The 57,671-nt window shown below is 61.8% G+C and carries 50 protein-coding genes and 2 tRNA genes (2 of these 52 only partly in view); 39 read left to right on the top strand and 13 right to left on the bottom strand.

The window, feature by feature from the left end; genetic code table 11:
• On the bottom strand, positions 1–1,269 hold the 5' portion of the coding sequence (locus tag C1949_RS03525) for a M48 family metalloprotease (protein ID WP_104737094.1). The gene continues 180 nt to the left of window position 1, outside the view; only the first 1,269 of its 1,449 coding nucleotides appear in the window; it begins with the start codon at positions 1,267–1,269; its stop codon lies beyond the left edge, outside the window.
• Positions 1,270–1,368: 99 nt separating this feature from the next.
• Here C1949_RS03525 and C1949_RS03530 point away from each other — a divergent pair, with 99 nt between their 5' ends.
• Together C1949_RS03530 and C1949_RS03535 are read left to right on the top strand one after the other, a co-directional pair.
• Positions 1,369–1,620 carry a sulfurtransferase TusA family protein gene (locus C1949_RS03530; RefSeq protein ID WP_104737095.1) on the top strand — a complete coding sequence of 84 codons (252 nt, stop codon included), beginning with the start codon at positions 1,369–1,371 and terminating at the stop codon, positions 1,618–1,620.
• A 6-nt stretch (positions 1,621–1,626) separates the two neighbouring features.
• Positions 1,627–2,721 carry an AI-2E family transporter gene (locus tag C1949_RS03535; protein WP_104737096.1) on the top strand — a complete coding sequence of 365 codons (1,095 nt, stop codon included), beginning with the start codon at positions 1,627–1,629 and terminating at the stop codon, positions 2,719–2,721.
• Positions 2,722–2,742: 21 nt separating this feature from the next.
• On the opposite strand, the gene C1949_RS03540 is transcribed toward C1949_RS03535, so the two are convergent.
• Positions 2,743–3,210: a peroxiredoxin gene (locus tag C1949_RS03540; protein WP_104737097.1), complete on the bottom strand. Its 468-nt coding sequence runs from the start codon at positions 3,208–3,210 to the stop codon at positions 2,743–2,745.
• A gap of 18 nt (positions 3,211–3,228) precedes the next feature.
• A complete protein-coding gene (locus tag C1949_RS03545; RefSeq protein ID WP_104737098.1) occupies positions 3,229–3,786 on the bottom strand; it encodes a glycine cleavage system transcriptional repressor in 558 nt (185 codons plus the stop codon).
• A 227-nt stretch (positions 3,787–4,013) separates the two neighbouring features.
• Here C1949_RS03545 and dapA point away from each other — a divergent pair, with 227 nt between their 5' ends.
• From dapA to C1949_RS03570, 5 genes are all read left to right on the top strand, one after another.
• On the top strand, positions 4,014–4,889 hold the full coding sequence (gene dapA, locus C1949_RS03550; RefSeq protein ID WP_104737099.1) for a 4-hydroxy-tetrahydrodipicolinate synthase: 876 nt from the start codon (positions 4,014–4,016) through the stop codon (positions 4,887–4,889).
• Positions 4,890–4,925: 36 nt separating this feature from the next.
• Positions 4,926–6,080 (top strand): outer membrane protein assembly factor BamC, encoded by a 1,155-nt coding sequence (gene bamC, locus C1949_RS03555; protein WP_104737100.1) that lies wholly within the window; start codon positions 4,926–4,928, stop codon positions 6,078–6,080.
• A complete protein-coding gene (locus C1949_RS03560; protein WP_104737101.1) occupies positions 6,058–6,819 on the top strand; it encodes an MBL fold metallo-hydrolase in 762 nt (253 codons plus the stop codon). Before bamC ends, C1949_RS03560 begins: the two co-directional genes overlap by 23 nt.
• A gap of 36 nt (positions 6,820–6,855) precedes the next feature.
• A complete protein-coding gene (purC, locus tag C1949_RS03565) occupies positions 6,856–7,569 on the top strand; it encodes a phosphoribosylaminoimidazolesuccinocarboxamide synthase (RefSeq protein ID WP_104737102.1) in 714 nt (237 codons plus the stop codon).
• 53 nt (positions 7,570–7,622) lie between these two features.
• A tRNA-Ser gene (locus C1949_RS03570) sits at positions 7,623–7,712 on the top strand.
• Positions 7,713–7,964: 252 nt separating this feature from the next.
• Here C1949_RS03570 and C1949_RS03575 read toward each other — a convergent pair.
• The 3 genes from C1949_RS03575 to C1949_RS03585 form a co-directional block, all read right to left on the bottom strand.
• Entirely contained in the window at positions 7,965–10,298 is a 2,334-nt protein-coding gene (locus C1949_RS03575) for a putative bifunctional diguanylate cyclase/phosphodiesterase (RefSeq protein ID WP_104737103.1), read from the bottom strand.
• A 97-nt stretch (positions 10,299–10,395) separates the two neighbouring features.
• Positions 10,396–11,061 carry a pentapeptide repeat-containing protein gene (locus C1949_RS03580; protein ID WP_104737104.1) on the bottom strand — a complete coding sequence of 222 codons (666 nt, stop codon included), beginning with the start codon at positions 11,059–11,061 and terminating at the stop codon, positions 10,396–10,398.
• 47 nt (positions 11,062–11,108) lie between these two features.
• Positions 11,109–12,965 (bottom strand): PQQ-dependent methanol/ethanol family dehydrogenase, encoded by a 1,857-nt coding sequence (locus C1949_RS03585; RefSeq protein ID WP_104737105.1) that lies wholly within the window; start codon positions 12,963–12,965, stop codon positions 11,109–11,111.
• 377 nt (positions 12,966–13,342) lie between these two features.
• Here C1949_RS03585 and pedF point away from each other — a divergent pair, with 377 nt between their 5' ends.
• The 8 genes from pedF to C1949_RS03625 all read left to right on the top strand — a co-directional run bounded on the left by pedF (position 13,343) and on the right by C1949_RS03625 (position 27,630).
• Positions 13,343–13,780, top strand: coding sequence for a cytochrome c-550 PedF (pedF, locus tag C1949_RS03590; protein WP_104737106.1), 438 nt, complete (start codon positions 13,343–13,345; stop codon positions 13,778–13,780).
• A 4-nt stretch (positions 13,781–13,784) separates the two neighbouring features.
• A complete protein-coding gene (locus tag C1949_RS03595; protein WP_104737107.1) occupies positions 13,785–14,672 on the top strand; it encodes a substrate-binding periplasmic protein in 888 nt (295 codons plus the stop codon).
• A 582-nt stretch (positions 14,673–15,254) separates the two neighbouring features.
• Positions 15,255–17,273, top strand: coding sequence for a TonB-dependent receptor (locus C1949_RS03600; protein ID WP_104737108.1), 2,019 nt, complete (start codon positions 15,255–15,257; stop codon positions 17,271–17,273).
• Positions 17,274–17,471: 198 nt separating this feature from the next.
• On the top strand, positions 17,472–19,250 hold the full coding sequence (locus C1949_RS03605; protein WP_104737109.1) for a PQQ-dependent methanol/ethanol family dehydrogenase: 1,779 nt from the start codon (positions 17,472–17,474) through the stop codon (positions 19,248–19,250).
• Positions 19,251–19,428: 178 nt separating this feature from the next.
• Complete coding sequence (locus C1949_RS03610) at positions 19,429–22,005, top strand: insulinase family protein (protein WP_104737110.1); 2,577 nt, start codon at positions 19,429–19,431, stop codon at positions 22,003–22,005.
• A 184-nt stretch (positions 22,006–22,189) separates the two neighbouring features.
• The gene (locus C1949_RS03615; protein WP_104737111.1) at positions 22,190–23,356 is read left to right on the top strand and encodes a porin; all 1,167 of its coding nucleotides are present in this window, start codon (positions 22,190–22,192) and stop codon (positions 23,354–23,356) included.
• A 529-nt stretch (positions 23,357–23,885) separates the two neighbouring features.
• Positions 23,886–25,046 (top strand): nitric oxide-sensing protein NosP, encoded by a 1,161-nt coding sequence (gene nosP, locus C1949_RS03620; protein WP_308421300.1) that lies wholly within the window; start codon positions 23,886–23,888, stop codon positions 25,044–25,046.
• The gene (locus C1949_RS03625; protein ID WP_373289797.1) at positions 25,030–27,630 is read left to right on the top strand and encodes a NahK/ErcS family hybrid sensor histidine kinase/response regulator; all 2,601 of its coding nucleotides are present in this window, start codon (positions 25,030–25,032) and stop codon (positions 27,628–27,630) included. Before nosP ends, C1949_RS03625 begins: the two co-directional genes overlap by 17 nt.
• Before the next feature lie 783 nt (positions 27,631–28,413).
• On the opposite strand, the gene C1949_RS03635 is transcribed toward C1949_RS03625, so the two are convergent.
• From C1949_RS03635 to C1949_RS03655, 5 genes are all read right to left on the bottom strand, one after another.
• Positions 28,414–29,076, bottom strand: a complete 663-nt coding sequence (locus tag C1949_RS03635) for a response regulator transcription factor (protein WP_083724638.1) — start codon at positions 29,074–29,076, stop codon at positions 28,414–28,416.
• A gap of 224 nt (positions 29,077–29,300) precedes the next feature.
• The gene (locus C1949_RS03640) at positions 29,301–30,092 is read right to left on the bottom strand and encodes an ABC transporter permease (RefSeq protein ID WP_088275455.1); all 792 of its coding nucleotides are present in this window, start codon (positions 30,090–30,092) and stop codon (positions 29,301–29,303) included.
• On the bottom strand, positions 30,089–30,829 hold the full coding sequence (locus tag C1949_RS03645) for an ABC transporter ATP-binding protein (RefSeq protein ID WP_104737112.1): 741 nt from the start codon (positions 30,827–30,829) through the stop codon (positions 30,089–30,091). The genes C1949_RS03640 and C1949_RS03645 overlap by 4 nt, the downstream gene beginning before the upstream one ends.
• Positions 30,826–31,800 (bottom strand): YVTN family beta-propeller repeat protein, encoded by a 975-nt coding sequence (locus C1949_RS03650; protein ID WP_104737206.1) that lies wholly within the window; start codon positions 31,798–31,800, stop codon positions 30,826–30,828. The genes C1949_RS03645 and C1949_RS03650 overlap by 4 nt, the downstream gene beginning before the upstream one ends.
• 11 nt (positions 31,801–31,811) lie before the next feature.
• Complete coding sequence (locus C1949_RS03655; RefSeq protein WP_104737113.1) at positions 31,812–33,008, bottom strand: ABC transporter substrate-binding protein; 1,197 nt, start codon at positions 33,006–33,008, stop codon at positions 31,812–31,814.
• Positions 33,009–33,161: 153 nt separating this feature from the next.
• On the opposite strand from C1949_RS03655, the gene C1949_RS03660 reads away from it, so the two are divergent.
• From C1949_RS03660 to C1949_RS03730, 16 genes are all read left to right on the top strand, one after another.
• Positions 33,162–33,599 carry a cupredoxin domain-containing protein gene (locus tag C1949_RS03660; protein ID WP_104737114.1) on the top strand — a complete coding sequence of 146 codons (438 nt, stop codon included), beginning with the start codon at positions 33,162–33,164 and terminating at the stop codon, positions 33,597–33,599.
• Between the two features lie 7 nt (positions 33,600–33,606).
• A complete protein-coding gene (locus C1949_RS03665) occupies positions 33,607–34,884 on the top strand; it encodes a sensor histidine kinase (RefSeq protein WP_104737115.1) in 1,278 nt (425 codons plus the stop codon).
• The gene (locus C1949_RS03670) at positions 34,881–35,522 is read left to right on the top strand and encodes a response regulator (RefSeq protein WP_104737207.1); all 642 of its coding nucleotides are present in this window, start codon (positions 34,881–34,883) and stop codon (positions 35,520–35,522) included. The genes C1949_RS03665 and C1949_RS03670 overlap by 4 nt, the downstream gene beginning before the upstream one ends.
• A 192-nt stretch (positions 35,523–35,714) precedes the next feature.
• On the top strand, positions 35,715–37,235 hold the full coding sequence (exaC, locus tag C1949_RS03675) for an acetaldehyde dehydrogenase ExaC (RefSeq protein WP_096006377.1): 1,521 nt from the start codon (positions 35,715–35,717) through the stop codon (positions 37,233–37,235).
• Between the two features lie 892 nt (positions 37,236–38,127).
• A complete protein-coding gene (locus tag C1949_RS03680) occupies positions 38,128–38,712 on the top strand; it encodes a DUF6338 family protein (RefSeq protein ID WP_104737116.1) in 585 nt (194 codons plus the stop codon).
• Positions 38,713–38,721: 9 nt separating this feature from the next.
• Positions 38,722–38,895, top strand: a complete 174-nt coding sequence (locus C1949_RS19380; protein ID WP_170062990.1) for a hypothetical protein — start codon at positions 38,722–38,724, stop codon at positions 38,893–38,895.
• Between the two features lie 121 nt (positions 38,896–39,016).
• Positions 39,017–39,385 (top strand): hypothetical protein, encoded by a 369-nt coding sequence (locus tag C1949_RS03685; protein ID WP_104737117.1) that lies wholly within the window; start codon positions 39,017–39,019, stop codon positions 39,383–39,385.
• Positions 39,386–39,423: 38 nt separating this feature from the next.
• Complete coding sequence (locus C1949_RS03690; protein ID WP_104737118.1) at positions 39,424–40,287, top strand: hypothetical protein; 864 nt, start codon at positions 39,424–39,426, stop codon at positions 40,285–40,287.
• A 49-nt stretch (positions 40,288–40,336) separates the two neighbouring features.
• The gene (locus tag C1949_RS03695) at positions 40,337–41,197 is read left to right on the top strand and encodes a hypothetical protein (protein ID WP_146040283.1); all 861 of its coding nucleotides are present in this window, start codon (positions 40,337–40,339) and stop codon (positions 41,195–41,197) included.
• 307 nt (positions 41,198–41,504) lie between these two features.
• Positions 41,505–41,576: a pyrroloquinoline quinone precursor peptide PqqA gene (gene pqqA / locus C1949_RS03700; RefSeq protein ID WP_063607997.1), complete on the top strand. Its 72-nt coding sequence runs from the start codon at positions 41,505–41,507 to the stop codon at positions 41,574–41,576.
• 56 nt (positions 41,577–41,632) lie between these two features.
• A complete protein-coding gene (gene pqqB / locus C1949_RS03705) occupies positions 41,633–42,544 on the top strand; it encodes a pyrroloquinoline quinone biosynthesis protein PqqB (protein ID WP_104737120.1) in 912 nt (303 codons plus the stop codon).
• A 10-nt stretch (positions 42,545–42,554) separates the two neighbouring features.
• On the top strand, positions 42,555–43,307 hold the full coding sequence (gene pqqC, locus C1949_RS03710; RefSeq protein WP_104737121.1) for a pyrroloquinoline-quinone synthase PqqC: 753 nt from the start codon (positions 42,555–42,557) through the stop codon (positions 43,305–43,307).
• Positions 43,304–43,582: a pyrroloquinoline quinone biosynthesis peptide chaperone PqqD gene (gene pqqD, locus C1949_RS03715; protein ID WP_104737122.1), complete on the top strand. Its 279-nt coding sequence runs from the start codon at positions 43,304–43,306 to the stop codon at positions 43,580–43,582. Before pqqC ends, pqqD begins: the two co-directional genes overlap by 4 nt.
• Entirely contained in the window at positions 43,554–44,696 is a 1,143-nt protein-coding gene (gene pqqE / locus C1949_RS03720) for a pyrroloquinoline quinone biosynthesis protein PqqE (protein WP_104737123.1), read from the top strand. Before pqqD ends, pqqE begins: the two co-directional genes overlap by 29 nt.
• Positions 44,662–46,560: an alpha/beta hydrolase family protein gene (locus C1949_RS03725; RefSeq protein ID WP_104737124.1), complete on the top strand. Its 1,899-nt coding sequence runs from the start codon at positions 44,662–44,664 to the stop codon at positions 46,558–46,560. Before pqqE ends, C1949_RS03725 begins: the two co-directional genes overlap by 35 nt.
• A gap of 650 nt (positions 46,561–47,210) precedes the next feature.
• A complete protein-coding gene (locus C1949_RS03730; protein ID WP_170062991.1) occupies positions 47,211–48,137 on the top strand; it encodes an acyl-CoA dehydrogenase family protein in 927 nt (308 codons plus the stop codon).
• Here C1949_RS03730 and C1949_RS03735 read toward each other — a convergent pair whose 3' ends face one another.
• Positions 48,138–48,674 (bottom strand): hypothetical protein, encoded by a 537-nt coding sequence (locus C1949_RS03735; protein ID WP_104737126.1) that lies wholly within the window; start codon positions 48,672–48,674, stop codon positions 48,138–48,140.
• Positions 48,675–48,788: 114 nt separating this feature from the next.
• Between C1949_RS03735 and C1949_RS03740 the strand changes: the two genes are divergently transcribed.
• Positions 48,789–49,139, top strand: a complete 351-nt coding sequence (locus C1949_RS03740) for a DUF7693 family protein (RefSeq protein WP_104737127.1) — start codon at positions 48,789–48,791, stop codon at positions 49,137–49,139.
• A 42-nt stretch (positions 49,140–49,181) separates the two neighbouring features.
• Positions 49,182–50,549 carry a diguanylate cyclase gene (locus tag C1949_RS03745; RefSeq protein WP_104737128.1) on the top strand — a complete coding sequence of 456 codons (1,368 nt, stop codon included), beginning with the start codon at positions 49,182–49,184 and terminating at the stop codon, positions 50,547–50,549.
• A 21-nt stretch (positions 50,550–50,570) separates the two neighbouring features.
• On the opposite strand, the gene C1949_RS03750 is transcribed toward C1949_RS03745, so the two are convergent.
• The gene (locus C1949_RS03750) at positions 50,571–50,882 is read right to left on the bottom strand and encodes a GIY-YIG nuclease family protein (RefSeq protein WP_104737129.1); all 312 of its coding nucleotides are present in this window, start codon (positions 50,880–50,882) and stop codon (positions 50,571–50,573) included.
• Positions 50,883–51,243: 361 nt separating this feature from the next.
• Here C1949_RS03750 and C1949_RS03755 point away from each other — a divergent pair, with 361 nt between their 5' ends.
• From C1949_RS03755 to C1949_RS19385, 6 genes are all read left to right on the top strand, one after another.
• Positions 51,244–52,266, top strand: coding sequence for a DUF2804 domain-containing protein (locus C1949_RS03755; protein WP_104737130.1), 1,023 nt, complete (start codon positions 51,244–51,246; stop codon positions 52,264–52,266).
• Positions 52,267–52,392: 126 nt separating this feature from the next.
• Complete coding sequence (locus C1949_RS03760; RefSeq protein WP_104737131.1) at positions 52,393–53,829, top strand: thioredoxin family protein; 1,437 nt, start codon at positions 52,393–52,395, stop codon at positions 53,827–53,829.
• Positions 53,826–54,356, top strand: a complete 531-nt coding sequence (locus tag C1949_RS19730) for a UGSC family (seleno)protein (RefSeq protein ID WP_280527924.1) — start codon at positions 53,826–53,828, stop codon at positions 54,354–54,356. Before C1949_RS03760 ends, C1949_RS19730 begins: the two co-directional genes overlap by 4 nt.
• 15 nt (positions 54,357–54,371) lie before the next feature.
• Entirely contained in the window at positions 54,372–55,751 is a 1,380-nt protein-coding gene (selA, locus tag C1949_RS03775) for an L-seryl-tRNA(Sec) selenium transferase (RefSeq protein ID WP_104737133.1), read from the top strand.
• Positions 55,748–57,607: a selenocysteine-specific translation elongation factor gene (gene selB, locus C1949_RS03780; RefSeq protein ID WP_104737134.1), complete on the top strand. Its 1,860-nt coding sequence runs from the start codon at positions 55,748–55,750 to the stop codon at positions 57,605–57,607. The genes selA and selB overlap by 4 nt, the downstream gene beginning before the upstream one ends.
• Positions 57,608–57,622: 15 nt before the next feature.
• Positions 57,623–57,671: transfer RNA gene (locus tag C1949_RS19385), tRNA-Sec, on the top strand (it continues 46 nt past the right edge of the window).

Genomic DNA, 57,671 nt, shown 5'->3' on the forward strand with positions numbered 1-57,671 from the left:
GTTGCCGGCAAGACCGCGAATCTCGGCCGCCAGATACCAGACATCAGGATCGTCCTTGCGTTGGCTGGCGAGTCGGTCGATGGCTTTCTCTGCATCGGCATATTGCTGTTGTTTCATCAACAGGTCGGCTTCAGAGAACTCCAGCGGGAAGTTGCCAGGGAAGCGCTGCTGCAGGCGCCGGTTGCGCTCCAGGGCCTGCTCCAGGCGGCCAGCGTTGGTGTCCAGTTCGATCTGGGCAAGGTTGACGGTCAGGTCATCCGGTGTTGCCTCGAGCAGCGGCGCCAGAGTTGTGCGGGCTTCGGCGTGCTCGCCGCCGCGGCTCAGGGCCAGCGCCAGACCATAGCGGGCGGCCGGGTGTTCGTCGCCGCTATCATCCAGCAAGGCACGGAACCGCTTGGCTGAGAGGCCGGGGCTTTGTTCGTACTTCAGTTGTACGCGGGCGCGCATCATCTGGTAGTTCAGTGAGTCTTCCTTGCCGCCGCCCATCTGCTCTGCCCGGTTGCGGGTGTCGGCCATACGCGCCTGGCTGACCGGGTGGGTGAGCAGAAATTCCGGTGGTGTGGTGTCGTAGCGACTGAGTTGGGCCAAGCGCTCGAACATGTCCGGCATGGCTTTCGGGTCGTAGCCGGCCTTCTCCAGATTGAGGATGCCGATGCGGTCGGCCTCCTGTTCGTTCTGGCGGGAAAAACGACGTTGCTCCTGTACCGCTGCTGCCTGGGTCGTCGCAAGGGCGGCGAAGCCGGCGTCTCCACCGCCCGCCGCAGCCAGCACGATGCTGGCCAGCATGGCCGTCATGAACGGCACCTGCATGCGCTGTTGCTGTTCAAGGCCGCGGGCAAAGTGGCGCTGGGACAGGTGAGCCAGTTCGTGGGCCAGTACTGAGGCAAACTCGGCCTCGCTGCGAGCGTGCAGGAACAGGCCGCCGTTAACGCCTACCACGCCGCCGGGTGCGGCGAAGGCGTTCAGCTGTGGGCTGTCGATCAGCACAAAGGCCAGACGGCGGTCAGTCAGTTGGCTGGTTTCCGCCAGGCGACGGGTAAGGTCTTCGACGAAGTCCTTGAGCTGTGGGTCCTCAAGGGTTTGAACCGCGCCGCGCAGCATGTTCAGCCAGGTGCGACCGAGCTGGTACTCTTGTTCGCGGGACATGATCGAGGAGCTGGTATCACCCAGCGACGGCAGGTTGAATTCGTCTCCGGCCGGCACTGCTGTAGCCGGCAGTATCAGGGACCCGGCGAGCGTCACGGCCTGGACAAGCGATCTAACGGACATCCTTTTTTGCATCATTTTTGTTGCGCACCCGTGTCTAGCTGTTGTCGGAGTGAGAGTCGTCAAGGCTATACTGTGGCCCACTCGCTGTGGAGTCCCTGCATGTCTGTTGAAATCACCCATCTACCTGTTGACGTTGAGTTGGACGCCCGTGGACTGTCCTGTCCACTGCCGCTGCTCAAGGCAAAGCAATCATTGAACGGCATGGTAGCAGGCCAGACGTTGCATGTGGTTGCTACCGATGCGGGGTCACAACGGGATTTTCAACGCTTCGCGGAGCTGTCCGGGCATCTGTTGCTGGAGTCCCGGGTATTGGACGGCGATTTTCACTATTGGTTGCGTAAAGCAGATTAGGTTCCGATGCTAAAAGTTTTTCGAAGCTGGATTCAGCGTTACTTTTCCGATGAAGAGGCGGTCGTACTGGCCGTTGTGCTGGCACTGGGGTTTGCGATTGTCATCAGTTTTGGTGACAAGTTGGCGCCACTGCTGACCGGGGTGGTACTTGCCTATCTGCTGCAGGGTCTGGTGTCGCGCCTGCAGCGCTGGTTGCCTCACAGCCTGGCAGTGTGGATCGTGTTTCTGCTGTTTCTCGGTGCGCTGGCGGCGCTGTTTGGTGTGCTGGTGCCACTGGTATGGAAGCAGATGCTGAATCTGTTTAACGAACTGCCGGGCATGATTGCCTCCTGGCGCGATCAACTGCTGCACCTGCCTGAGGAATATCCCTCGTTTGTGTCGGCGGCGCAGATTGATCGCCTGATGGCGTCTATCAACGGTGAGGTCGGGTCCTTCGGGCAGTGGGCGTTGTCGCAGTCGCTCGCGAGCCTGCCGGTGGTGGTGACGGTGCTGGTGTATCTGGTGCTGGTGCCGATTCTGGTCTTTTTCTTCCTGAAGGACAGTCAGACCATTACCGATTGGGCGGTCAGCCATTTGCCGCGCGAGCGTCGCCTGATGCGCGTTGTCTGGACCGAGATGAATCAGCAGATTGCCAATTACATCCGCGGCAAGGCGGTCGAGATCCTGATCGTAGGAGCAGTGACCTACATTTCTTTTTCCGTTCTTGGCGTCAACTACGCTGCCTTGCTGGCGGTGCTGGTGGGGTTGTCGGTGCTGGTGCCCTACATCGGCGCCACGGTCGTGACCATTCCGGTAGCCGTGATCGGTTTGTTCCAGTGGGGGCTTGGCAACGAGTTCATGATGCTGATGATCGTCTATGGCGTTATTCAGGCGCTGGACGGCAACGTGCTGGTGCCGATTCTGTTTTCCGAGGCGGTGAACCTGCATCCGGTGGCGATCATCGCCGCCGTGCTGATCTTCGGCGGCCTGTGGGGGTTCTGGGGGGTGTTCTTTGCGATCCCGCTAGCGACCCTGTTCAAGGCGGTACTCTACGCCTGGCCGCGGGGTATTGAGGCGGCACACGACAGTCAGTCGGCGGGACCTCAAGCCGGGGAGGCCTGAGGTTTCATCCGGCGGTGTTGCTCAGCCGAGGGTGCGGGCTGCAGCCAGTACCTCGGCAACATGGCCTGATACCTTCACCTTGCGCCATTCCTGGCGCAGTACGCCCTGCGCGTCGATCAGGAAGGTGCTGCGCTCGATGCCCTCGTATTCCTTGCCGTACAGCTTTTTCAGCTTGATCACGTCGAACAGGCGGCAGAAGGTCTCGTCCGGATCACTGATCAGCTCGAACGGAAATTCATGCTTGGCCTTGAAGTTGGCGTGGGTGCGCAGGCTGTCTTTGGATACCCCATAGATGACCGTGTTGACTGCAGCGAAGTCGGCATGTGCATCGCGAAAGTCCTGGCCCTCTGTGGTGCAACCGGGGGTGTTGTCCTTCGGGTAGAAGTAGATGACAACATTCTTGCCGGCCAGGCTGGCGGGGGTAATGGTCTGGTCGCCGGTGGCCTGGGCGCTGAAATCGGGTACTGGCTTGTTCAGTTCAACGTGCATGGATACCTCTCCAGATGATCAGTGAAGCGGACGCCATGGTTCTATCACGGCATCGAGGTTGAGTTCGTCGCAGAAATCCAGAAACTGCTCTCGCAACCAGCTCAGTTGCGTTTTTACCGGGATGGCGATGGTCAGCGTCAGGTTGAGCATGGGGGTGCCGGTGTGTTGCGCCAGGTAGGTGAAGCTCTGCAGCTCTTCGATGTCGATGCTCAGTTGCTGAAAGAAGTTGCATAGCTCGCCGACCAGTTCCGGGCGCTGGGCTGCGGTGACGAAAACGTTGTAGGGCAATGCCTGCGGGCGCTCATCAATGCTGTGGCTGCGGCTCATCGACAGCTGGAAGTGCTCGCGTTTGGCCAACGCTGGCAGCAGTGCTTCGAGGCGAGCCAGAGCATCCCAGTTGCCGCTGACCTGAAGCAGCAGAACGGCACAGGAGCCGTGGCGGCTCATGCGGCTGCTAATGATCTGGCAGCGGTGCTCGGTGCACAGGCGAGTCAGCAGGCTGGCAAGCGATGTGGTTTCCTGGCCCATGACATGAACGACCAGATATTGCTCGCGGTGACTCGGGGTGCTGGACATTGGGTTCCTCTGACTGACGGCGGAACGCCCGCTTGGCGGGCGAGAAGCAAGCGCCTATTGTCACAGCCTGTCGAGAGCGGTTCAACTGTCGCTTCCGGCCGCTGCTCATGCCCTGCCTGCAGCGGGTTGCCGGAGAGCCTCAGGCAGTGGATTTAATCCGTGCTTCCCTTGTACTGGCCGCGGCGCGAAAGTACCATTGCCGTTTATTGTTCCAAGTGGAGAGTTGCATGATCTCGGGTAGTCTGGTGGCGCTGGTAACACCCATGGATTCTAGCGGGGGCCTGGATTGGCAGGCACTGGAGCGTCTCATCGACTTCCATTTGGAAAAGGGCACCGATGGCATTGTTGCGGTGGGTACCTCGGGTGAGTCTGCGACGCTCGACATGGCGGAACACAAGGAAGCCATTCGTCGGGTCGTTCAGCAGGTCGCCGGTCGCATTCCGGTTATCGCTGGCACCGGCGCAAACTCGACGCGTGAAGCGGTCGAGCTGACCGAAGCCGCGCGCAGCGTTGGCGCTGATGCTACGTTGCTGGTCACCCCGTATTACAACAAGCCAACCCAGGAAGGCTTGTATCTGCACCACAAGCACATTGCTGAAGCGGTTGCCATTCCCCAGATTCTTTACAACGTGCCGGGCCGCACTGCCTGCGACATGCTGCCGGAGACGGTTGAACGCCTCGCTGCGATCAGCAACATCGTTGGCATCAAGGAGGCCACTGGTGACCTGCAGCGTGCCCGTGAGGTGATCGAGCGGATTGACGGCCGCATGGCAGTTTACTCCGGTGATGATGCGACCGCAGTTGAACTGATTTTGCTGGGTGGCAAAGGCAATATTTCTGTCACCGCCAACGTCGCACCGCAGCAAATGCACGAATTGTGTGCTGCGGCACTGCGCGGCGACGAGCAAACTGCCCGTCGTCTCAATGAAGCCTTGATGCCGTTGCACAAGGCGCTGTTTATCGAGTCCAATCCGATTCCGGTCAAATGGGCGTTGATGGAAATGGGGCTGATCGCCGATGGCATTCGCTTGCCGCTGACACCGCTTAGCCCCCGCTGCCATGACGCTGTGCACGGCGCATTGCGTCAATGCGGGATGCTGTAATCGAACCGGGAAGACCAGTTGACCAAGGAAACGTTTATGAAGCCTGTGCTGAGTGCACTGACTCTGGGGGTATTGGCCAGCCTGAGTGGCTGTGGGTATCTGATGGGCGATAACGGATACTTCCGTGATCGTGGCAGTGACTATCAGCAGGCTCAGGTTGAGCCACGGATGACGGTTCCTGCTGACCTGCAGACCCGTTCGATCGGCGATTTGTTGCCGGTGCCTGGTCAGGCAGTGGCTGCGGCGACTGGCGAGGATGGTTTTGAAACACCGCGCCCACGCCCCATGCTGGCCAGTGCCGACAGTTCGGTATTCTCGCTGCAGCAGCAGGGTAGTCAGCGCTGGTTGCTGGCCCAGTTGCCCGCCAATGAGGTCTGGCCGCTGCTGTCTCGGTTCTGGTCTGACTACCGGGTGCCAATGGCCGAGCAGGACCAGGCCCTCAGTGAATTCGCTACCGACTGGGTTGATTTCAGCAAAGCAGCGGGTAACCCGCTGGTTCGCCGCATGATGCCGCTGCTGGAACAGGGTCGCCGGATCGATGATGAAGAGCAGCGCTTCCGCGTGCGGCTTGAGCCGGGTGTTAACGCCGGCACCAGTGAAATCAAGGTTGTCCATCAGAACCGTGATATTGGTGATGACGACAGTCAGTGGCCGTCGCGCTCTGATAGCGCCAACTTCGAGCGCGGCCTGCTGGCCGAGCTGGAAACCTATCTGAACCAGAGTGTCAGCGCGGGCGGCAGTGCTCTGGTTTCCAGCATCATCAACAGCGGCCCGGTTGAGACCAGCCTGGAGCTGGATGGCGCTGGCAACAGCGTGCTGTTCATGAACGCCGACTTCAACCGCGCATGGTCCGATGTGGGTGATGCGCTGGCGCGGGCCGATGTGCTGGTCACCGACTACAACCGCAGCTCCGGTGTCTATTACGTCGATCTGGACCAGACCCGTTCCGAGAAGAAAGAGCCGGGCTTTTTCGCACGCTGGTTTGGTGGTGATGACGATGACAAGACTCAGACGCCCGACGAGAACCAGCTGCAGGTACGCCTCACCTCTGGCGCCAACCGCGTTGAAGTCAGTGTCGATGCCGGCTTTGAAAAGGCTGCAGATCCGGCACGTGCACGCGAATTGCTTGAGCGTATTCAGCGCGGCTTGAACGAGGGGCCCAACGGCGGTGCGGTATTGCTCCCTCGGTAGTGGTAGCCGCGGCAACGGCACCCTGATCGAGCAGGGTGCCACGCGGGTTCTGGTCGACTGCGGCTTCAGTTTGCGTTCCACCGAACAGCGTCTGGCTGAAGCCGGTCTGCGTGGCGACCAACTGAGCGCCATTCTGGTTACCCATGAGCACAGTGATCATATCCAGGGTGTTGGCAAGCTGGCGCGGCGCTATGGCCTGCCGGTGTATCTGACCCCGGGTACCGGGTTTGAGCTGCGTGAAGATGGCCTGGATCTGCGCTGGATTGATCTGCATGGACGCTTCGAGGTTGGTGATCTGGAGATTACTCCGGTAGCTGTACCCCACGATGCAAGAGAGCCCTGTCAGTATATTTTCGACAACGGCCAGCGACGGTTCGGCGTGCTGACCGACACCGGCACTATTACCCCCTGGATTGTTGAGCACTATGCAGATCTGGATGCGCTTTTCCTCGAAGCCAACTATGATCCGCACATGCTGTCGATCGGGCCCTATCCGGCCTTCCTGAAAGCGCGGGTCGGCGGTGATCTGGGCCACTTGAGCAACCAGCAGGCAGCCGGTTTTCTGCAGATTGCCGGAGGCCGGGAGCGACTGCAGCATATTGCCGTGGCGCATATCAGCGAAAAGAACAACCGGCCGGAGCTCGCTCTGGCCGCCATGCAGGATGCCCTGACTGGCTGGTCCGGCAACCTGCTCATGGCACATCAGAATCAAGGTCTGCCCTGGCAGTCCATCGAGTAATACCCATCACCATTTTGCGGACAGCGGGAGCCGATAATGGAAAAACGTAACGAACTCTATCGCGGTAAAGCCAAGTCGGTGTACACCACTGATGACCCGGATCGCCTGGTCCTGCTGTTCCGCAACGACACCTCCGCCTTTGATGGGAAGAAGATCGAACAGCTCGATCGCAAGGGCATGGTCAACAACCGCTTCAACGCCTTCATCATGCAGAAGCTGGAAGAAGCGGGCATCCCGACCCAGTTTGACGCACTGCTGTCTGACAACGAGTGCCTGGTCAAGAAGCTCGATATGATTCCGGTCGAGTGCGTCGTGCGCAACTTCGCCGCAGGCAGCCTGGTCAAGCGTTTGGGTGTGGAAGAGGGCATGGCGCTGACCCCGCCGACCTTCGAGCTGTTCCTGAAAGACGACGCCAAGGGCGACCCCTTCATCAATCAGTCGCACGTTGTCACCTTCGGTTGGGCGACCGCCGAACAGCTGGCGCGCATGCAGGAACTGACCTTGAAGATCAACGACATCCTCAAGGGCCTGTTCGACGCTGCCGGCCTGCTGCTGGTCGACTTCAAACTGGAGTTTGGTCTGTTCAACGGCGAAATCGTACTGGGTGATGAATTCAGTCCGGACGGCTGCCGCCTGTGGGACAAGGAAACCCGTAAAAAGATGGACAAGGACCGTTTCCGTCAGGGCCTGGGCGGTGTGATCGAAGCCTACGAGGAAGTAGCCCAACGCCTCGGCGTGCCGCTATCCTGAGCATCTTCGGCTACCGCATTCCGAGCAAAACCTGCTAAGATGCGCGCCGACTTGGAGAGTTGCCAGAGTGGTCGAATGGGACGGATTCGAAATCCGTTGTACGGGCAACCGTACCCAGGGTTCGAATCCCTGACTCTCCGCCAATAAACAAAACGCCCAGCCTAGCTGGGCGTTTTTGTTTATCCGGCGAGCTCTCGGTGAGAACCCTCGTTCGACCGAGCCTGCAACGCAGGCGAGGAACGCCGGAGCGCAGCGCCGAATAATCCCTGACGAAGTCTCAGAAGGCACAGTCCCCCGACTAGCTGGGCGTTTTTGTTTATCCGGCGAGCTCTCGGTGAGAACCCTCGTTCGACCGAGCCTGCAAGCTATACCTGCCATCTCAAGGCGGGGCGGCGTCAGCTTTGCAGCTCGCTTGTCATGACGGTGACAACGCTGGGGCGCTCGGGCAGGCTGCGCGGGAATGCCGAGAGTGGCACCGGCGCGGATATCAGATAGCCTTGTACCTCGTTGCAGCCGGTGGCGCAGATAGCATTGAGCTGCTCGGCGGTTTCAACGCCTTCGCAGACCGTGCGCTTGCCGAGGGTAATGGCCAGCTCAGTAATCATCCGCACGATGGCCTGGGCATCCTGTCGGGTCAGCAATTCGGTAATGAATGAGCGGTCGATCTTCAGGGTGTCGAACGGAAAGCTGCGCAAGTACGACAAAGACGAGTAGCCAGTACCGAAATCGTCCAGTGCCAGTCTTACGCCGGTCTCACGGATGGCGTGGAGCGTGGCCAGCGCCTGATCCGGGTCATCGAGAATCACCGACTCGGTGAGCTCCAGTTCAAGCCGCTGCGGGGCGAGCTGGTAGCGTTGCAGCAGGGTCTTGAGGCCCTCAAGAAAATGCCCGAACTGTACCTGCATCGCCGAGACATTGACTGAAATGGTCAGCCCTTGCAGCTCATTGACTGCAGCCCGGCAAGCCTCCTCAAGTACCCACTGGCCCAGACCGTCAATCAGACCGCACTGTTCGGCAATGGGAATGAACTCGTCCGGTCCGACTCTGCCCAGCTCGGGATGGCTCCAGCGAATCAGTGCCTCGGCGCCGACAATTTCCCAATTCGCGAGATCAACCTTTGGTTGCCAGTGAACCTGAATCTGTCCCCGCTCAATGGCGTGTCGCAAACCCTCTTCAATGGCCAGTCTGCGCCGGCTGCGCTCGCCCATTTCTTCGGAGTAGAGCGACCAGCAGCCCCTGCCCGCAGACTTTGCTGTGTAGAGAGCCATATCCGATTGCACCATCAGATCATCCAGATGAGGACCGCCCGGCGGACGCACGCTGATACCGATACTGGCGCCAACGCGAAACTCTCGCTCACCGACGGTGATAGGGTTACTGAGGTTGCTGATCAGCTTCTGGGCCAGGGCGGTGATCTCTGTGCTGCTCTCAAACTGCCAGACCACCAGGGCGAATTCATCGCCGCCGAGGCGGGCGACCAGCATGTTTTCGCCGGCGCAACCGAGTAGGCGGCGGGCGATGACCTGGAGCAGGGCGTCGCCGGTACTGTGGCCGTGGTTGTCGTTGATGCTCTTGAAACGGTCCAGGTCGACCGACAGCAGGGCCAGTGACTGATCGCGCTTGACCAGTGCACTGATGGTGTCGCGCAGCTTGAAGCGGTTGGCCAGGCCGGTCAGCGAGTCGGTGTGGGCCAGGGTTTGCAGCATGCGTTCGTTGTTGACCTTGTCGGTCACGTCGCTGACGATGCCACGCCGTCCGACAAAGCGACCTTGATCATCCAGAAGAATTTTGCCCGTCAAGGCCAGGTGGCGCACTCCGCGGCGACCTTGCAAGCTGAGCGGCAGTGCACGGAAGTTCTGGCGACATTCAATCAGTTCGGTGCCTTGCTTCTTCAACTCAGCGCAGCGATCACTCAGCAGCTCCACGAAGCGTTTTTCCCGGTGCTCATTGGGCGCCAGTTCAAGCAGTTCGGTCAGCCGCGGCGAAACGTGGTTGAGCATGCCATCGGCGTCTGTTTCCCACAGCGCATCACCGGCGTCGAGTTCAAAGTCCTGCAGCAGCACAGACAGCATTTCTCCCTGTCTTGCTGCCTGTCGCTGGGCGTTGATCAGGTCTGTCGACTTGCGCCACGACAGCAGGGAACCGATGACCACCATCGGCGAGTAGAGAAACAGCAGCAGTGCAAGCGCGATGTAGTGAGGCTTGCCGGTCAGCAGCAAGGCGATCAGCGAGCCAACGGTGTACAGGCCAACATAGATGACACTCGCCCTTGGCAATGGGCTAAGCACGAAACCACCAGCGCCAATCATGCCGGTGACCAGCGTGGATATGCTCATTTGCTGCAGACTGCCGCCGCTCGGAAACCAGAGGATAATCATCACCGCCCAGATTCCCGACAGGCCGGCAGCGTGCAGGGTAGAGCGTTTGATTCGGCGTACGCTTGAGGTCAGCAGCCCGCTTTGAGGCATGCGCTTCCAGCTCAGGGTAGCGAGTATGCAGAGCATGGTCAGCAGGCTGAACCAGACCCACAAGCCGCTCGGTATCTCGGGTGAAAAACTCAGCAGGATGCAGGCACCCGCGCCAAAATTGGCAAACATCATGGCCGGCGTGACACGAATGACCGACGTCAGGTGGGCGCCGCGCAGCAACGCCACTTCCCGTTCGTCGCTGCTGTACATCAGCGCAATGTCGTTGCGTAGTGAATCGAAGGTCTGGATATAGGGCTTCAAACTGTACCTGCCGATTGACTGAACGGTATCTGCTTAAACACTAGCAGAATGCGTTCAGTCGCGGCTCGGCGCAAGAGGCGAGCGACCGTGACGGCGGTTACTCCCAGCCGAACGGGCAGGCGGTGCAATCGGTCATGTTGACGTTCAGGAAGGTTCCGTAGTGCAGCCGAGCGCCCTCCAGGTTGGCATCGGCAAGGTTGGCGTGATTGAGCTTTGACTCCTGCAGGTTGGCATCGCGCAAGTCGGCCCCGGCCATGTCAGCCTTGGGTAGCCAGGCCATTTCCAGGTTGGCCGCACGCAGAAGGGTGTTGTGCATGGTCGCGCCGCTGAAGCGGGCGAAGTCCAGGCTGGCGCCGGTAAAGTCGGCGTCGTTGAAGCTGGCGCCCTGGGCCGTCAGATTCCAGCCGTTGATGGCAATAAATCGTGCCCCGTCGGCCTGGGCGCCGCGCATGGCGGTCTGTTGCAGGCTGGCGCGGGTAAAGTTGGCATTTTCCAGGCGGGCGTTGTCCAGTTTTGCCTGATCCAGGATGCTATGACGCAGATCCGCGCCACGCAGGTCGGCGCCGGTCAGATCGGCCCTGCGCAGATCCATATGACGCAGGTCGGCGCCGCGCAAATCGACCCCCGGACAGCGGGTGCCGGGAACCAAGGCGCAGCCGTTGAGGGTCTGAATATCTTCTTCGGCGATGTCTGCACTTTGCGCCAGCAGCGCGGGGCTGCTCAGTGCCAGCAGGCTGGCAGACAGGTAGATCAGCTGTTTCATGTTCAGCTCCAGAGCCCTGCCCGCTGAGCGGGCAGGGCATGACAGGGTTACTCGTTGGCCCAGCTGGGCAACTTGAAGACCCAGAATGAACCACCCTGAGCGACCGGTTTGGTCAGCTCGGCCATATCGCCGCCCCAGAGCGGGACCGCGCCGCCGTAGCCGGTGGTGACGCCGATGTACTGCTCGCCGTCCTGTTCCCAGGTGATCGGCGGGGAGATGATCCCGGTGCCGGTCTGGAACTGCCACAGCTGTTCCCCGGTCTCGGCATTGAAGGCCTTGAAGAAGCCGTCGCCGGTGCCGGTGAATATCAGGTTACCGCCGGTGGCCAGCACGCCTGCCCACAGCGGCAGTGACTCCTGGTGTTCCCAGACGACGTTGCCGGTTTGCGGATCCATGGCGCGCAGTGTGCCGACGTGGTCGTCGAACATGCGCTTGATGCGGAAGCCCATCCCCAGATATGCCGAGCCCTTGTTGTAGCTGACCTCCTCGGTCCAGTACTCCTCCTTCCAATGGTTGGCCGGTATATAGAACAGGCCGGTATCGCGGCTGTAGGCCATCGGGTTCCAGTTCTTGCCACCAAGGAACGGCGGCGACACTTCAATCGCCTCACTGCGCTCCTGACCTTCCTCCAGACGCGGAGGACGCTGGCCCTCGTTCTCGATCGGACGGCCGGTTTCCAGGTCGATGCCGCTGGCCCAGGTGATGTTGTCGACGAACGGGAAGGCGTTCATCAGCTTGCCGTCGTTCCGGTTGACCACATAGAAGAAGCCGTTGCGGTCGGCGTGGGCGGTAGCGGGTACCTTTTCTCCATCGTTTTCGTAATCGAACAGCACCAGTTCGTTGTTGCCGGAGAAGTCCCAGGTGTCATTCGGGGTGTGTTGATAGAACCACTTGACCTCGCCAGTGGTGGCGTCGACACCGACCTGACCGGAGGTATAGAGGCTGTCATAGTCGCCGGGCTCGCCGTCTTCCGCTGTCCGCGCCCAGCCATTCCAGGGAGCCGGGTTGCCGGCACCGATGATGATGGTGTTGGTTGCCGCATCGAAGCTCGCGCTTTGCCAAGGCGCACCGCCACCATGGCTCCAGGCCTCGACCTTGCCGGTCGGCGAGTTCGGGTCATCCGGCCAGGAGGGCGCCTCGATGTCGCCGGTCGGGGTGCTGTCCTGGCCGTTCAGACGACCCATGTGGCCTTCCACAAAGGGGCGCATCCAGACTTCTTCACCGGTTTCCGGGTCGCGGGCGAACAGCTGGCCGACTACACCGAATTCGTCGCCGGAGGAACCGTGGATGAGCAACGTACGCCCGGTGGTCTGGTCCTGCACGATGGTCGGCGCGCCGGTCATGGTGTAGCCCGCTTTGTGGTCGGCGAACTTCTTGCGCCAGACAACCTTGCCGGTGTCCTTGTTGAGCGCAACGATGCCGGCATCCAGGGTGCCGAAGAACACCTTGTCGCCGTAGATCGCTGCGCCGCGGTTGACGACGTCGCAGCAGGGGCGGATGTCGTCGGGCAGGCGATGCGAGTAGCTCCACAGTCGCCGCCCGGTTTTGGCGTCGAGGGCAAACATCCGCGAGTAGGAGCCGGTTACGTAGATCACGCCGTCATGGACGATGGCCTGGGATTCCTGGCCGCGCTGCTTTTCATCGCCGAAGGAGAAGGACCAAGCCGGCGTCAGCTTGAACACGTTTTCGTCATTCACCAGGTTCAGCGGGCTGTAGCGCTGGGCGTTGGTGCCCAGGCCGTACATCAGCACGTTGTTGGTGGTCATGTGGTCGTTGGCGATGTCCTCCCAGGTGACTGGGGTAGCGGCTACGGGACCGGCTGCGAGGCCGAGGCCGGCCGCGATCACGAGGCTCTTGATCGCCTGGCTGACGGGCTTCAGCGCGGGAAGTCTTGTTGTTTTCATGGCAGTTTTCCTGTTGATCGTTGGCATGTTCAGCGGAGGCTGATCCACGACTCATGGTGGGCGTGGTGCCAATAGACGGGATACGGAAAACAGCCCGGATACGGCGGGAAAAATGCCCGTACCGGTGGCGCTTGGTACAGGGTGGAAGGGAGGAATACTTAGGGTGCAGATAACCTGATCCAAGGATCGGGCGGATTTCTCCGGGAAAGCAGAAAAGGCTCTGGAATAGGGGCACGGCCCGGCAGGGGAGGGTTTTCTACTACCAACGAACTAGCTCGCGGCCACCAAAGCAGCATTGGGCCCGTTGTGGCGGCTTCCTACCATGGCCATCGACAGCAATGCACTTGCGTAATCGATTCGGCCACGAGGTGAGCAGTATGAACCATTACAAGAACACACTGAAAATGACTGCACTTGGCCTGGCGCTGGTCGCCGGTCAGGCGCTGGCCCACGGCAACGTCACGCCCCAGGCAGTAGATACCAAGGGATTGGAAGAACTCGGTGAGGAATGGCGTGAAACCAACCCCTACCGTGAAGGGCATCCGCAGCACGAGCTGGCGATCAAGGTCGGTGCATCGGCCTACAACCAGAACTGCGCCGCCTGTCACGGTCTGGAAGGCATCTCTGGCGGCATTACACCGGATCTGCGTTACCTGGAAGTCGGTGACTACGGCGATGAGTGGTTCAAGGAGCGGGTCATCAATGGCTCGGTCCGCGATGGTCGCGTCTATATGCCGAAGATGGCCGACTTCCTGAGTCAGGAAGCACTCTGGTCCATTCGTACCTGGCTGGAAAGTGTGGCAGTGGAGCAATAACGTCATGATCCGCGCCTGGCTGTTTTGTCTCTGCCTGCTGCTGGGACTGCCAGCGCAGGCCTACAACATCACCCACATCCGTGATTATGACGAAATCGTCGCCTCCGGTGAGCTGCGGGTAGCCCTGTACCAGGACTTTCCGCCCTACAGCTTCATGCAGGGCGATGAGCCCGCGGGGGTTGATGTGGCGCTGGCCAAAGCGCTAGCTGAAGGACTCGGCGTGCGTCTCAGCATCCAGTGGATGCTGGCGGATGAAACCATTGACGGTGACCTGCGCAACCACCTTTGGAAAGGGCATTACCTGCGCCCGGGCGAAGTCGCCGACGTCATGTTGCGGGTGCCCTACGATCAGGACTTCAGCAACCGCCGCGATGAGCTGGGGCTGCCGAAGAACGAGCTGGTGCACATGTTCGGGCCCTACCAGCGCGAACGCTGGCAGGCGGCCTATGATCCGAACAAGATCGACGCCGTGCCCAGCATCGCGATCTTTCAGTACTACCCGGTCGGGGTAGAGGAAGACTCGGTGCCGTCGTTCTATCTGGGCTCGGTGCTGAATGGTCGGCTCGCTGGCATGACGCACCACTACCGCACACTCAGCGTAGCCTTCGACGCCTTGCTCAAGGGCGAGGTCAACGCGGTGATGGGCACCCAGGCGGAAATCGACTGGCTGCTGGCTCAACACCCGGCAGCGGGCATGCAACTGACCGAAAACGCCTACCCGAACATCGGCAAGCAGGTGTGGGAGTTGGGGATGGCGGTGCACGACTCCAACCGTCAGTTGGCCTATGCGCTGGGCGATGAAGTGGAAAGCATGATTCTCGATGGCCGGATGGCGGCTATCTATGCGGCGCAGGGGCTGCGGTATTTGCCGCCTGATCGCTACGCGCAGTAATCGACTGATCTCCTTTGCCGGCTTCTGCGCCGGCTTTTTTTTTGCGCGAAGGTTGCACTTTTGTTTGGCCATTGCTCGTTATCGTGCAGATAGAGACTTCGCTTTTCGCCTTCGTCGGCGAGCCAAGGGGGGCCGCTTGCCCGGCCCCCCTTGGCGATCCCCCTGGGCACCCGGCTACGCGGCCCTTCGGGTTCGCTGCGTTGCTCGGGCTGACGGGGAGTCATAAAACTCGGCTCTTCGAGCCTCAAACATCCTATGACTCTTTTTCCCGTCAGCCCTGCGCTACTCGCCCGCGTAAACGGGGATTGGGGTCGTGCGCGCTTCACGTTTGGTTCCACTGTTTCGATGGTTCCCACGCTCTGCGTGGGAACCGGACTACTCGGACGCTCTGCGGCCGGCGGTTCTCTCTTTGCTGGACGCGGAGCGTCCGTCCCTGTCGCCCGCGCAAAGCACGCGGCCTCACCACGGACTTGCAAGCTGATAATGGTTTTTCACTTTAAATGTTACGTTATAACAATTATAGTCTGCCCCCGCGGTGTGCCAGCCACGCCGTTGCCAATACCAAATCGAAAGGGAGCAGCCATGTTTTCAAGCAAGACGCCATTGACTCTGGCGCTGGCGGCGGTGGCCGCTGGTGTCTCTTCCGTGCAGGCGGCGGATACGCCGCTGGAGTTGCCGACGCTGACGGTCAGCGCCAGTGCGTTGAACCAGACGCCGGAGCAGATGACTCAGCCGGCGGCGGTGCTGCAGGGCGAGGACTGGTTTGCATTGCGTGAAACCGGGTTGGCCGACAGCCTGGAGTCGTTGCCGGGTGTTCGCGCGGCCGGGTTTGGGCCGGGCAGCAGTCGCCCGGTCATTCGCGGTTTGGATGGGGCGCGGGTGCGGGTGCTGAGCGACGGTGCTGATGTGCTGGATGCTTCGACCATCAGCCCGGACCACGCGATCAGCGCTGATACTGCGCTGATTGAACGGGTGGAAGTGCTCAAAGGTCCGGCCACGCTGCTGTACGGTGGCGGGGCTATTGGCGGGGTGGTCAACCTGATTGATCGCCGGGTACCGACCTATGTGCCCGAAAGCGGTTATGAAGGCGAGATTGACCTGCGGGCTAACACGGTCGCCGATGAGCGCGCTGGCTCTGCCGGACTAACCCTCGGCACCGGTGCCTTTGCGATGCGTATTGAAGGCGGCAAGAGTGAGGCTGATCCCTACCGCATCCCGGGCCATCCGTCCCGTCAGGAAGGCGCCTACAACGATACCGATACCGGCTCGCTGGGGCTGAGCTGGATTGGTGAGCAGGGCTATCTGGGGCTGGCCTACAGCCGCCAGGATCGCGAATACGGTCTGCTGGCACATGAGCACGCCGACTGCCACACCCACGGCCCGGACTGGCATTGCGGTGGTCATGGGCATGGTCACGGCCACGACGACGATGAACACGCCGATGCCTGGATCGATATGGAGCAGCGCCGCTGGGATCTGCGTGGCGAATATCAGAATCCGTTTGCGGGCGTAGAGCGTGTACGCCTGCGCGTTGCCGACACCGACTATCGCCACGTCGAGATGGAAGGTGACGAAGTCGGGACCCGCTTTACCAACCGCGGTACAGACGGGCGCCTTGAGGTTACCCACGCCCCGGTTGCTGGCTGGCGCGGAGTGATCGGCACCCAGCTGACCCGCCGCGACTTTGCTGCGGAAGGGGAGGAGGCGTATGTCCCGGCGACACTGACCCACAACCGCGCGCTGTTCCTGCTGGAAAGCTATGAGACCGGCGACTGGCTGTATGAAGTGGGCCTGCGTCAGGAATGGCAGTCGGTGGAGGTCAAGCAGGGTAGTGACGACGCCGACCATCGCGGCACCTCGGTTTCACTGGGTGCTACCTGGCAGTTCCAGCCGGATCTGGCGTTGTACGGCTCACTGTCGCGTTCGCAGCGCCTGCCTGCCGCCGAAGAGCTGTACGCCAACGGCCCGCATGCGGCGACCCGTACGGTAGAACTGGGTGATCCGGATCTGGATCGGGAAACTGCGATCAACGCTGAACTCGGTCTGCGTCGCACCCGTGGTGCGGTGACCTTTGATGTGAGTGTCTATCGCAACGAGGTGGATGACTTCATCTTCGCGGCTGATACCGGCGCGGATCCGGGAGCCGGTTACCGGGTGGTGGAGTACCGCCAGGCCGATGCGGTGTTGCAGGGTGTTGAAGGCAGTGTCAGCTGGCAGGCGACTGCAGCGACCGGTCTTACCCTGTTTGGCGACAGCGTGCGTGGTCGCCTGAAGGACGGTGGTGATCTGCCGCGCATCCCGGCTGATCGGGTGGGCGTGCGGCTGAATCAGCGCCTGACCGGTGCCCTGTCGGCGCAGCTGGAAGCGAGTCAGGTAATGCGTCAGGACCATACCGCCGACTACGAGACCGAGACCGGCGATTACATCCTGCTGGGCGCTGGCGTGAACTGGCGTGGCGTGCTGGGCGAAAGCGACGTGTTGCTCTATCTGCGCGGCAACAATCTGCTTGATGAAAAGGCGCGTCAGCACAGCTCGTTCATCAAGGATGAGGTGCTGTTGCCTGGCCGCAACCTCACGGTTGGCGCGCGGCTGGTGTTCTGAGCAGGGCGGGTAGTGCTACCAAGGGAGTAAGGAAATCACCCCTGTGAGCAATTGTTGGTATTGGGCTCTGAGCCAAGAATCGTGGCCAGAAGCAGGAAATTTTCCCGTTTCATCGTGTGGGACGTGCTGAGCGCTACCTGAGTGTCGTTCAGCGCAACCCGACTGCGCCAATACAACAACATCTCAGAGGTAGCAGCAATGACCAAACATGCCCGCTCTTCCTTTCTGTTGACCACGCTGGTTGCCGCCATGAGCGTCGCCGGCGTGGCAGCAGCCAATGTCACCAACGACGATATCCGTGCCGACGCCACCAACAACAGCCAGGTGGTCACCAACGGCATGGGTCTGCAGGGTCAGCGTTACAGCACCCTGGACATGCTCAATACCGACAACGTCAGCAGCCTGCAGCCGGTCTGGGCTTTCTCGCTGGGTGGCGAGAAGCAGCGCGGTCAGCAGTCCCAGCCGATGATCAAGGACGGTGTGATGTATATCACCGGTTCCTACTCGCGCGTTTTTGCGGTGGACGCCCACACCGGCACCAAATTGTGGCAGTACGATGCCCGTCTGCCTGACGGCATCATGCCCTGCTGCGACGTGATCAACCGTGGCGTTGCGCTCTACGACAACCTGGTGATCTTTGGCACCCTGGACGCCAAGCTGGTCGCGCTGGACAAGGATACCGGCAAGGTCGTCTGGCGCAAGACCGTGGCCGACTACCGGGCCGGTTACTCGATCACCGCCGCGCCGCTGGTGGTGGACGGCAAGCTGATCACCGGCGTCTCCGGTGGTGAATTCGGTGTGGTCGGCAAGATCGAAGCCTACAACCCCACCAACGGCGAGTTGCTGTGGACTCGTCCGACCATTGAAGGTCACATGGGTTACGTCTATGAAGACGGCCAGCCGGTGGAGGCCGGTATCTCCGGTGGCGAGGCTAACCAGAGCTGGCCGGGCGACCTGTGGAAGACCGGTGGCGGCGCGCCCTGGCTGGGTGGCTACTACGATCCGGAAACCAACCTGCTGTTCTTCGGCACCGGTAACCCGGCACCCTGGAATTCGCACCTGCGGCCTGGTGACAACCTCTACTCCTCGTCGCGTCTGGCTCTGAACCCTGACAACGGTCAGATCGTCTGGCACTTCCAGACCACCCCGCATGACGGCTGGGACTTTGACGGCGTGAACGAGCTGATCTCCTTCAACTACGAAGAAGACGGCAAGGAAGTGAAAGCGGCCGGTACTGCCGACCGTAACGGCTTCTTCTATGTACTGGACCGCACCAACGGTGATTTCATCCGCGGCTTCCCATTTGTCGACAAGATCACCTGGGCCACCGGTCTGGATGAGAACGGTCGTCCGATTTACGCCGATGACTACCGTCCGGGTGCACCGACCGAATCCGGCGATGCGGGCCGTCAGGTCTTCACTGCCCCGGCCTTCCTCGGTGGCAAGAACTGGATGCCGATGTCCTACGGCCAGAACACCGGCCTGTTCTACGTCCCGTCCAATGAGTGGGGTATGGACATCTGGAACGAAGCAACCACCTACAAAAAAGGCGCCGCCTATCTGGGGGCTGGCTTTACCATCAAGCCGCTGAACGACGACTACATCGGCGTGTTGCGGGCGATGGACCCGAAAACTGGTGAGGAAATCTGGCGCTACCAGAACCCGGCCCCGCTGTGGGGTGGTGTGCTGAGCACCCAGGGTAATCTGGTATTCACCGGTAACCCCGAGGGTTATCTGATGGCGTTTGACTCCCGCAACGGTGAGAAGCTCTGGCAGTTCAACACCGGTTCCGGTGTGATCGGTTCGCCGATTACCTGGGAGATGGATGGTGAGCAGTACGTCTCCGTCATGTCCGGCTGGGGTGGCGCGGTGCCGCTGTGGGGTGGCCACGTTGCCGAGCGGGTGAAGAACTTCACCCAGGGCGGCACGCTGTGGACCTTCAAGCTGCCGAGCAGCGCGGCAGTCAGCCAGCGCTAAGCAGTCGGGAGTGCGCGCCCGCGCACTCCCTTTTTCTATCCGCCAGGGCCATCTGGAAGCCCTGGTTATGGCTTTTCGCCATCCGTCACCTTGCTCTACTACTTTGGTACCGGTTTCCCGGAGGCGGCCTTTGCCTGCGTTAACCTGAGCGCTGGCTTTTTCCCCTGCGTGACCTGCCGTGTACTCGATACCTCTTGCCTCCCTGCCTGCCGACCAGCGTGACTACCAACTGTACCGCGCTGCCAACGGTTTGCTCTGTTTACTGATTCACGACGCTCAAGCCAGCCAGGCCTGCGCTGTCCTGCAAGTATCCGCTGGCAGTCATGCCGAACCGGATGACCTGCCGGGGCTGGCGCATCTGCTGGAACACATGCTGTTTATGGGCTCGCAACGCTGGCCGGAGCCGGGCTCGTTTCCCGCCCGGGTGGCGGAGTGGGGCGGGCGCTTCAACGCCAGCACCGCTCCGCATTCGACCAGCTTTTTCTGCTCGGTGAGCCCGCAGGGGCTGCAGCCCTGTCTGGCGCAGCTGACCGACATGCTGGCGGCTCCGCTGTTTGCGCCCGACCAGGTTGAGCAGGAGCGGCGGGTAATCGACGCCGAATTTCATACCCGGCTGGCCGACGACGCTATTCATGCCCAGGCGGTCCTGGCCGAAGTGGTGCACCCGGACCATCCGCTCAGTCGCTTCAGCGCTGGCAATGCCGTCAGCCTTGCCGGTGACCCGGGCTGGCTGGCTGAACGCCTGCGTCAGTGGCACGGCATTCATTATCGCGCTGGCAGCATGGCATTGGTGCTGTATGGGCCGCAGCGGCCTGAGCAACTGCTGGCGCTGGCACAGGATAGCGCAGAGCAACTACTGGCGGGCCGCGCGCCGGAACCCTTCGCCCAGCCGCTGTTTGCCAGCGGACAGCTGCCGCTGCAGCTGGATTGGCAGGGTCGCAGCGGTCAGCCGCAATCCGTCCTGCTGTATCCACTGATGGGCTGTGATGTGCATGGTGCGGCGGCTAAATGGCTGTGTGACTGGCTGAACAGCCCGGCACCGGGCGGTGCGCTGGGGTATCTGCGAGACCGAGGGCTGCTCGATGAACTGCACGCCTCGCTGGACGCGGATGTCGGTGGTCAGGCTCTGCTGCGTATTGAGCTGCAGAGCGCTGACGCTGAGCCCGAGCAGGTGCTGGCCGGGCTGGATGGCTGGCTGCAGGCTATGCGCAGCAAGGACCCAGCCGAATGGCCGCAGGCGGCGCGTCGGGCACTGGCGCAGACTGCCTTTGACCTTGGGCCGCAGGGCGACCTGCTCGACAGCTGTCGTCGCTATGCCTTGAGGCTGCTGGAATTGCCCGCCGAACAGGTGCTGGACGTGGCTGGCGTTGCGCTGGATACCGTCAGTATGTCTGACTGGCAAGCGCTGCTTGATCAACTCCTGCCAGCCAGGCGTTTGCTGCTACAGCGTCAGCCCCGCTTGCATGGAGGTGAACGATGTGCTCACACCGGCACCCCTTGGCAGGCGCGACCGCTGCAGCTACCCCCGGCGCCCTCGGCCGATCTGGCAGGGCGTCTTGGCCCCTGCCTCGGGCCGCTGGCCGAGGCCCCGAAAGGGCTACGCTGGTCCACGGTACTGCCCGGTTTGCGGCTGCTCCGCTATGCAGGTCGTCCGGGCGCGCTACGCACTCGGCTCGCTTGGTGCTGGGCCGATACCGCAGCGAGTATCGCCGAGCGCCGCTGGCTGCAGGCTTGCTGGACATTGCAGAGTGAGGCGCTGCAGCAATGGGGAGCCCGTGTTGGCATTAGCCTGCAATGGTCATTGGCAGCGGGGCAACTGGTGCTGGATGTTGCTGGCCCGCCGACCCTGCTGCCGGGGTTCATGCGCGAGCTGCTGAGCCAGTTGCATACCCCACCAGCCACAAGCCAGCTGGGGCTTATCGAGCGGCGCAGCCGACGCTGGGCGCAGGAGGAGGCTGACGCGCTGCCAGCCTGGCGGTTGTTACAAGCGCTGGAGCGCGAGCGCTCAACCCGGGCCATGCGGTTGCGCGACCCCCTCGCACTCTGGCAGTGGTTGTGCTCCGAGGCACAGATCATCTGGCTCAAACCTGACGGCTGCCCAGAGGCCGAGTCTGCGCAAATGGCCAAGTTGCTGCTCAACCTCTGTCCGCGCTTGATGCAACCCTTTGACTGGTGCTGCCCGTTACCGCAGCTGCAGACGGGGCAGCTGCAGGTCAGCGAGGTCAGCAGCAAACATACCGATCGCGCGCAGCTACTGTACCTGCCAGCCGAAGACGACAGCGTACTTGAAGCGGCTTGCTGGCGGTTACTGCATCACCGGCTGGCTGATCCGTTTTTTGCCGAACTGCGCACCCGCCAGCAGCTTGGATACTGGGTGGTGGCGCGCCTGCACCAGCGTGCCGGTCGGCCCGGCCTGTTGTTGCTGGTGCAGTCACCTGAGCGTTCGCACCGTTGCATCGAATCGGCGGTCGACGGATTTCTCGAGCAGAGTATGCCGGCGTTGGTCGCGCTGTCTGCCGAGCAGTTGCAGGCACAGGCTGCCCATCTGTCGCGGTTGCTGGAGCAGCAGCGGCAGCATCCGCAGCAGGGCTTCGAGGCGCACTGGGATGATTGCCTTTGGCAGCGTGAAGATCAGTTGGCGGCAGAGCAGCAGGCGTTGTTGGCCTTGACCGGTGCGCATTGGAGCGCCTTTGTCAGTCGCCTGCCGCACAGTGCGCGCTGGCGCCTGGTGAGCCGACAGGCGGGGGCCGATTGAGGCGGCTGCCGCTTCTACTACCTAGGTAGGTTGTAAATACAACCTGCCACCGACGCGCCTGTTCGTCGCTTGGTCGCAGACACCAAAGGGCAAGGCAACCGCCGCTCATGGCCAATGGGGGCGGGCAGGGGGCTTTCTGATAATCGGCGTGACGCTTCAGTCACTGATTACATCGGAGAGCACCATGTACAAGAACAAGATTGCCTGCACCCTGCTTACCCCCATCGCCCTCGCACTGCTGAGCGCCCCGGCGTCCGCCGCCATCACCCTGTACGACGAAGACGGTACCACCTTCTCCGCTGACGGCTACGTCAACGCCTTCTACGTCCAGACCGACACCGACAACATCAACGACGATCTGGACCGCGACCAAGCCCGCGTCAAGATGGGCTTTTTGCCGAACTACATCGGTTTCAACATGGGCAAGGACATGGGTGACCTGAAGCTGGGTGCGCGTTCGTCCTTCTGGGTCACCATCAACGACAGCGAAACCAACAGCACCGCGACCGCCATCGACGTTCGTCAGTTCTACGGCACCATTGGCGGCGACTGGGGTGAAGTGCTGGTCGGTAAGGACTTCGGCCTGTTTGCCCGCTCCAATATCCTGCTCGACGAAATGCTGGCCGGTTACGGTCAGGTCAGCGATACCCTGGGCCTGGTTGACGGCGGCGGCGTGTCCTTCGGCAACATCGGCAGCGGTTACCCGTACCCGTTCCCGACCGCTCAGATCACCTACCGCTCGCCGGTCATGGGCGGCCTGCGTGTTGCCGCCGGTATCATGGACCCGGTCGACACCAGTGACGACAGCGCTGTTGGCAAGAACTATCAGGACGCACCGCGTTTCGAAACCGAAGTCACCTACCAGTTCGACCTGGCTGGCGCCGACATCTACAGCTGGGTGAACGCCGGTTACCAGACCTCCAAGAACACCGACAGCACCGTTGATGACGTGACTTCCCAGGGTTTTGGCTACGGCGTCCAGGCGAAGATGGGCGCCCTGTCCGTGACCGCGTCAGGTTTTGACGCCGAAGGCATCAACCCGTTCTTCACCAACAACGCCGGCGAAGCGGTTCTGCGTGAAGTCGACAGCACTGGACACCTGTTGCAAGGTTCCTACACCTTCGGCGGCAAGACCCGGCTGGCGCTGTCCTATGGCAAGACGGAAGACGATGGCAATGGCCTGGGCGTTGCCGCTGACTACGAGACCCGCGCTATCGGCCTGTTCCACAGCATCAACGAGCACCTGACGCTGGTGGCCGAGTACAACCAGTTCGAGATCGAAGACCGCACCAACAACTTGACCATCGAAGAGACTGACTCGGTGGCGCTGGGTGTCGCGCTGAGCTGGTAATTGCGTCTGCTGGTATCGGCCCCCGTTTGCGCATGCAGGCGGGGGTTTTGCATTTTGTTGCACCGGACCCGTGGTGTGTCGTGCTAACCCACCATTTCAATTGCACGTCATCCCCACGAAGGCGGGGATCCATCGTGGGGCCTGAGTGGCCACTGGATTCCCGCCTTCGCGGGAATGACGGTGTGTATTGGAGCACTGGCGCATGCGAAGGGACCCTAGGGATGGAGCTGCGGCCTTCGGCTTGTCACGATCAGGCGATACCCGAGCCCAAATCTGGCACGTCGTGTCCTTCCACGTCATCCCCGCGCAGGCGGGGATCCACTTCGGTGCTTGAGCGACCCACTGGATTCCCGCCTGCGCGGGAATGACGGTGTAGTGAGGGGAATGACGGTGTGCAGTGGGGTGATGGCGAGTCCGGGTTACGCCAGCTCTGGCGTCGTTCCCAAGACCTACCAATTCAGTACTGAAGTAGCATAGGGCCGGGGCTTGCCTGCTCTCTAGAATCGTTGGCATGAACCCGATTTCCGGTATGCCCGACTTCAGCACCCAGCCGCTCGACGACTGCTTTCGCACCGCCATGACCGAGGCCACCGACCCGGACGCCGCGGCGCAGGATCTGGCGCGCCAGTTATTGCACCCGCATCTGGGCTGCGTATTGTTCTTCTGTTCGGCCGAATACCCCCTCGACAAACTGGCGACCGCGCTGGATCAGCACTTTGGCGGCGTCATGCTGCTGGGCTGTACTACCGCCGGAGAAATCAGCGCAGCAGGCTATGGCCGCGGCTGCATCAGCGCGGTCGGGCTCGACCTGCGCACCTTCGCGGTCGACTGCACGCTGATCCGTGCGCTCGACAGCTTCAGCCTGGTTGAGGCACAGCAGGCGGTAGAGCGCATGCTTGGTCACTGCCGGCAGGTCAATCTGGCGCCGGTCAAGGATCACACCTTCGCGCTGACCATGCTTGATGGCCTGTCCAGCCGCGAAGAACTGGTGCTCAACACCCTGAGCGCCGCGCTCGGCAGCATTCCCCATTTCGGCGGTTCAGCCGGCGACGACAACCACCTGAGCCATACCCACGTCTACTATCAGGGCCGCTTCCTTACCGGCGCGGCAGTGGTGGTGATGGTCAACACCTGGCTGGACTTTGAGGTGTTCACCACCCATCACCTCAAACCCACCGAGAGCAAACTGGTGGTGACCGATGCCGACAGCAGCACCCGCACCGTGCTGGAACTGAACGCCGAACCCGCCGCCGAGGAATACGCCCGGCTAGTCGGCGTGCCGGTGGATGAGCTTAGCGGCAAACACTTCGCCCTCGACGCGCTGGCCGTGCGCATTCGCGACCAGTTCTACGTGCGTTCGATTCAGCGGGTCAATCCGGACCGCAGCCTGACCTTCTACTGCGCGGTGGATACCGGCATCGTGCTTACGGCGATGACACCCGGCGAGCTGCTGCCGAATCTGCGGCTGCGCTTTGAGCAGCTGCGTCAGCGTCTCGGTGAACCGGTGCTGATCCTCGGCTGCGACTGCTTCTTGCGCCGCATGGAGTCCGAGCTGCGCGGTGAAGACCAGCGCATGTCGGAGTTTCTCGCCGCCAACCGGGTGATCGGTTTCAACACCTACGGCGAGCAGTTCAACGGCATGCACATCAACCAGACCTTCACCGGGGTGGCCTTTGCATTCCCGCGTTGAGTTGCCGCTGCATGACCCGGAGCTGCTGGCCGAGCTGGAAGCCCTGCGGGCGGAAAACCGCAAACTCAAACGCATCAACGCCGCGCTGATCGAGCGGGTCGAATCCAGCTCCAGTCAGCGCACCGAAAGCTACGCAGCGTTTCAGCACTCGGTGGAATTGGCCGAACAGGTGCGTGAACGCACCCAGGCACTGAACGACACCATGGCCGAGCTGCAGGCCAGCAACCGCCTGCTGAGCGATGCCCGCGCCCGCGCCGAGAAAGCCCACCACTACCTGATCGACGCCATCGAAAGCGTGCCCGATGCCTTCGTGCTGTTCGACGAGAACAAGCGCATCGTGCTCTACAACCGCCGCTTTGCCGCGTTCTGGCAGGGCACCGGCGTGCGCATCACCGAAGGCACCTCGCTGGGTGAGGTCAAGCGCATGGCGTTGAGCGCCGGGCTGATCGTCGATACCGACGCCGCTGCCGACGGCCATCTGCTGCACCAACTGCGTGACCAGCGCTGGATGCAGGTCAGCGAACGGCCGACCCGCGAAGGCGGGCTGGTGATCATGTACACCGATATCACCGACCTCAAGCAGTCCGAGAAGGCGCGGCGCGAGAAGGCGCTGGAGCAGAAGACCCGGCTGCTGCAGCGTACTGTCGACAGCCTGTCCCAGGGCGTCGCCGTGGTGAATGACGAAGGTGCGTTGGAAGTCTGGAACGGCCGCTTCCTGGAATTGGCAGGGCTGGCACCGATTGAGGCCCACCGCCCGTTCGACGAGGTGATGGAAGACAGCGAACTGGAGCTGTTCACGCCCTACAGCCGCACGGCGCAGGGCGCGCCGGTGCTGACCTGCGAGCAGCATCTGGGCAATGGCCGGGTGCTGGAGGTGCGCACGCACCCCATGCCCACCGGTGGCTTCGTCAACACCTTTACCGACATCACCGAGCGCGACCTCTACGCCCGCGCGCTGGAGGACAGCGAGCGCTGGGTCAGGCTGATTACCGACCACGTGCCCGCGCTGATCGCCTACGTCGGTGCCGACTTGACCTACCAGTTCACCAACAAGGTGTATGAAGACTGGTACGGCTGGGCCCGTGGCGAGATTCTCGGTCACAGCCTGCACCGGGTCCACAGCGCCGAGCAGTACGCTCGCCTGGAGCCTTACATCGCTCGGGCCTTCAACGGCGAAAGCGTCAGCTTTGAGTTTGCCGAACCCAATCTGGACGGTCACCAGCGCTACCTGCTGCGCTCATACGTGCCAAATCGCGACAGCGAGGGCGAGGTGGTCGGTATCTTCGTGATGATCCGCGACATCACCGAGCGGCGGCGCACCTCCGAGGCGTTGCATCAGGCCTATCAGCATCTGGAGCAGCGCGTGCGCGAGCGCACTCAGGAGCTGACCGAAGTAAACAGTCAGATGCGTCAGGAGATCCGCGAGCGCGCCGAGGCCGAAGCGCGCCTGCGCGAAGCCAAGCGCGAAGCCGAGCAGGCCAACCTGTCGAAAACCAAGTTTCTCGCCGCGGTCAGCCACGACCTGCTGCAGCCACTCAACGCCGCGCGGCTGTTCACCGGCGCGCTGCTGGAGCAGCAGGTGCCGGAGGGCAGTGCATCGCTGGTGCGGCAGGTCAGCCACTCGCTGGAGGATGTCGAAAACCTGCTCGGCACGCTGGTCGACATTTCCAAGCTGGACGCCGGGGTCATCAAGCCGGATATCAACGCCTTCTGCTTCGACAGCTTGCTCGACAACCTCGCCAACGAATATCGCCAGCTCGCCGCCAGCGAAGGTCTGCAGCTGAGCTTTGTGCCGTGTGGTGCGGTGGTGCGCAGCGACGCCCAACTACTGCTGCGCATCCTGCGCAACTTCCTCACCAACGCCATCCGCTACACGCCGTCCGGGCGCATCCTGCTCGGCTGTCGTCGCCACGCCCACGGCCTGCGCATCGAGGTCTGGGATACCGGCATGGGCATCCCGGAAGACAAGCTGCAGGAAATCTTTCAGGAGTTCAAACGGGTCAACCCCAGCGCCAATACCCGCGACCGTGGGCTGGGGCTTGGCCTTGCCATCGTCGACAAGATCGCCCGCATGCTCGGCCACCGCATCCGCGTGCGCTCGGTCGAAGGCCGCGGCTCGGTGTTCAGCGTGGATGTGCCGTTTGGCCGCCTGCAACCGACCGTGGTGCAGGAAGAACCGGTCACCGCCCGCATCGGCGAACGCCTGCCGGGCTCCACCATCTGGGTGCTGGATAACGACGCCGCCATCTGCGCCGGCATGCGTACACTGCTGGAAGGCTGGGGCTGCACCGTCATCACCGCGCTGTCCGAAGACGATCTCGCCGCCCAGGTCGACAACTTCCACGCCCAGGCCGACCTGCTGATCGCCGACTACCACCTCGACAACGACGTCAACGGCGTCGACGTCGTTCAATGCATCAACGCCCGCCGCAGCTCACCGCTGCCGGTACTGCTGATTACCGCCAACTACAGCAACGCGCTGAAACTGCAGGTGCGGGAGTTGGGGCATGTGATTCTGCATAAGCCGGTGAGACCGATGAAGTTGAAGACGGCGATGAGTCATTTGTTGGCGGTGAGTGGGTGATCTTTGGGGTGCCCTGATATAGCGCGCGTGCTGCTTTCCGTTTCTTGGGCGGCATGCCGGGCGCGCTGCCCAGACTTCACGAATATCTTCGTCCTTTGACCTCCACTCCGTCATTCCCGCGAAGGCGGGAATCCAGAGGGAGTATCAGACAGCGCAATGGATCCCCGCCTGCGCGGGGATGACGTGAAGGGGTCGGGAAGGCCGAGTTCCAACTCGGCCATGACGTTGCACGGCGGTTCGCTGGTCGAGCGGGAGCTCGACCTTCCCGTGTGTGTGGTTTTGATTGCGGAGAAGAGGGGCGAGTGCGCACGGCCCCAGATCCCGTTTACGCGGGCGAGTAGCGCAGGGCTGGCGGGATAAAGAGTCGTAGGCTGTCTGAGGCTCGCAGAGCCGAGTTCTGCCGGCACCTCGCCGGCCACCCCCGCAAGGCCGAGCAACGCAGCGAACCCGAAGGGCCGCGTAGTCGGGTGCCCCGGGGGATCGCTAAGGGGGGCAGGGCAAGCAGCCCCCCTTGGCTCGCCGGGAAGGCGAAAGGCGTGGGAGCAGAGTGCAGGTAGCTTGGCCGAGACAACCCTACGTCACTACCCCGTCATTCCCGCGCAGGCGGGAATCCAAAGAAGGTATCAGACGGCTAACTGGATCCCCGCCTTCGCGGGGATGACGTGGAAGGGGGGGATGTATCTGAGTGGCCGCAACTCCGGGTTGAGATGGAGCCGGGCACGGCATGCCGTGCGCCTACGAAAGCGGCGTTAAAACGTAGGCCGAAGGGTAAAAGGCGCCCGCTCAGCGCCGCAAATACGCACTGAAATCCACATCACTCGCCGACAAAATAGCCTGCACCCGGTTATGCACATTCAACTTGCGCAGAATTGCTGACACGTGGGCTTTCACCGTGGTTTCGGCGATGTCGAGGTGGTAGGCGATCTGTTTGTTGGATTCGCCCTTGGCCATGCGCTCGAGCACCAGCAACTGCTTGCGGGTGAGGGCGTAGAGCAGTTCCGGGGAGATGGGGTATTCCTCGGGGTTGCGGCGGGTGATGGTGTGGTTGGCGCGGATGATGTCGGAGGGCAGGTAGACGTTGCCGTCGAGGATTTGCTCAATTGCTTCGGTCATCTGCGCGCGCGGCGAGGATTTGGTGATAAAGCCGACGGCGCCGTAGGTGATGGCCTGCAGCACTACCTGCTTGTCTTCCTCGGCCGAGACAATCACCACCGGAATCGACGGCGACTCGTTGCGCAGCGTGATCAGGCCGTTGAGGCCGTGCATGCCGGGCATGTTGAGGTCCAGCAGAATCAGATCCAGGTCGTCCTGTTCCCGGGCTATGGCCAGAGCACTATCCAGGTCGCAGGTTTCCAGCAACTCGCTGCCGGGAAATCCGCTACTGATGACATTGCAGATGGCCTCGCGAAACAACGGATGATCATCAGCTATCAGTATCTTGTACATGGCTTGGGCAACCTGTTTTTGTTGTATTTGGTCATGCCGGGCAACGCTGGCCCGGTGGTATCAGTTGGTATTACACCCCCGGTGGGGCGTCTTGCAAATGATACATTCGCACAACGAACCGGTACTAAAGTAGTAATCCCGGCCCGGAGGGTCGCAAGCCGCAAGCCGCAAGCCTCAAGCGAAAAGCGAAAAGCGAAAAGCGGCGCGGGTGCTTGGTGTGCAACTTAGCCCCGAACCGCCGCCCGCTGCGGGTTGAAGGTCAGCACCGCCGCCAGGCTAAACAGCAGCCACAGCCCAAGGCAGACCAGCAGCGCGGTCAGGTTGAACTGCTGATACAGCGCAAAGCGCACCAGCTCGACCGCGTGGGTGAACGGGTTGAGCGCACACAGCCAGTACAGCCACTCACTCGACTCGCGCATCTTCCACAGTGGATACAGCGCCGACGACAGGAAAAACAGCGGGAAGATGACGAAGTTCATCACCCCGGCAAAGTTCTCCAGTTGACGAATGCCGTTGGACAGCAGCAGCCCCAGCGAACTCAGCAGCAGCGCCGCCAACAGCAGGGCAGGCGCCGCCGCCAGCAGGCCCCAGAGCGGCGGGCGAATGTCGAAGCACCAGGCAATCGCCAAAAAGGCGTAGACCTGAATCAACGACACCAGCGCGGTGGCCAGCAGCTTGCACAGCAGCAGAAACGGCCGCGGCAGCGGGCTCATCAGTAGCACGCGCATGCTGCCCATTTCCCGGTCGTAGACCATCGACAGCGAGCCCTGCATGCCGTTGAACAGCAAAATCATGCAGCACAGCCCGGGCAGGATGTAGGTCTCGTAGGTGATGTAGGTGCTGTACGGCGGGATGATCGACACCCCCAGCGCGGCGCGAAACCCGGCGGCGAACACCAGTAGCCACAGCAGCGGCCGCACCAGCGCGCTGAGAAAGCGAGAACGCTGTTGGAAGAAGCGCAGCCATTCGCGCTGCATCACGCCCTGCAGACAGTTGAGGTACTGGGCGGCGGTCATAGGGCGGGTTCCTCGCTGGCGCGGCTGAGCCGCTCGAAGGCATCACTCAGGCTCTCCTGAGTCGCGCCGTTGCTCAGCGCGTCGGCTTGCCCCTGGGCGACCACGCGGCCGCGGTTGAGCATCACCACCGGGTCGCTGGGCAGAATCTCGTCGAGCAGGTGAGTGGTCCAGATCACCGTCAGTTGCCGCTCATCGCACAGCGCACGCACGTGCTGATTGAGCGCCCGGCGGCTGGCCTGATCCAGCCCCACGCTGGCCTCATCGAGCAGCAGAATGCGTGGTTGATGGAGCAGGGCGCGGGCAATCTCGACCCGGCGGCGGTGACCGCCGTTCAGTGCGCGCACCCGTTCGTGCTGGCGTTCGCCGAGCTGCTGGCGGGCCAGTTCGGCGTCGATGCGCTGCGCCGCCTCGCGGCGTGACAGCCCATGTAGGGCGGCGTGGTAGGCCAGGTTCTGGCGTACGCTGAGGTCCAGATCCAGCGTGCTCTGCTGGAACACTACGCCGAGCTGGCGCAGCGCCGCACGCGGGTGCTGGCGGATCGACAGACCGTCCAGCAGGATGTCGCCCTGCTGCAGGGCGTAGAGGCGGCTGAGCAGCGCCACCAGCGTCGACTTGCCCGCACTGTTGGGGCCGAGCAAGGCGTTCAGGCAGCCCGGCTGACAGCTGAAATCCACCTGCCTGAGCGCCTGACGTTCGCCATAGGCAAAACTGACTCCCTGCACACAGATGCTCATCAGGGCGTAATCACCACGCCCCAGGGGAAGCGGCCGACCCTGATCGACTTCACTACCTCCAGGTCGTGGACGTTGACCACGGACACATCGCCGCTGATGCCGTTGGTGGTCAGCAGCAGGCTTTCATCGGCGTTGAACGCCATGTGCCAGACGCGGCGGCCCACCAGCAGGTAATCCAGTACCTCGAAGGTGTTGGCGTCGACCACCGCCACGTGGTTGGCCGGGCCAAGGGCGATGAAGGCGTATTTGCCGTCGCGGGTCAGGCGCACGCCAACCGGCTGAATGCGGTCCGGGTGAATGCCCTTGATCTCGAAGGTCAGCACCTTCTTCACTTCCCGCGAATCCACGTCCAGCACGGTGACGGTGCCGCCGATCTCGGCCGAGGCCCACAGCGTCTTGCTGTCGTGGCTGAACTCGACGTGGCGAGGGCGCTGGTCAACCAGGGTGTTGTCGACCAGCTCATTGGTGGTGGTGTCGATCCAGTGCAGCATGTTGGTGGTTTCGCTGGTGTTCACCGCCCATTTGCCGTCCGGGCTGACCGCCATGCCCTCGGGCTCTACGCCCACGTCGATCTGCGCCAGCACCTCGGCGGTCGGCACGTCGACCACGGTTACCAGCGCGTCGTCTTCGTTGGAGATGTACAGGGTGCGGTCGTTCGGATGCAGGGCGAACTGCTCTGGGTCGGCACCGGATGGCAGCTCCTGAATGATGCGGCGGGTCGCCAGATCCATGATCTGCACGGTGTCGGAGTCGCTGGCGCAGATGAACAGCTTGCTGTTGTCGCTCGACAGCAGAATGCCGCGCGGGCGCATGCCGACCTCCAGCGTGTCGGTCACCTCCAGGGTGTTCATGTCGATCACCGAAATGGTGTTGTCCTTCTCGTTGGAGACATAGGCAGTCTCGGCCAGAGCAGCGGTGCTTGCGGTGGTGATCAGCGCGGCCAGCAGGGCGTAGCGAAAGGGCAGGGTAGTCATGGGCAGCTCCATCAGCTCTTGTTCAGGTGTTCGGCGATGCGGCACTGGCTCTCGGGCTCGTCGTAGCCGAGGGTGTCCAGGTCGGTGCCGGGGTGCAGGAAGCCGTCCTGCGGTGACGTGGTAACCAGTGCGCGCGGCTGCACCAGCGCAATCGGCTGGCGTAGCTGACCGCTCCAGGTGCGGTAGCTCAGTTTGCGGCCCTTGAAGCCGTCCATCGGCAGGCGGTCACTGACGCTGAGTGCGGCAATGGCCTCGGCGTCGGTGCTGTTGAGGGTGGTGACCGCCGCGCCAATCGAGCGCACGGCCAGCCAGGAAGCGAAGTCCAGACTGTTCATCCAGCGCCCGGCGTGTTCCTCAAAGCGCTTCTGCAACTGCGCCGCGCCGTAGGTTTCGATGGTCTTGTGCCAGCCGACCGGAGTCAGGCCCTGGGTACCGGCCACCGGACGCGGATACCAGGTGTTGTAGGGGATGTATTCGCCAAAGTCGCCGCGCTCGTCGGCCACCAGCACCACGTCGTACTCATCGGTTTGGGTGAACAACGGCACCTCGGCCTGGGCGGCGCGGCGCAGGTCGGTATCAAAGCTCCACTCTTTTTCCGCGACGATGCGCATGCCGTAGCGCTGGGCGGCACGCTTGAGGGCATTGGCGTAGGCCTGATCCGCTTCGGTTGGGCCGCTGATCAGCAGCCAGCGCTTGAGTTTGCGGCTGAGCAGAAACTGGCCCAGCGCATCGGCCAGCATGGCGCGGCTGGGCAAGGTGTGCAGCACGTTGGGCAGGCACTGGGTGGTGCGCAGGACGTCGTCGTAACTGCCGGCGTTGAATAGCAGGCTGTCGCCAAACTCGGCAGACAGGGCGCTCAGCGCGCTGGCCGGCAGGTTGCTGATGAACAGTCGCACGCCGTCGGCATGCAGGGCGCGGGCGGCGTCGAGGGTGGCGTCCAGCTCGGGCTCGCTGGCGGTAACCAGTTGATAGTCGTGCTTGAGAAAGCGGCCGGTGGTGTTGTTGTCGACGATGGCGAGTTCCGCGCCGCGCAGCCCGGCATCGGTTGGCTCGGGGATCACGTTCGACAGCACCGGGCCGGGGTCGGGTGTCCAGGCTACGTAGCCGATGCGCACGTCCAGCGGCTCGGCGTATGCTTGTTCGGCCACCAGCGTGGCCACGCACAGGGCGAGCATGAAGAATGCAGTTTGGGTGAGCAGCGGGCGCATCGGGGCCTCCTTTTTGTTGTGGCCCCAGCATAGGAACCGCCCGCCGGCGGGGAAATATGAAGAAAGTACCAATCGCCCGGTACCAAGGTACTATTTCGGCCCGCGACAGGGTCTTTAGCATGGCAGCAGCACAATAAAAAAAGGACTGCCTCCATGTCGCGTACCCGCACCCTGCTGCACGTCAGCCTCATGCTCGTCTGCCTGATTGGCACCGACCGCCTGTTTGCCGCTGGTGATCTGACCCGTCGCACCACGCCCTTGCCTGATCTGGTGCTGGGCAACGACGAGAGCGACTTCGCCCTGAGCCAGACCGAATACGAGCTGGAAACCGGCAAGGCCTACCAACTGATGGTCATCTCCTCCGGGATGAAGGAATACGCCTTCCAGGCGCCTGACTTCTTCAAGACCGTGCACCTGCGCAAAGTCGAGGCCGGTGAAGTGGAAATCAAACCTGCCGTGCTGCACGAGCTGGAATTCGAGGAAGCCGGTGAGGCCGAAATCTTCTTTACCCCGCTGATCCCTGGCCGTTACGCCTTCTACCTCAAGGGCTACGAGAGCAAGGGGATGCAGGGCACCTTCGTCGTCCGCTGAGGCCCCGATGAAAACCCTGCCGCTGGCGGCGCGCCTGTACGCGGGAGTGCTGCTGGCCTTCGCCGCGATGTTGCTCAGCCTGCTGCTGGTGTTGCTGCAGCAGGCCGAAAAGGATCTGGTGCGCGAACTGCACGCCAGCCGCGCGCTGGCCTTGCAACTGTTCGACGGCCTGTCGCGCAGCGCCAGTTCACCCGACCCGCAGCAATTCGATGGCCTGCGCCACCTGCGCATCAGCCGCGTAGGTGAAGTGCCGCCTGCGGCCACCGCCGAGGACGTGCCGCGCTGGCTGGTCAACTGGCTGCAACCGGCGGTGGAGGAACGCTTCCCGCCGCTGACCTTGTCGTTTAACGATGGCTCCCAATGGCACATCACCCCTGACCCCCACGATGAACTCGGCGAAATCTGGGAATCGGTGCAGCTCCTGCTGCTGGTGTTTGCCGCCGCGCTGGCGGTGTCGCTGCTGGCGATTCACTGGGCGCTTGGCCGTGGCCAGCGCGCCTATCAGCAACTGCTCGGCGGCCTGCATGAGGTCGCGGCTGGGCGCTTCAATACGCGGCTGGCCGCCAGCCAGCAACCGGAACTGAACCAGCTGGCCGAGCGCTTCAACAGCATGGCCGGTGCCCTGCAGCAAGCCGAGCAGCGCAACCAGAACCTGACCGAGCGGCTGCTCAGCGTGCAGGAAGACGAGCGCACGCAGCTGGCCCACGCGCTGCACGATGATCTGGGCCAGTACCTCACCGGCATCCGCGCCCAGACCTTCATGCTGCAGCACAGCCGCAGCGCCTCGCCCGAACAGATCGACCAACTCAGCCAGCAGTTGATCGGCAGCTGCGACGGCCTGCAGCAGGGCTTTCGTGCCCTGGTGCGCGACTTGCACCCGGTGGTGCTGCAGCGCCTTGGGCTGGAACAGGCGCTGGCCCAACTGAGCGAACAATGGCAGGTGCAGCACGGCATCGACTGCCGCCTGCTGCTGACCACCGACCTACCCGAACTGGCACCCGAGGCCCGCGCGCATCTCTACCGGCTGGTGCAGGAAGCACTCAACAACGTCGCCCGCCACGCCCGCGCCACGCTGGTGCAGATATGGCTGGGCTGCGTGGGCGATCAACTGGTGGTGCGCATCGAAGACAACGGCCGCGGCCTGGCGCAGAACAGCAACTGGGGCATCGGCATGCACTCGATGCACGAACGGGCCCGCTGTCTCGGCGCCGCGCTGCAGCTGCGCGGTGCAGAGCAGGGCGGGCTGATACTGGAGTTGAGCATTCCATGGAGGCAGGCAGCATGAACATCTTGCTGGTGGACGATCACGCGGTAGTGCGCCAAGGCTACACCAGCCTGCTGGCAATGATGCTTGGCCAGGCCGAGGTACGCGGCGTTGAGAGCGGTGAGGAGGCCATCGCCGCCGCCCAGCAGCGCGTGCCCGATCTGGTGGTGATGGACATTGGCCTGCCCGGCATCAGCGGCATCGAAACCGCCCGGCGGCTGATCCAGCGTTGGCCGCTGCTGCGCATCCTGTTCTTCAGCATGCACGATGAACTGCCGCTGGTGCGTCAGGCGCTGGCCACCGGCGCGCTCGGCTATATCACCAAAAACGCCTCGCCCGAGGTGCTGCTCGATGCGGTTGGCCGCTGCCTCAAGGGGCATCGCTACATCGAACAGGAGCTGGCCACCCAGCTGGCCTGCGCCGGCAGCGATGAACGCCTTGACCCGCGCCTGCGCGACGTCACCCAGCGCGAGTTCGAGATCTTCGTCATGCTCGCCCGCGGCGTGCCGCCCCGGCAGATCGCCGAGAACCTGTGCATCAGCAGCAAGACCGTCTCCAACAACCTCACCGTGCTCAAGCAAAAGCTCAATGTCAGCTCGCTGACCGAACTGGTGCATCTGGCGATTGATACCGGCGTGCTGCGGGTGCAGAGCGCCTGACCGCCGGTCAGGTTCCGCACCGCCGCGTCGTCTGGCGGCTAGCCTGAGAGAACGTCGTTGGTCGGCCAATCTACTACTAAATAACGACGTCAACCCTGCCAACGGCGCATACCAGACACCCCAGACCCGTTACTAAGATCGAACTATGACTTGACCCGTGCGGGGTCAGGCTTCGCTCAGAGGAAAACAACAATGATCTATGCACAACCTGGAGCCGAAGGCTCAGTCGTTTCCTTCAAGTCTCGCTATGGCAACTACATCAATGGCGAGTTTGTCGCGCCGGTTAAAGGCCAGTACTTCACCAACCTGACGCCGGTCACCGGCAACGCTGTCTGTGAAATCCCGCGCTCCACCGCAGAAGACATCGACAAAGCGCTGGACGCCGCCCACGCAGCCAAGGATGCCTGGGGCAAGACCTCCGTGCAGGCGCGCAGCAACATCCTGCTGAAAATCGCCGACCGCATCGAGCAGAATCTTGAACTGCTCGCCGTCACCGAAACCTGGGACAACGGCAAGGCCGTGCGTGAAACCCTGAACGCCGACATCCCGCTGGCCGTCGACCACTTCCGCTACTTTGCCGGCAGCATCCGCGCGCAGGAAGGCAGTGCCGCCGAGCTGGACGAGCACACCGCCGCCTACCACTTCCACGAGCCGCTGGGCGTGGTTGGTCAGATCATTCCGTGGAACTTCCCGCTGTTGATGGCTGCGTGGAAACTGGCGCCGGCCCTGGCTGCCGGTAACTGCATCGTGCTGAAACCGGCCGAGCAAACCCCGCTGAGCATTCTGGTGCTGATGGAAGTCATCGGCGACCTGCTGCCGCCGGGCGTACTCAACGTGGTCAACGGTTATGGCCGCGAAGCCGGTGAAGCGCTGGCCACCAGCACGCGCATCGCCAAGCTCGCGTTCACCGGTTCCACCCCGGTTGGCCGTCACATCCTCAAGTGCGCTGCGGAAAACATCATCCCGTCTACCGTCGAGTTGGGCGGCAAGTCGCCGAACATCTACTTCTCCGACATCATGCAGGCGGAAGAATCCTTCGTTAGCAAAGCCGTAGAAGGCATGGTGCTGGCGTTCTTCAACCAGGGTGAAGTGTGCACCTGCCCGTCCCGCGCGCTGATCCAGGAAGACATGTACGACGACTTCATCGGCATGGTGCTGGAGCGTACCCGTACCATCAAACGCGGCAACCCGCTGGATACCGACACCCAGGTCGGGGCGCAGGCGTCCGAGCAGCAGTTCGACAAGATCCTGTCCTACATGGAAATCGCCCGCGAAGAGGGTGCCGAGTTCCTGATCGGTGGCGGCGCAGAGCGTCTGGGTGCCGAGTTTGGCAACGGCTACTACATCCAGCCGACCCTGCTCAAAGGCCACAACAAGATGCGCATCTTCCAGGAAGAAATCTTCGGTCCGGTGGTCAGCGTCACCACTTTCAAGACCGAAGAAGAAGCCCTGGCGATTGCCAACGACACCGAGTTCGGCCTGGGCGCCGGCCTCTGGACCCGCGACATCAACCGCGCCTACCGCGTAGGCCGCGGCATCCAGGCCGGTCGCGTCTGGACCAACTGCTACCACATGTACCCGGCCCACGCCGCGTTCGGTGGTTACAAGAAGTCCGGCGTCGGTCGCGAGAACCACAAAATGATGCTCGACCACTACCAGCAGACCAAGAACCTGCTGGTGAGCTACGACGTCAACCCGCTGGGCTTCTTCTAAGCCCACCCAGGCAAACCCCGCGCAGGTTGCTCCACCTGCCGGGGCGCTAGGGGCTGGTGGTGAGTTGTCGGCCCTGAGTACTACCCCTGAGGGAACATGCCCCTCGTTCTGCAAGTCTGTTCGTGAAACTTTGGCGTGACTTCGGTCACGCCTTTTTTTGTCTGGGATTTGGTGGGGGCGTTCTCTATAGCTCCGCTGCTGACCCGATCTCCGGTAGGGGCACGGCATGCCGTGCCCGTGGTGACGCCTGCACGAGCGTGACCGGTTTTGGTTCAACGACGTGTGTGATGCTCACCTCTGCCTTTCGCCTCCACAGCCTCCCGACTAATTGTCATCCCCCTAAACCACTACGTCACCCCCGCAAACCACCACCACGTCATCCCCGCGAAGGCGGGGATCCAGTTTCTCTCGCACCGCACGTGGAGGATTCACGTCACCTTTTCGCCCTGACGGCGAGCAGGGGGAAATGCATGGCCATTTCCCCCTGCACCCCCTAGGCCACCCCGGCTACGCGGCCCTTCGGGTTCGCTGCGTTGCTCGGTCTGACGGGGGCCGGCAGAACTCGGCTCTGCGAGCCTCAAACATGCTGCCGTCCTAATTCCCGCCAGCCCTGCGCTACTCGCCCGCGTAAACGGGGACCCGGAGTCCGTGCACGCAATACGGTTTGCGCCTTAACCAAAAAATCAGCTTGCCGTGTGTTCTCCTTTCGCTAAAGTAGGAAGTACTTCACAAAATTTCGCCGCAGCGCGAATACGTCACAAACACCAGGGAGGGTGGAAACTGCATGATTTCAGTTAACTCGAATTCGGTTTTATGGCGAGCGAATGGTTATGTATTAGTGTGCGCGCCTCCTGATCTCTGTTTTATGCAATATCTTGCCGCGGAGTAATAAATGGATATATGGGAAATTGATACGCTGGCTCTGTTTATTGCTTTCGTGATTCCTGGGTTTATCAGCATAAAAGCGTATCAATTGGCTTTTCCAGGTACTGAGAGAGCAACCTCGGATCAGCTTGTTGATGCGGTGGCTTACAGCTCAATAAATTATGCTCTACTAATTTTTCCAATAATTTCGGTGGAGTCTGGAACGCTTAGCGAGGAATGTCGCTCTATATATTACCTGTTCTATATTTTTGTTCTTTTTGTAGCTCCAATTATTTGGGTTCTATTGTGGAAATATTTGAGGACTAGAAATTTTTTTCAGCGTAATGCGCCGCATCCTACTGCTAAACCATGGGATTATGTGTTTGCACAGCGTAAGCCATACTGGATTAAGGTTACTTTGAAGGATGGAGCTGTTATAGCTGGTCGTTACGCAGATAAGTCATTTGCCTCCAGTGCTCCTGCGCCAGAACAAATCTATCTTGAAGAAACTTGGGTGTTAAACCAAAATGGTGGGTTTGAAAGGCCAAAAAATAACACCGCAGGTGTGCTGATTTTATCCAGCGAAATTTCTCATGTTGAATTAAGAAGCTAAGGAGAATTTATGGTTGACGAGAAAAGAACAATAAATGAAGGCTACGTCCCCGAGAAAGTTGAGAGGGGGTATCAGCCAGCTACTCAAACCACTGGAGACTCAAAGCCAAAAAGTGGATATGTCCCCGCAACAAGTGGTGGAGATAATCCTACAAATGACTCATCGCCTCCAGGTGATGAATAATCATATGGAGAGCTGCTATGGGAATCCGAGAAATTGCTACGGATTCCATAGAAATTGGCGCTAGATTAGAGAATAGAGGGACTTATGGATCAAGAAAAATGCAGGTTTATGGGGGGGGACGTTGGATACCAAGCTTGAAGAATGGAAGGTTAAGCTGGAGATTTTGGAAAAAGCGTTAGTTTGTTTGACGCTTGTACTGGCGATCGGAGGCTCTGGCTACAAGACAGTTGAGTTCTTGGGTGCTAAACGCATTGAGTCAGAGACCAGAACAGAGTCAATCGAGACTTTGACCAAAGTGTATGTAGAGTCACTCAATGGCGTAGAGGCCGATATTAGGGCTCTCGACGCGAAATTGGCAGAGACTGTGTGGAAAGGAAGCTCTGACTGGGACAAGCTCTCGGCCATACGCGATGCACGCGCTAAAGATCGAGCTGATCTACTAGAAAAGCTTGGTGCGCAAATTGTCCAGCTGAAGCAGGCTGAAAACTGACGTCTTGTTATAGAAGCTAAGTGACTAAGGCAGCCATCATGCCCCAACGTTCAAATGCCTTTCAAAGGGTCGTTTTCATTGTTCACCAGTCGCTGGAGCCTGAATGGGCTGTCACAGAGTCCAACATGCTTCCTGATATATACTCGGGTACGCTCCGAGAAGTAGATATCACGGCAGAGAGGCTAATCGCTGGTCACCAACTCATTTTGTCCATAGAGTGCCGCGATCATCAACGTGCAGCGGACGTCACTTGGGTGGAGCAGATGTATTCCAAACATCAGCTTTTGCCTACTTCAAAGCTTGTGCTCTGGTCTCGAAGCGGTTTCACTCGCGAGGCGATTGCGAAGGCAAAGCTCCTCAAGATCGACGCTGTGTCGCAGGCAAAAAATACACGGCCGGACTGGGCTAGCTTTGCAGACCAGGTGATTGGTAGCTATCTGCGGAAAGTAACTCCAGAGTTAAGTCCGTTTGTCGATGTCCGGCTTCCGAACGGTACTCTTCAGCGCTGTGAGGATGTCGCCGCTTCGCTGTTCTATGACGCAGAAGGAAACGTCGTCGGATCTACCGCTGCGTTGGTCGAGCTGATCCTTAACAATGAACAGTCACGAACCACATTCCTTGATCATGCACCGATCGGTGAAGGTAACTTCTATGTAGAGTTTGTTCCACCGACGGAGTGGTTTGCTGACGTTCCTAGCGTCGGTCGATGTGCCATCAAGCGTATAGGTGTCGGCGTTCGCACCCTGGGAGAGATGTGCAAAGTCTCCACGGCGACCGTTCATCAAGATAAGCGTGTAGTGACTCTTGCGACAGCTACCGTTCAAAACGGCACTTTTGAGTTGTTGGTTGAAGAGCTCGAGAATCAGAAGCCAAAGTTTCAGGCGAAATTGCGGGGAAAATGATTAACCATTTGCTCATTCGGATACCTGACGGCAAAATTGAACTCAAACCTTGGATGATATGAATTTTAAATACGCCTGTGGTGTATACGGTTACAACATTACCCGGGAGATCGACATCCCTGGGCTTCGCATTGTCCCAATCGACGACAACTACCGTCGTGTGAACGATGCAGCACGAGACCTTAGCGAGTTTCGATTGACGGGTATCGCATACCTTGACCAGCCAAACGACGACTTGGTGTTTGAGTTGGAGGCGGTGCTCTCCTTCATTGAGCGGCTCGAGGTTTTGGTAACTGCCCCTATTTTGTGCGCAGGGCAGAACGTTCTAGAGCAATTTCCGGAGCGTATTGCTTCTCACAAGCGTCACAATGGTGGTGGGGCGATGCTGAGGGCAGACGTATTTTCCTTGGAGTCACGAAAAGACTTTATTGAGAAAACTCTTGATCGACTACGTGATCAAAATTTTTGCGAATCCACGCAGTTTCGAATTCTATTCTTCAAATGTGTGGAGACGTTTCGGCAAAGAAAGAACTTCCTAGATACATCTTATTTCTTTCTGTTTTCGGGGTTGGAATCTTATTGCAGGGCTGTAACAAAGGATCGGACGTCAAAGAATGCATCTATTCCGATATGCGCTGCGTTAACCAAGTTGAGTTTTAACGTGTACCAAGATCGTCCTGATGAGCTTGTTCGTGCGGTATCGACGTACGTTCATCTGAGAAATGCATTATTTCATAATAGTGATCTGGAAGTAGACGTGGATTTTAATGGCAACTTGGTTCGCTTAAAAGTTATAGATTATATATTTCACCTCGGTCAGCTTGTCGCTCTGAGTGTCCTTAAAATTGTGGGGTTTGATGATGGGCACATCAACTGGAACAGTTGGGTAGACCGGCAAGCCTTCAAGTAGCGCGCACACTCAAAAATTCCAGCAGCATCGCGTCTATAAAGCGGATGGATTTTGTGCAATGCGCGTTGACCATGGTTGTGTACGATTGTTGCGCACCTGCAGATGACGGATGAAGGGTTGCCTGAGTGGAGCATTTCTTTTTAGATGTCTGCGCTGAAGTCAAGCATTAAACCACCCCCACACCAACCAAATCACGACCAAATCTACTCCCAAAGTATCATTCGTACCCCCCCGATCCCGGTGTTTAACTGAGTCCGTCGGTTCCTGCCGACGCTGTAAACCCACGCAATAACAAGAGGATCGACCCATGTGGACTAAACCCAGCTACACCGACCTGCGCATTGGCTTTGAAGTCACCATGTACTTTGCCAACCGCTGAGTACCGGGCGCCCCGGTTTCCGGGGCGTTTAGGCACGCTGGCCGAGGACAGATCCCATGCATGTACAGATACTTGGTTCGGCTGCTGGCGGTGGTTTTCCGCAGTGGAACTGTAACTGCCGCAACTGCGACGGCCTGCGCCGTGGCACGCTGAACGCGAAAGCGCGTACCCAATCTTCCATTGCCTTGTCGGATGACGGGGTGAACTGGATTCTCTGCAATGCTTCCCCCGACATTCGCACCCAGCTGGAGCAGACGCCTGTGCTGCAACCGGTGCGGGCGGTGCGTGATACGGCGATTCGGGCGATTGTGTTGATGGACAGCCAGATAGATCACGTGACCGGGCTGCTGACCCTGCGTGAGGGTTGCCCTCACGAGGTATGGTGTACCGATATGGTCCATGAGGATCTGCAGACCGGCTTTCCGCTGTTCCCGATGCTGAGCCATTGGAACGGTGGTTTGCAGCGCCGTCGGATCGGTCTGGGTGAGCCATTCCGTATTCCGGCCTGCCCGGCGCTGGAGTTTTTGCCGATTCCGCTGCGCAGTGCGGCGCCGCCGTATTCGCCGCACCGCAACGACCCGCACCCCGGCGACAACATCGGCCTGCTGGTGCGCGACACCAATACCGGGGGGGTACTGTTTTATGCACCGGGCCTCGGCCAGCCGGATGACGGCCTGCTGGCGACCATGCGTGATGCCGATTGCCTGCTGGTGGACGGCACCCTGTGGCGCGATGACGAGATGGCCTTTGCTGGCGTGGGCGACAAGCTCGGCAGCGAGATGGGCCACCTGCAGCAGAGTGGGCCGGGCGGGATGATCGAGCTGCTGGATGCGCAGCCGGCCAGCCGCAAGGTGCTCATTCATATCAACAACACCAATCCGATCCTGGACGAGGACTCTGCCGAGCGCGCCGAACTGGTGGCGCATGGCATCGAGGTCGCCCATGACGGTATGCAGATCGTTCTGTAAGGAGGCCGCCATGCAGCGCGAGCCGATGAGTATTGCCGAATTCGAGCAGGCCCTGCGCGGCAAGGGCCGCTACTACCACATTCATCACCCGTTCCACGTTGCCATGTACGACGGCAGCGCCACCCGCGAGCAGATTCAGGGTTGGGTGGCGAACCGCTTTTACTATCAGGTCTGCATTCCGGTGAAGGACGCGGCGATTCTGGCCAACTGCCCGGACCGCGACACCCGCCGCGAGTGGATTCAGCGCATCATCGACCACGATGGCGAGCCGGGCAGCGAGGGCGGTATCGAGGCCTGGCTGCGCCTCGGCGAGGCCGTGGGGCTGGACCGCGAGGTGTTGCTGTCGCAGGAGCTGGTGCTGCCGGGCGTGCGCTTTGCGGTGGATGCCTATGTCAACTTCGCCCGCCGGGCCAGCTGGCAGGAGGCGGCCAGTTCGTCCCTGACCGAGCTGTTTGCCCCGCACATTCACCAGTCGCGGCTGGACAGCTGGCCGCAGCATTACCCGTGGATTGATCCGACCGGGTACGACTACTTCCGCAAGCGCCTGAAAGAGGCCCGCCGCGACGTCGAGCACGGCCTGCGCATTACCCTGCATCACTACACCACCTGGGAGGCGCAGCAGCGCATGCTGGAGATTCTGCAGTTCAAGCTGGACGTGCTCTGGAGCATGCTCGACGCCATGACCATGGCCTATGAGCTGGAGCGCCCGCCGTATCACACGGTCACGGCCGACAAGGTCTGGCACCGGGGGATTGCGCTATGAATCCGGTGGTGCGTGATAACACGCCGGTGCTGCGCCCCGGCTTTCGTCTGCAATGGGAACCGGTGCAGAACAGCCACGTGCTGCTCTACCCGGAGGGCATGGTCAAGCTGAACGAGAGCGCTGCCGAAGTGCTGTTGCTGGTCGACGGCCAGCGGCCGGTGGCTGACATCATCGACACGCTGACAGACAAGTTTCCCAATGTGCCGGGACTGGACGAAGACGTTCTGGCCTTTATCGAGGTGGCCCATGCTCAACACTGGCTCCACATCCGCTGAACAGGGGCCACCGCTGTGGCTGCTGGCCGAGCTGACCTACCGCTGCCCGCTGCAGTGCCCGTACTGCTCGAACCCGCTGGAGTTTGCCAACCACAAGGGTGAGTTGAGCACCGCCCAGTGGATCGACGTGTTCACCCAGGCGCGGGCGCTGGGTGCGGCGCAGCTGGGTTTTTCCGGTGGTGAGCCGCTGGTGCGCGAAGACCTCGCCGAGTTGATCGGCGCGGCGCGCGAACTGGGTTTTTACACCAACCTGATCACCTCCGGCATGGGGCTGACCGAGGCCAAGATCGAGGCCTTCCGCGAGGCGGGGCTGGATCATATCCAGATCAGCTTTCAGGCTTCCGATGCCGAGATCAACAACATGCTGGCCGGCTCGCGCAAGGCGTTCGAGCAGAAGCTGGCGATGGCGCGTGCGGTCAAGGCGGCGGGTTACCCGATGGTGCTCAACTTCGTGACCCATCGGCATAACATCGACCGGATCGACCGCATCATCGAGCTGTGCGTGGCGCTGGAGGCGGATTTTGTCGAGCTGGCGACCTGTCAGTACTACGGCTGGGCGCACCTGAACCGCGCCGGGTTGTTGCCGACCAAGGCGCAGCTGGATCACGCCGAGCAGGTCACCAACCAGTGGCGCGAGAAGCTGGCAGAGCAGGGCAACCCGTGCAAGCTGATTCTGGTCACCCCCGATTACTACGAGGAGCGCCCCAAGGGCTGCATGAACGGTTGGGGCAATATCTTCCTGACCATCACCCCGGACGGCACCGCGCTGCCGTGCCACAGCGCGCGGCAGCTGCCGGTCAGCTTCCCCAGCGTGACCGAGCACAGCCTGTCACACATCTGGTATGACTCCTTCGGTTTCAACCGCTTTCGCGGCTATGATTGGATGAGCGAGCCGTGCCGGTCCTGCGACGAAAAGGAGAAGGACTTTGGCGGCTGCCGCTGTCAGGCGTACCTGCTGACCGGTGATGCCACCCAGGCGGACCCGGTGTGCAGCAAGTCGCCCCACCATCACAAGATTCTGCAGGCCAGAGCCGAAGCAGAGCAGCCCCAGCTGGGGATAGAGGAGTTGACCTTCCGTAATGAACGTACCTCGAGGATCATCTGCAAGGTCTGATGTAACCGTGCCCGGCCGCTGGCCGAGCGACTTCAGCGCAGCGCAGGCGGTCGCCGCCAGCGCTGATTACAGCGATCTGTGCTGCGTCGACGGCGCGCTCTGGTGGCTGACCTTCCGCCCGCAGCAGGGTGACAGCGTGCTGCAGTGTTGGCAGGACGGCGTCCCCCGCACCATTACCCCCCAAGGCCATTCCGTACGCAGCCGCGTGTATGAGTACGGCGGCGGCAGCTTTTGCGTGCTGCCCGGCGAGCACGAACCCGACTGCCTGCTGGTGTTCGTCAACGAAGCCGATCAGCAGCTGTATCTGCAATGCCCGGAAGGGCAGCGCCTTGAACCACTGACCAGTCACCCCGAATGCCGCTACGGCGGACTCTGCGCCGACCTTGCGCGCCGCCGCGTGCTGGCGGTGGAAGAGGCGCATCTGCCGGGTCGGGTAGAGCACCGGTTGGTCGCCATCGGGCTGGACGGTTCGCGTCAGTTGCTTGCCAGCAGCGCCGACTTCTACCACAGCCCGCAAGTCAGTGATGACGGCACGCAGCTGGCGTGGATCGAATGGGATCGCCCCGATCTGAGCTGGACGCGCACCCGGCTGATGCGGGCATCGCTGGCTGCCGACGGCAGCGTGGCGCAGGTGCAGTCGGTCGATGGTGCGGATGACGCATGGCAGCAGCCGCGCTTTGATGCCAGCGGCCAGCTGTGCTGCCTGTCTGACCGCAGTGGCTATTGGGTGCCCTGGCAGGTTGCAGCTGACGGCCCGCGCAAGTTGCCGGCGATTGCCGCCGATCACGCGCCCGCACCGTGGCAGCAGGGCAGCAACACCTGGCTGCCGCTGGAGGACGGCTGGATGGCGCTGAGCTGGAGCGAGGCCGGATACGGCCATCTGGCGCTGCGCCATTCGGTCAGCGCCGAAGAGCGGCGGCTGGCGCACGCCTACAGCCGCTTTCGTCACCTGTGCAGCGACGGCAAGGCGCTGTATTGCATCGGCGCGTCGCCCAGCTGCACCGCCGCCATTCTGCGCATTGAACTGGCCACCGGTGAACTGACCCGCCTGCTGGGCGAAGACAGTGCGCTGGACGACGCCGATCTGTCGCGCCCCGAGCGGCTGCTGTATCTGAGCGCGGGTGGCGAGAGTGCCCACGGCTTCTTCTACCCGCCGCGCAATCACGCCCAGCAGCTGGATCAGCCGCCACCGCTGCTGATCTTCACCCACGGCGGGCCGACGTCGGCCTGCTATCCGGTGCTGGATAACCGCATCCAGTTCTGGACCCAGCGCGGCTTTGCCGTCGCCGATCTGAACTACCGCGGCAGCACTGGGTTCGGTCGCGCCTACCGCCAGCGCCTGCAGGGCAATTGGGGCGTGACCGACGTGGAGGACGTGCTCGCGGCGGTCGACTATCTGAGTCAGCAGGACAAGATCAACCCGGCGCAGGTATTTATTCGCGGCTCCAGCGCCGGCGGCTACACCACCTTGTGCTCGCTGGTGGCCGGGGCAGGGCGCTTCCGCGCGGCGGCCAGCCTGTACGGCGTCAGCGACCCGCTGCAGCTGCGCGCGGTGACCCACAAGTTTGAAGCCGACTATATTGACTGGCTGATCGGCGACCCCGACACCCAGCCCGAACGCTACGTGGAACGCTCCCCACTCGCCCAGGCCGACCGCATCCGCACCCCGGTGATCTTCTTCCAGGGCCTGCGCGACGCTGTGGTGCTGCCCAGCCAGACCGAACAGATGGTCGCCGCGCTGGACGACAACGGCGTGCCGGTGCACTGCGTCACCTTCGCCGACGAACGCCACGGCTTCCGGCAGGCCGCGCATCTGGCGCAGGTGCTGGAAGAGGAGCTGGCGTTTTATCAGGCGTGGTTGTAATGCGGAGAGCCCCTGACGCGAACGGCACGCCTCATTACCTCGTCATCCTCGCGCAGGCGAGGATCCATGGTGGGCGCGGGCGTATGACTGGATTCCCGCCTGCGCGGGAATGACGGTGTAGTGGGGAGGTTATTGGTGTGGCTAATCGTGCCTAGCCGCCTGCTGCCAGCCCTTCAATTTCGTCATACCCGCGCAGGCGAGGATCCATTGCGGGTACTGGCTTATCACTGGATTCCCGTCTTCGCGGGAATGACGGTGTAGTGGGAGGGTTTGGATGCGGTTAATCGTGCCTAGCCGCCTGCTGCCACTCCTTCAACCTCGTCATCCTCGCGAAGGCGAGGATCCATTGCGGGTGTTGGCTCATCCCTGGATTCCCGCCTGCGCGGGAATGACGGTGTAGTGGGAGGGTTTGGATGCGGTTAATCGTGCCTAGCCGCCTGCTGCCTCTCCTTCAACCTCGTCATCCTCGCGAAGGCGAGGATCCATTGCGGGTTCTGTTGCATGGCTGGATTCCCGCCTTCGCGGGAATGACGTCTGAATGGATAGGTTTGGGTCTGGGGCGGCCTGGCGAGGGGCTTCTGGGCGCCAGAAGGTGGTGCGTCATGCTAGTCTCGCTGCGTTGCCAATAAAGCGAACAAGAGGAGATGTCTGTGAGCGCGTTTTCCCCTGTGCCGTGGTGTCTGAAGGCGCCGGTCGAGGCACCTTCGATGGAAACGGCTGATGACTGGCTGGCTAACTGGCGGCAGCTGCCGCTGAATGAGCTGTCGCCATTCGCACTGGCGGTGATGGGCGGCTTTCAGGCCGACCGCGCAGCCTGGGCCTTCAGCGCCGGATACGAGGCGGCGTTGCGGGCGATGTTCCCGCAGATCAGCGGCGGCGGGTTGCATGGCTTCAGTCTCAGCGAGGAGGGCGTTCGCAGCCCGCGTGATTTGCAGACCCTTTGGCAAGCCGACGACGCAGGTGGTATTCGCCTGAGTGGCAACAAGGGCTGGGTGCCGCTGCCCTCGCATTGCGAGGCCTACTTTGTGGTCTGCCGGGCCAGTGGACCGCAGGGCGCGCTGAGCGTGGTGTGCGTGCCGGCGACGGCCGATGGTGTCTCAATGAGCCCACGCAATCCGGCGGCCTTTATGCCGGAGCTGCCGGCCGCGCGCATGCAGTTGCAGGACGTGGTGCTGGACGCTTCAGCGATGCTGCCAGGTGATGGCTGGGCCGATTACGCCCGGCCTTTTGGCGCACTGGAGGAGCTGTATGTCAGTGCGGCACTCATGGGTTATCTGCTGCGCGAAGGGCGTGCCCGTGACTGGCCGCAGGCGATGCTGCGGCAGATGCTGGCGGCGATCACCTTACTGGAGCGGGTTGCTACTGAGGCCGGGTCCGATCAAAGCCTGGTATTGCTCGCCGGTGCCACGGAGTGGGTGCGCAGCCTGATGAACCAAGCGACGGCACAGTGGGCCGAGCAACCGGGCGATGAGGCTGGGCAGCGCTGGACCCGTGATCAGAGCGTGCAGCGTATGTGGGCTGCGTTCGGTGCCAAGCGTGGCGACCGCGCCTGGCAGGCACTGACAGCCAAGAGCTGATCAGTTGCCGGGTTCGCCAGCCAATGGTGCGGGTGCTGCCATCGCGTTGTGCTTGAACATCGGGAACAGCACTGCCAGTGGACAGGTCAGCGCTGCGATCAGGCCGGCCCACAGGGTCTTGAAGATCAGGTAGTGGCTGACGCTCAGTTGCTCGATACCGACTAGCCCCAACAGCGCGATGGTGGGTGCGGCGAACACCAGGGTTGCCATCAGACCGATGCACAGGGCCGCACCGAAGGGGCGGTCCGGCAGGTAACGAATGATCTGGCGCAGCACGCTGAAGCGCTCTGCGGGAACCGCTGGAAACTGGCCGCTGCTGACCTTGCGGCGCTGTAGCGCGATGGTGATCCAGCTTAGCAACAGGCAAAGCAAAAAGGCGGTGATCACCAGATCAACCGCGATGCCTTCCTCGCCGCGCAGGTTCAGCACGGTCTTGCCGTGCAGCAGTGCCCAGGCGATGGCACCGTTGAGCAGGGCGTTGATGACAAAGGTGGCGATAACTTCGGTTTTCAGGTGCGTCTGTATCGAGTTGCTCATGAGGGTCTCGTTGTTATCATTGTCGAACGTTAGCGCTGCCAGCCAGCCTACTGCGCAGGGCACCCCGCCACAAGCAGGCAGGGCTATGGCTGATCATCAGAGATATCCATTTTCATGTCCGTTCATTCAACTACTGCCGCTGTTGCGGCCCGTGAGATTTACCAGCTGTTTCGTGATGTCGCCCTGCAGCAGAGAACACTGACGATGGATCGCGGCCCGCGCTGGGTGGAGGTGGACACTGGCGTGGTGCGGGTGTGTATCGATGCCCACCGTGTGACGTTGTTCAAGGACGCGGGCGAGCTACATCACTGTTTGGGCTGCGAGCTGGACGATGGCCGCTTCGTGGGGCAGGAGGCCTGGGACAGCCCCGGCACCGATCCGCTCGAGTTGCTCAGTGTCTGGGAGCGAGCGCAGTTGCTGGCTGCGCTGGAGCAACTGCCGTCGCCGGATGACAGCAGAGGGTGAGCGTGAAACAATCGCTGACCCGTTGTTTTGAGGTTTCGAATCATGCCGCGTTTGTCCGTTGAGCAGCTGTCACAAGAATGGAGTCTGTTGAATCAGCGCTTCAGCGAGCAGAGCCGCCGTTTTGTCCTGAGTTTCTGCATACGGCACGCGGTCGACCTGACCGAGACCTTCTATACCGAGATGCTGGCTGATCCGGGGGCGACACTGTTCCTGTCCCATGATCAGGTTCAGGGCCGCCTGAGTCAGTCCATGCGCCGTTGGCTGGAAGGTCTGTTTGACAGCGAGAGTGAGGGCGCGCTAACGCGGATCATCGCTGAGCAGAAGAAGGTTGGAGAGGTGCACGCCCGCATCGACATCCCGGTCCATCTGGTGCTGCGTGGTGCACGTTGCCTGAAGGACCGCTTCATCGCACTGTTGCAGGAGGATTGCGAATTGTCTGATCGCGAGCACCTGGATGCGGCGCGATTGATGTCCGATACAGTGGATCTGGCCATGGAAATCATGAGCCACGCTTATTCCACCTCGCATGATCGCAATTCGCGCAACGAAGAAGCCTATCGGCTGTTCTCGGTCACCCAGAACATCGCCAGCGAGAAGGAAAGCCAACGGGCTGCGCTGTTCGACTGGGAGAATCAGTTGATGTTCGATCAGGCGGTCGGTCAGCCTGGCGAGCATCTGCCGCGTATCCTCGCTTCCGAGTTTGGTCTGTGGTTCAGACACAAGGGCGCCCATGCATTTGAAGGCGCGCCTGAAGCCCGGCAGATCATTCATGCGATGGAGCAGATTGACGACGTCATCCTGCCGTTGTTCGACAGCGACTCGGCAGAGCGAATCGCACGCCTGCGTGAGCTGCGGGAAACGGTGAAGTCAATTCACTTTAATCTGGATCACCTGTTTGAGCAGAATAACGCGCTGGAGGCCGGACGCGATGTGCTGACCCGTCTGCTCAACCGCAAGTTTCTGCCGGTGGTACTGAACCGGCAAGTCAGCCATGCCCGCAGCCACGGTACGCCGTTCTCCGTGCTGGCGCTGGATATCGATCACTTCAAGCAGATCAATGACGGCTATGGTCACGAGGCCGGGGATCGGGTTCTGCAGCAGTTGGCCTCGCTTCTGGTCAACAGTAGCCGGGCCGGGGACTATCTGTTCCGTCTGGGCGGTGAGGAGTTTCTCATGCTACTGGTCGATACCGGACTGGACGGCGCGCGTCGCGTGGCCGAGAAATTGCGTCGGGGTGTGGAGCAGGAAGTGTTTCGCTTGCCTCAGGACCGTACTATCAGTGTCACGCTCAGCGTTGGTGTGGCGTGTTTCAATGGTCACCCGGACTACCAGCAGTTGATGCGTCGTGCCGATGATGCGCTGTATCAGGCCAAGCACAGTGGCCGCAATCGGGTGGTGGTGGTCGAATAAGACTGGACTGCAGTTTTCCGGTCAGAGTAACGCCTGCTTGGGGGCCGTGAGCGTGGTGTAGAGGTCATCCCCACCGGGGTTGGTCTGCTCGATCAGGTTGATTTTCCACTGTCGTTTCCAGTGTTTCAGCTGCTTTTCGCGGGCGATGGCGCTGAGCGTGTCGGCGGCTTGTTCGAGGTACACCAGGTGATGGATTTGGTAACGCTGGGTGAAGCCGCTGACCATGCCGTTCCTGTGTTCCCAAATACGCTTTAGCAGGTTGCTGGTGACGCCGACGTACAGGGTGCCGTTGCGTTTGCTGGCGAGGATATAGACGCAGGGTTGTTTGGTCATTGAGGTGTCTTTCTTTTGGTGGGGTAGCAGGTCGCGGTGGTGGCTGATGGTGTCGCGTGACTGGATCCCCGCCTGCGCGGGGATGACGGGGAGGTTTGGATTACCGTGGTAGGCTCCACTCTGAATGCCGCTTACGTCTGGCCAACTCCGGAGCGTGGTCTTGGAAATGCTGATATATAAACCTCGTCATCCCCGCGCAGGCGGGGATCCAGATACGTGTTCGCGTTGGTGCAGTGTCTATTTTTCCCGCAGTGATTACGCTGGCACTTTTCCGTCAATGCGATAGGGTTGGCACGCAGCATCTGCTTTACTGAACGCAGCTCGTCGAGCTCGGTTCTGCCAATAACAAGAGAGCACGCTAATGCCCGCGTTACCCCGCCTGATCGATGCATCCGGCCAGCCCCGTTATGGCCTCTTCCCCGACGGGGTGGAGGAGATCAACTACCTCGATTTTGACCTGCGCACGGTGATGGACAAGCCGCGTTCGCAGCTGGCGCGGCGGTTTGGCGCGAACCAGTTTCAGTTCATCAGCCTGCTTAGCCCTGAGCTGATTGTCGGGGTGGCGATTGTCGATCTGAAGCTGGTCAGCAGTGCCTTCGTCTACCTGTTTGATCCACATACCCGGCGTTTTGACGAGTTCAGCTTTCTGCAGCCGCTGGCTCGTGGCACGACGTTCGAATCGCGGCCTGGCAGTGGTCGGGCGGTATTCGAGAAAGGGCGCAGCCGAATCACTGTGGATGCTGCCGGCGAAGCCGGCGTGCGTCAGTTGCTGGTCGAGCTGGCTGACGGCACCCGCATCGAAGCGCGGATTGACGAGGGTGCTAGCCAGCAGCCTTTGTCGATTTGTACCCGGGCCGGATATACGGGCTGGGTGTTTACCCGCAAGACCGCCGCGCGCGGCTGCTCTGGCAGCGTCAGTTGGCGCGGGCAGCAGTTTGATCTGCGCCAGCTCGGCGCGCTGGCGGCAGTCGACTGGACCACGGGCTTTATGCGCCGGGAAACATTCTGGAACTGGGGCAATTTGTCCTGCCGTTTGCCAGATGGTCGGCGGCTGGGCTTTAACTTGGCGGCCGGGGTCAACGAAACCGGGTTTACCGAGAACGGCATCTGGCTGGACGATCAACTGATTAAGGTCGATATGGTCGACTTTCAATTTGACCGCGTTAAGCCGCTTGAGCCCTGGCGGCTGTGTTCGGCTGACGGGCAGGTTGATCTGCAGTTCGAGCCGGCTGGTACCCGTCAGGAAAAGCTCAATGCACTGTTGCTGGCGTCCAATTTTAAGCAGCACTTCGGCCAGTTCAGCGGCGAGTTGCGGATTTCCGGGGAGACGCTGACGCTGGATGGCGCCTGGGGATTGGTGGAAGACCATTACGCGCGCTGGTGACTGGCTTCGCCTGCGCTGATAGCGCCCCAATCAGCAGATCCATGACGCCGCGATGCGGTTGGAATTGGGCGGCAGCCTGCCTATTCTGTCTGCTAAACGAGACACAAGACCCTCAAAGGGCTGCCCATGAAACCTGCACTTCCCGACGGCCTGATCGTCGTCGCCAAGGCTGACTGCCCGACCTGTCGACTGGTCGAGCCGCTGCTGGCCGAGATTGCCCAGGCCGGGCCGCTGACTGTCTACGCGCAGGATTCGGCCGATTACGCCGCCGACCTGCCGTCCTCCCTGTACGACAAGACGCTCGAACACTCCTTCCACCTTGGCATCGAGTTTGTGCCGACCCTGATTCGGGTCGAGAATGGCGAAGAGGTCGAGCGGACTTATGGCTGGCACAAGGAAGACTGGCGACAGCTGACCGGCCTGGCTGAGCTGGGCGAGGCGCTGCCGGTGATGCGCCCGGGTTGCGGCTCGAAGACGCTGGAGCCGGGGATTGCCGAGGAACTGGAACTGGCCTTTGGCGATATTCGCCTGCAGTCGCGCGAAATCGACATGGGCAGCGCCGAAGACCCGATGGAAGCCTGCTTCGAGCGCGGCTGGAGCGATGGCTTGCCGGTGGTGCCGCCGACCCCGGTGCGGGTGCTGCGGATGCTCAAGGGCACCAGCCGCCAGCCCGACGAGGTGGTGGGGTTGATGCCGCCGGACCTGGTGCCGGTGACGGTCGAAAAAGTCGCCATCAATGCAGTGCTGGCCGGCTGCAAACCGGAGTACATGCCGGTGCTGCTGGCCGCGCTGGAAGCGGCTCTGACCGATGAGTTCGGCCTGCACGGGCTGATCTGCACGACGATGTTCGGCAGCCCGATGATTGTGGTCAACGGCCCGGTCGCCCGCGCCATCGGCATGAATTCCGGCGTCAACGCGTTGGGGCAGGGCAACCGCGCCAACGCCACCATTGGCCGCGCGCTGCAACTGATCATCCGCAACGTCGGCGGTGGTCGCCCCGGCGAGATCGATCGTGCGACGCTGGGCAACCCCGGCAAGTACAGTTTCTGTTTTGCCGAGGCCGAAGACGCCGACTGGCTGCCGCTGGCGCAGGAGCGCGGTGTCGAAGCCGGGCGCTCGGCGGTGACGCTGTTCCCGGGTGAAGGGGTGCAGGGGATTGTCGATCAGAAGTCGCGCGACCCGGAATCCCTGGCGCGCTCTTTTGCGCTGTCGCTGCGCACCGTGGACCACGCCAAGCTGGCGATGGCCGGTGACGCGGTGCTGGTGGTGTCGCCCGAGCATGCGCGGGTATTTATCGAGGCTGGCTGGTCGAAGCAGCGGCTGCGCGAAGAGCTCGAACGGCTGTTGCTTGCGCCGGGTGCCGAGCTGGTGGCCGGTGCCGGGGGCATCGCCGAAGGTATCCCCGAACGTTTCAAGGATCAGCAGGTGCCCAAGTTCCGTCCGGGCGGGCTGCTGATCGTCCGGGCTGGCGGCACCGCCGGCCTGTTCTCAGCCATTATTGCCGGCTGGGCCGCTTCAGGCCCGGTCGGTTCGTCTCCGGTAACACGTGAGGTAACGTCATGAACCACAGCATTGTGCTCGATCCGACCGCGGAACAGGCGCCGGCGCAGCGCGCACGTCTGGCCCGTCCTGCCAGCCTTGAAGGCAAGGTGGTCGGTCTGCTCGACATTTCCAAACCACGCGGCAATGTCTTTCTCGATCGTATCGAGGAGCAGCTGGCAGCCATGGGTATTGCGGTGAAGCGCTATAACAAGCCGACCTTCACCCGCATTGCCCCGACCGAACTCAAGCAGCAGATGGCCACCGAGGTGGATCTGCTGGTGGAAGGTCTGGCCGACTGAGGGTCTTGCACGTCGTGCTGTATGCATGACATCGCAGACCTGGAGTCACGTCAGATCCCGGGAGTAGGGGTTGCCTCCAGTGAATTTGTACAGGCCGCGGCGTTGCAGTCGAAGGCCCTTGGCTTTGATCCGGCCATGGTCTTTGTTCCGCATCCGATTCAGGACCGCACCGACGATGAAATGCGCGCGCTTGCCGATGGCGCGCTGGCAGAGATTCTGCGCCTGCTGCAAAGCGGCGACGCAGACTGAGCCAAGGGTGGTCGCATGACGGCCACCTTTAACCGACCACCCGCGGTCGACCGGGTACTGACCTGGCCGCTGGTGCAGCAACTGATTGCCGATCACGGCCGCGCACTGGTGCTTGATGGTGTGCGTGCCGCGCTGCAGCTTTGGCGCGAAGGTGAGATCAGCGACGACGAGGCGCTGGTGCACTGGCTGCGTCAGCATCTGCTGGCGACGCTGGCGCCGTCCATGCGCCCGGTGTTGAACCTGACCGGCACGGTGCTGCATACCAATCTGGGCCGCGCGCCCTTGCCGCCGGAAGCGGTGGCGGCGATGAATGCGGTCGCCCTCGGGGCGAGCAATCTGGAGTTCGACCTCGCCAGTGGCCAGCGTGGCGACCGTGACGATCACGTCGAGCAGTGGATCTGCCGCCTGACCGGTGCGGAGGCCGCGACCGTGGTCAACAACAACGCCGCTGCCGTGCTGCTGGTGCTCAATGCACTGGCGAACCGCCGTGAGGTGGTGGTGTCGCGCGGTGAACTGATCGAAATCGGCGGCTCCTTCCGCCTGCCCGACATCATGGCCCGCGCCGGCTGCAAGCTGCGCGAGGTTGGCGCCACCAACCGTACCCACCCGCGCGACTACAGCGAAGCGGTGGGGCCGCGCACCGCGCTGCTGCTCAAGGCGCACACCAGCAACTACCGCATCGAAGGCTTCAGCACCGCGCTCAACGAGGCGCAGCTGGCGGCGATTGCCCGTGAGCATCAGGTGCCGCTCGCGGTCGATCTGGGCAGCGGTTCGCTGATCGACCTGCAGGCGCTGGGGCTGCCGGCCGAACCGGTGGTCGCGCAGGTGCTGGCCGAAGGCGTCGACGTGGTCACCTTCAGTGGTGACAAACTGCTCGGCGGGCCGCAGGCCGGCATCATCGCTGGCCGCGCGGACCTGATCGCGCGTATCCGCAAAAGCCCGCTCAAGCGCGCATTGCGCTGCGACAAGCTGACCCTGGCGGCGCTGGAAGCGGTGCTGCGCTTGTATGCCGACCCGGACACCCTGGTGCAGCGGGTACCGACCCTGCGCCTGCTGACCCGCAGCGCCGAGTCGATACGCCAGACCTGCGACGCGCTGTTGCCTGACCTGCAGCACTGGGCGGGTGATGGCTTTGCGGTGGATGTCTGCGCGGTCAGCAGTCAGATTGGCTCCGGTTCGCTGCCGCTCGACGTGCTGCCCAGCGCCGCGCTGCGGTTGCGCAGCACCAGCGCCAACCGCCGTGAGCGCAGCCGTGCGCTGCGTCAATTGGCCGAGCGCCTGCGTCAGCTGCCGCAGCCGGTGATTGGCCGCATTGCCGATGACAGTCTGCTGCTCGATTGTCGTTGCCTAGAAGACCCAGCGACCCTGCGCGCGGTGCTCGGAGCGGCTGAGTGATCATCGCTACCGCTGGCCATGTCGATCACGGCAAGACAACGCTGATTCGTGCCCTGACTGGCGTGGACACCGACCGGCTGGCCGAAGAAAAGCGCCGTGGGCTGACCATCGAGCTGGGGTTTGCCTGGCTGCCGAGCGAGACCGGTGAGCCGCTGGGGTTTATCGATGTGCCCGGCCACGAGCGGTTCATCGGCACCATGCTGGCGGGCGTCTCCGGGGTGGATATGGCGCTGCTGGTGGTGGCCGCTGATGATGGGGTGATGCCGCAGACCCGCGAGCATTTGGCGATTCTGCAATTGCTGGGGGTACGCGAGCTGGCGCTGGTGATCAGCCGCTGCGATCTGGTCGCTGAGGATCAATGCGAAAGCATTGCCGAACAGGTTCAGGCGCTGGCGGCCGAGGCGGGTTGGTTCAATGCGGATGTATGGCGGGTATCCAGCACCAGCGGACAGGGTATCGACGCCTTGCGTCAGTCCCTGCTGGCGCGGGCCGAACGGCGGCAGGTACGGCCAAGCGACAGCCCGGCGCGCTTTATGATCGATCGGCGCTTCAGTGTCGCCGGGGCGGGCTGTGTGGTGACCGGCACGCTGGTCAGTGGTCGCCTGCAGGTGGGTCAGAACCTCTGGCTGCATGGGCAGGAGGTGCGGGTGCGCAGCCTGCAGCGGGCGTCCAGTGAGGTCGCTGAGGTTAAAGCCGGGCAACGCTGCGCGCTCAATCTGGGTGGCGCGGTGTCGGCGGAACAGCCCCAGCGTGGCGACTGGCTGAGCGAGCAGGTACTGCCGCTGAGTGACCGGCTGGACGTTTCTCTTACACAATTGCCCGACAGCCGTTGGCACCGGGGCGTGCTGCAACTGCATCTGGGTACGGCGATCCATTCGGTGCGGGTGGTGCTGTTGGATGAGGCGGCGGGTCTGGCGCAGCTGATGCTGGAGCAGCCGGCGGCGGCGGTCTGGAGAGATCGTTTTATCATTCGCGATCCGGCGGCCAACACCACGCTGGGTGGCGGCCGGGTGCTGGACCCGCAAGGCCTGCGCCGTGGCCGCAGTCATCCGCAGCGGCTGGCATGGCTGTCAGCCTGGGCGGCCGCCAGCACGCCAGGTGAGGTCATGGCCGCAGCGCTGCAACAGGGTGCGGTGGCGTTGCCCGAACTGGCGCTGAAACTGAATCTGTCCGCCGACCAGCTTGAGCAGTTGCTGCCGGCTGAGGGCCTGATCGTGCTGGCGGCAGCCGGTCATCGGGTCGCGCTGACCGTCGAGGCCAGCGAAGCACGCTGGCAGCGGCTGGCCGAGCGTCTGGCCGACTGGCATCAGCAGCATCCCGAATTGCTCGGGCCGGGGGAGGGGCAGCTTGGGCTGGTCGGTTGTCTGCAACTGCCGTTGCCGGTGGCGCGTCAGTTGCTGCAACGCTGGCAGGCCGAGGGGCGGCTGCAACGCGCAGCCTGGGCGCTGCATTTGCCAGATCACAGGCCGCAGTTGCAGGCGGGGGATGCCGAGCTGCTGGCGCGGGTGGCTGCCGAGCTGGCACCGGGCGGGCTGCGACCGCCGATTGTCGGCGAGCTGGCCACCGCGCTGGGTATCGAGCTTGATGTGCTTAAAGCGTTCTTGCAGCGCATGCAGCGAGCGGGTGAACTGGTGGCCGTAGCACCCAACCGTTATTACCTGCCATCACAGGTGGAAGGCTTGGTAGCGGTCGCACGGCAGTTGGTGGCAGACTCGCCGTCCGGCAGTTTTAACGCCGCCGAGTACCGCGATGCCTCGGGCATCGGCCGCAACCTGACCATTCAGGTGCTGGAGTATCTGGATCGCGCCGGCGTGACCCGCTTCGTGCGTGAGCAACGTTTTCTGGTGGCAGGCTGAGCCTGCCGCCGCAATGGATGGACATCGTCCCCGGTGGGGCGCCCGGACTTCAACTCCGGTGAGA

It is taken from the genome of Halopseudomonas oceani (genome assembly GCF_002903165.1).
GTDB lineage: Bacteria > Pseudomonadota > Gammaproteobacteria > Pseudomonadales > Pseudomonadaceae > Halopseudomonas > Halopseudomonas oceani.

Excerpts from the sequence above, each read along its gene's own strand:
- C1949_RS03530 (WP_104737095.1), top strand. The coding sequence starts at position 1,369 with ATGTCTGTTGAAATCACCCATCTACCTGTTGACGTTGAGTTGGACGCC.
- C1949_RS03535 (WP_104737096.1), top strand. The coding sequence starts at position 1,627 with ATGCTAAAAGTTTTTCGAAGCTGGATTCAGCGTTACTTTTCCGATGAA.
- C1949_RS03540 (WP_104737097.1), bottom strand. The coding sequence starts at position 3,210 with ATGCACGTTGAACTGAACAAGCCAGTACCCGATTTCAGCGCCCAGGCC.
- C1949_RS03545 (WP_104737098.1), bottom strand. The coding sequence starts at position 3,786 with ATGTCCAGCACCCCGAGTCACCGCGAGCAATATCTGGTCGTTCATGTC.
- dapA (WP_104737099.1), top strand. The coding sequence starts at position 4,014 with ATGATCTCGGGTAGTCTGGTGGCGCTGGTAACACCCATGGATTCTAGC.
- bamC (WP_104737100.1), top strand. The coding sequence starts at position 4,926 with ATGAAGCCTGTGCTGAGTGCACTGACTCTGGGGGTATTGGCCAGCCTG.
- purC (WP_104737102.1), top strand. The coding sequence starts at position 6,856 with ATGGAAAAACGTAACGAACTCTATCGCGGTAAAGCCAAGTCGGTGTAC.
- C1949_RS03580 (WP_104737104.1), bottom strand. The coding sequence starts at position 11,061 with ATGAAACAGCTGATCTACCTGTCTGCCAGCCTGCTGGCACTGAGCAGC.
- C1949_RS03585 (WP_104737105.1), bottom strand. The coding sequence starts at position 12,965 with ATGAAAACAACAAGACTTCCCGCGCTGAAGCCCGTCAGCCAGGCGATC.
- pedF (WP_104737106.1), top strand. The coding sequence starts at position 13,343 with ATGAACCATTACAAGAACACACTGAAAATGACTGCACTTGGCCTGGCG.
- C1949_RS03595 (WP_104737107.1), top strand. The coding sequence starts at position 13,785 with ATGATCCGCGCCTGGCTGTTTTGTCTCTGCCTGCTGCTGGGACTGCCA.
- C1949_RS03600 (WP_104737108.1), top strand. The coding sequence starts at position 15,255 with ATGTTTTCAAGCAAGACGCCATTGACTCTGGCGCTGGCGGCGGTGGCC.
- C1949_RS03605 (WP_104737109.1), top strand. The coding sequence starts at position 17,472 with ATGACCAAACATGCCCGCTCTTCCTTTCTGTTGACCACGCTGGTTGCC.
- C1949_RS03615 (WP_104737111.1), top strand. The coding sequence starts at position 22,190 with ATGTACAAGAACAAGATTGCCTGCACCCTGCTTACCCCCATCGCCCTC.
- nosP (WP_308421300.1), top strand. The coding sequence starts at position 23,886 with ATGCCCGACTTCAGCACCCAGCCGCTCGACGACTGCTTTCGCACCGCC.
- C1949_RS03635 (WP_083724638.1), bottom strand. The coding sequence starts at position 29,076 with ATGTACAAGATACTGATAGCTGATGATCATCCGTTGTTTCGCGAGGCC.
- C1949_RS03640 (WP_088275455.1), bottom strand. The coding sequence starts at position 30,092 with ATGACCGCCGCCCAGTACCTCAACTGTCTGCAGGGCGTGATGCAGCGC.
- C1949_RS03650 (WP_104737206.1), bottom strand. The coding sequence starts at position 31,800 with ATGACTACCCTGCCCTTTCGCTACGCCCTGCTGGCCGCGCTGATCACC.
- C1949_RS03655 (WP_104737113.1), bottom strand. The coding sequence starts at position 33,008 with ATGCGCCCGCTGCTCACCCAAACTGCATTCTTCATGCTCGCCCTGTGC.
- C1949_RS03660 (WP_104737114.1), top strand. The coding sequence starts at position 33,162 with ATGTCGCGTACCCGCACCCTGCTGCACGTCAGCCTCATGCTCGTCTGC.
- C1949_RS03665 (WP_104737115.1), top strand. The coding sequence starts at position 33,607 with ATGAAAACCCTGCCGCTGGCGGCGCGCCTGTACGCGGGAGTGCTGCTG.
- C1949_RS03670 (WP_104737207.1), top strand. The coding sequence starts at position 34,881 with ATGAACATCTTGCTGGTGGACGATCACGCGGTAGTGCGCCAAGGCTAC.
- exaC (WP_096006377.1), top strand. The coding sequence starts at position 35,715 with ATGATCTATGCACAACCTGGAGCCGAAGGCTCAGTCGTTTCCTTCAAG.
- C1949_RS03680 (WP_104737116.1), top strand. The coding sequence starts at position 38,128 with ATGGATATATGGGAAATTGATACGCTGGCTCTGTTTATTGCTTTCGTG.
- C1949_RS19380 (WP_170062990.1), top strand. The coding sequence starts at position 38,722 with ATGGTTGACGAGAAAAGAACAATAAATGAAGGCTACGTCCCCGAGAAA.
- C1949_RS03690 (WP_104737118.1), top strand. The coding sequence starts at position 39,424 with ATGCCCCAACGTTCAAATGCCTTTCAAAGGGTCGTTTTCATTGTTCAC.
- pqqB (WP_104737120.1), top strand. The coding sequence starts at position 41,633 with ATGCATGTACAGATACTTGGTTCGGCTGCTGGCGGTGGTTTTCCGCAG.
- pqqC (WP_104737121.1), top strand. The coding sequence starts at position 42,555 with ATGCAGCGCGAGCCGATGAGTATTGCCGAATTCGAGCAGGCCCTGCGC.
- pqqD (WP_104737122.1), top strand. The coding sequence starts at position 43,304 with ATGAATCCGGTGGTGCGTGATAACACGCCGGTGCTGCGCCCCGGCTTT.
- pqqE (WP_104737123.1), top strand. The coding sequence starts at position 43,554 with ATGCTCAACACTGGCTCCACATCCGCTGAACAGGGGCCACCGCTGTGG.
- C1949_RS03725 (WP_104737124.1), top strand. The coding sequence starts at position 44,662 with ATGAACGTACCTCGAGGATCATCTGCAAGGTCTGATGTAACCGTGCCC.
- C1949_RS03735 (WP_104737126.1), bottom strand. The coding sequence starts at position 48,674 with ATGAGCAACTCGATACAGACGCACCTGAAAACCGAAGTTATCGCCACC.
- C1949_RS03740 (WP_104737127.1), top strand. The coding sequence starts at position 48,789 with ATGTCCGTTCATTCAACTACTGCCGCTGTTGCGGCCCGTGAGATTTAC.
- C1949_RS03745 (WP_104737128.1), top strand. The coding sequence starts at position 49,182 with ATGCCGCGTTTGTCCGTTGAGCAGCTGTCACAAGAATGGAGTCTGTTG.
- C1949_RS03750 (WP_104737129.1), bottom strand. The coding sequence starts at position 50,882 with ATGACCAAACAACCCTGCGTCTATATCCTCGCCAGCAAACGCAACGGC.
- C1949_RS03755 (WP_104737130.1), top strand. The coding sequence starts at position 51,244 with ATGCCCGCGTTACCCCGCCTGATCGATGCATCCGGCCAGCCCCGTTAT.
- C1949_RS03760 (WP_104737131.1), top strand. The coding sequence starts at position 52,393 with ATGAAACCTGCACTTCCCGACGGCCTGATCGTCGTCGCCAAGGCTGAC.
- selA (WP_104737133.1), top strand. The coding sequence starts at position 54,372 with ATGACGGCCACCTTTAACCGACCACCCGCGGTCGACCGGGTACTGACC.